Origin of the sequence: Rhizobium mayense, from assembly GCF_030272705.1 — a bacterium.
In the GTDB taxonomy this organism is placed as follows: Bacteria; Pseudomonadota; Alphaproteobacteria; order Rhizobiales; family Rhizobiaceae; genus Rhizobium; species Rhizobium mayense.
The window spans coordinates 1-54340 of the sequence record NZ_JARFYM010000005.1; the positions used below are offsets into that span (position 1 = coordinate 1).

Below are 54340 nucleotides of genomic sequence, written 5' to 3' on the forward strand. Positions count from 1 at the left end.
TTACCGCATATTATATTATAAATAGCTAAAATTAAGGTTTGGTGGAAAAAACCTAATGGAATCAGTTAAAAACCGAACGAATTTTCCCAAGTACCCATTGCAACGCGAGAGATCACGAAATTTGAAAAAATAATTTTCCGACTTCGCCTTATTTGCTGCCGCATTTGTGCAATTTCAGAGATCATTAACCATAATTGCGGAGAAAATTGAACTAGCCAATATGGGTTAGTAGGAATTTTCGTGCGATTCTTTGGGGCTATTTTCGCTTTCGCTTAGCCCCGCCAGCGCCCCGAGGACCAGAGCTCGGCAAGCGACATGCGGTATTCCGGATAGCGGAATGGAAAGCCGAGGGAGCGCAGTTTTGCGTTCGAAACCCGCTTGTTCTCACCATAGAACGAACGCGCCATGGGCGTCAGTTCCGCCGTTTCGAAGGGCTGCTCCGGCGGCGGCTCGATCGCCATCAAACGGGCTGCCTCGACGATGACATCCTGCGGCGGAGCGGGCTCATTGTCGGTGACATTATATATACCGCCCAGCTGACGAACGGAGAGGAAGTTGGCGCAGGCACCGATGTCTTCGACGCGGATGCGGTTGAACACCTGGTTCGCCTTGATCAGCCGCCGCGCCGTGCCCTTTTCCAGATTGCAAAAGGCATTGCGGCCGGGGCCGTAGATGCCGGCAAGCCTGAGCACGGAAACCGGGATGCCTAGCCTGATGCCAACGCGATGCCAGCCGTCCTCCGCTTCGACCCGTTCGACAGAGCGGTCGGCGACCGGATGCAGCGGCGTATCCTCGTTGACCCATGCGCCCTTGTGGTCGCCATAGACGCCGACCGTGGAAAGATAGCAAATCCACTCGAGCTTCGGCATGAATGCGCGGATATTCAGATGCGCCAGCCGCAGCAGCGGGTCACCCGCCTTGCCGGGCGCGATCGACTGGATGAGATGGGTCGCGGATTTCATCGCTTCGCTCAGTGCCGGCTCGAGCGTCTCGCCGTCGAAGACGAAGGCCTCGATGCCTTCTTTGGCGAGGAGATCGGTCTTGTCGGCCGAACGGGTCGTGCCGGTGACCCGAATACCGGGGCCGGCGAAAGCCTTGGCGATGGCCGTTCCCGAATAGCCGCAGCCGAAAATCATCACATGCATCACGCAACTCCTGCCATGGTCCATTCGGCGCGGACATCCGCGTCCGGCTCGTCGCCTCTTTCTGCCGCAAAAGTGCGGAACTCGCCAGCCGTCATCAACCGCGCCAGCGCCCAGACCGCCATGCCGCGCACCGCAGGTGAGGGATCGCCCGCTAGCATACGGCATGCCTCAATCAACCCGCGTTCTTCGGAATTGCCGGCGGCGATCAGCACATTGCGAATGAAGCGACCGCGGCCGATGCGCTTCACGGGCGAGCCGCTGAAGAAGCTGCGAAAGGCGGCATCGTCGAGCGTCAGCAGAAAGCTGATCGATGGCTCCTTGAGGTCGTCGCGGGCGGCCAACTTCATCTCCGACGCGGCGCTGGCGAACTTGTTCCAGGGGCAGGCCGCGAGACAGTCGTCGCAGCCATAGATTCGATTGCCGATCAGCGGCCGGAGCTGCGGATCGATGGGTCCCTTATGCTCGATGGTGAGATAGGAGATGCAGCGGCGCGCGTCGAGCTGATATGGCGCCGGGAAGGCGGCCGTTGGGCAGGCGTCGAGACAGGCGCGGCAGGACCCGCAGCGGTCGATCTCCGCCTCATCTGGATCAAGATCGGCTGTGGTGAACATCGAGCCGAGAAACAGCCAGGAGCCATGCGTGCGGCTGACAAGATTGGTGTGCTTGCCTTGCCAGCCGAGCCCGGCGGCGGCAGCCAGCGGCTTTTCCATGACCGGTGCCGTGTCGACGAAGACCTTGACGTCTTCCTGCGACCTGGCGGCGAAGCGTGTGGCGATCTCTTTCAGCCGACCCTTGATGATGTCGTGGTAGTCGCGGTTGCGGGCATAGACGGAAATGGCCGCCTTATCGGGCTTCTGCAGAATGCCCCGTGGGTCTTCCTCGGGGCCGTAGTTGAGACCGAAGACGGCGATAGAGCGCACATCGCTCCATAGCATATGCGGATCGCCCCGGCGTTCGCGCGTCTCTTCCATCCACGCCATGGTGCCGTGGAAGCCTTGCTCGATGAATTGATTGAGCCTGATCCCTGCCTCGGGAATGGCGTTCGAGCGCGTGATGCGGCAGAGATCGAAACCCTGCCTTCGGGATTCCTCGCGAAGAAAGGCGGTCAGCGTCTGCCGTCGCTTGCTTTCTTTTTCCGTTGCACGGTCTTCGGGCATATCCAGCCCTCGTCAGAAATCCAGATCGGCGTAGTGCGATACAGGGGTGATGCCGCGTACGCGTTCCGCCAGCATCGGCCGGAAAGACGGGCGCGATTTCAGCCGTTGATACCACTCCTTGGCAACAGGCGATTCCATCCAGTCGATCTCGCCGAGATAATCGAGAACGGAAATTGAGGCCGCCGCCGCGAGATCCGCATAGCTCAGCCGGTCGCCAGCGAGCCATTGGCGAGAACCCGCGAGCCAGGAGAGATACTTCATGTGCTGGCGAATGTTGCCCCGAGCCATGCGCATCACCTTGGAATCAGGGGCGCCGCCACCCTGATCCGCCGTCATCTGCAATTTATACACCCGTTCGCGCACCAAGGGCCGCGTTACGTCCTGCTCCATCTTCTGCATGAACCATTCCGTCAGCCGGCGGATCTCGGCGCGCTGGAAGGGGTCTTCGGCCAGAAGCCGGCGGTCTCGCTTCAGGACGCCATGCGTCTCGTCGAGATATTCGGAAATGACGGTCGCGCCGCAGAGTGCCCGCATGCTGTCGTCGACATAGACGGGCAGGGTGCCGGCCGGATTGAGCGCCAAAAAGTCACGTCGCTTTTCCCATGTCTGTTCCTCGATCAGCTCCGTCTGATAACCGTATTCGGTCAGGATCAGACGGACGAACCGTGACGGAGATGACATGGAATGATGATACAGCGTCGGCATTGATACTCAGGCTTTTGCGGTTGTGCTTATGGAAGTCTCGGGCCGATCTTTTTGTGGCCCTAGTCATTTGTCATCGGTTGAAGCTATAGGAGTTTGGCCTAGCTAATACAAGCGAATCGGGCCAACCCGCCCTTTAACTAAGGACACAATATGGCTGAACAAATTGTTATCGCGTTGTTTTTGGGCCTCGTGGAAGGCCTGACGGAGTTCATTCCGGTATCCTCCACGGGTCATTTGATATTAATCGGACATTTCCTCGGTTTTCAATCAGCTGCCACTTTCGACGTTCTAATCCAGCTCGGCGCGATCCTCGCCATCTTGCTCGTCTATTTCAATCGTCTCGTTCAAATCGCCAAAGCGCTGCCGGTCAGCGTGAAAGCGCGGCATTTCGTGCTTGCCGTTCTCTTCGGCTTTCTGCCGGCCGCGGTCATCGGAGCGATCGCACATGATTTCATCAAGACGGTGCTGTTCGATTCGCCCATGATTATATGTATCTCGCTGATCCTCGGCGGCGTTGTCCTGCTCGTCATCGACAAGATCCCGTTCAAGCCCAGATATACTAGTGCCTACGAATTTACCTGGCCGATGGCGATCAAGATCGGTTTCTTCCAGTGTCTGGCAATGATCCCTGGCACTTCGCGTTCCGGCTCGACCATTGTCGGCGCTCTGCTGCTCGGCGCCGACAAGCGTTCGGCAGCCGAATTTTCCTTCTTCCTCGCCATGCCGACCATGGCCGGTGCCTTCGCGCTTGACTTGTGGAAAAGCCGTCATGACCTCAGCATGGACCAGGGCCTGCTGATCGTCATCGGCTTCGTCACCGCTTTCATATCGGCGCTGTTCGTGGTCCGGGCGCTGCTCGACTTCGTCTCGCGTCGTGGCTTCGCCCCCTTCGCTTGGTGGCGTATCGCCATCGGCGTTCTTGGCCTGATCGGGCTTTACACGATCGGCTGAGGCGGATGCTCTAAGTCGCAATTTCGGGAAAAACGAAGGCCGGTGAAAACCGGCCTTTTTCGTGCTCGATCAGTTCGAGGAAGAGGGCTCGATGGAGCCTGTCGTGCAGGGGTCGACGCCATAGGTCGGAGTGCATTCGCCCTTCACCGAAGCGATGCTGCCGCGGGCCACGAAAGAGCCAGCGAGTATCACCAGTGCCGCGCACGCAAACAAAAGCGCGATAGACTTACCCATCGAAGAATGCCTTTCCGCAGAAGTGAAGCGCGTCCCAAATCGGTCCTTTGCCGGACCGGGCGACGCGCGGCTGTGTTAGTCAGTGAAACGACTAATAGCAATAAATGTTCATGTTAAATTTGACGTTAATGCTACTATTTTCACAGTGCGTCTTTTCGGCAACGCTAAGCTGTGGACCAAGGTGGAAAGGCGCCCCTCGGAGGGCGGAAGAGTACGGCGGCCTGAAGACATGAAAACGCGCCGCCTGGGGGAAACAGACGGCGCTTCAATTTTCGAATAGGCGATGTGTCAGGCGGCCTTGCCGGAACCGGTGAACTGGCCTTGCGGGCGATAGCGCACCAGATAGGACGGCAGTACCGAGATGAGCAGGGTCGGCAGCACGCCTATGCCCTTCAACGTGCGGCCCTCCGCCTCGGCTTCCTTGGAAACGACATTGTCGCTCTTCAGCAGGCGAACCTGGTCAGGCGTGATCGGCGGGGTGACGAGCGGTATGGCCGAAGCGATGCCGCCGATGAAGGAAGCAAGGCCAAACGGCAACGAAACCAGCGACTTCTTCCGGTTGATGACGGAGAGCGTCGTTTCGAGGCATTCGCGGAAAGAAAGCACCTCCGGACCGCCGAGTTCATAGATCGCGCCGGCCTTGAGCTTGCCGTCGACGCCGCGGGCGACTGCCTCTGCGACATCCTCGACATAAACCGGCTGGAACTTCGTGTTGCCGCCGCCGATCAGCGGCAGGAAGGGCGCGGTGCGCGCCATATCGGCGAACTTGTTGAAGAAGCCGTCTTCCGGACCGAAAACGATCGACGGGCGCAGGATCACCGCATCCGGCTTGATCGATAGGATGGCGGCTTCGGCGCGGCCCTTGGTGCGGGCATAAGCCGAAGGCGAATTGGCGTTGGCGCCGATGGCCGAGATATGGGTCAGCGAAGCGCCGACCCCGCGGGCGGCTTCCGCGATGGCCTTGGCGCCGAATTCCTGCACGGCATCGAATGTGTTGCGGCCGCTTTCGGCGAGAATGCCGACGCAATTGACCACATGCTGTGCGCCTTCGACGGCGCGGTCGATCGAGTTGCGGTAGCGCAGGTTCGCCTGGACGATCGAAATCTGGCCGAGATTGCCCTGCGGCTGCAGAAAGCCGGCGAGATCGGGACGGCGCACGGCGACGCGGATGCGATAGCCGCGCTTGGCAAGCACGCGGACGACATGCCGTCCGATGAAGCCCGATCCCCCGAACACGGTGACGAGCGGCGGAAGGTTGGACAGGGTCATGGCAGGCTCCTCGAAAGGCTTAGATAGGGCTGATCTGGCTTCGTCTTAACCGATCCGGAGGCCGAGGTGAAGTGCCATCGCGCCGCATATTCCGGCTGCTTTTTAAGAGCCTTAGACGCCTTCGACGACCAGCATTTCGGCATCGGCCACTTCCTGACGGATTTTAGCAGCGATCTGGTATTCGGGCGAGTTGTAACAGTCGACAGCATGCCGCAGCGACGGGAATTCGATGACGACGTTGCGGCCGCGCGCCTGGCCTTCGAGCGGCGTGAAGGCGCCGCCGCGAGCGAGGAAAACCGCGCCGTATCTCTCGAACGCCGGCTTGGCGGCGGCAACGTAATCCTTGTAGCGCTCGGGGTCGCGCACATCCACGCGTGCGATCCAATATCCCTTTGCCATGTCCGGTCTCCCTTTTTCCTGCGATTTAGAGCGCGGCGTCCATCTCCGCGAGGATAGCACGGGCGGCTTCCTTCGGATCGGGCGCTTTGACGATGGGCCGCGCGACGACGAGATGGCTCGACCCAGCCTTGATGGCCTCGGTCGGCGTCATCACGCGCTTCTGGTCGCCCTTGTCGCTGCCGGCAGGACGAATGCCGGGGGTCACCAGCGCCATGTTCGGACCGATGATCTTGCGCACGGCGGCGGATTCTTCAGCTGAGCAGACGATGCCGCCCATGCCGGCAAGGAGCGCCTGTTCGGCGCGGCGAAGCACCAGCGTATGCGGGTCATATTCATATCCGGCGGCGACCAGGTCCTGCTCATCCATGGAGGTCAGCACGGTGACGCCGAGCAGGCAGAGATCGGAACCCTTGGCCGCGGCGACGGCTGCCTGCATCGCCTTCGGATAGGCATGCAGCGTCAGCATAGACATGCCCATCTTGACGATGTTTTCGACACCGGATGCCACCGTATTGTCGATGTCGAGCAGCTTCATGTCGAGAAAGATCTTCTTGCCGCTGGCGGCGAGATCACGGGCAAATTCCAGGCCGCCGGCAAAGGCGAGCTGATAGCCGATCTTGTAGTAGAGAATATCGTCGCCGAGCGCCGTGACGACCTTTTCGGCTTCCTGAAGGTTTGGAACATCCAGTCCGACGATCAAGCGGTCGCGTGCGGTCATCTCAAGCCCATCCCTGCCAATCTTCCATAGGCGTCCAGTCGCATGAGATGACGCGCTTCGCAAGATCGAAACAGAAAAGATTGCCGCCACCGGCGGGTTGATCGCCCTGCCGCGCGATCGGCTTTCCCTCGACGTGGCACTTCAGCAGTGTCCCGACGCCACCGTGGCCGACAAAGGCGATCGGCTTGCGCGGGTTGTGCCGCGAAAGAACGGCTTCCACATGGGAGACTATTCGCGCCTGCGCATCGATCGCGCGCTCCCAGCCTCTAAAGCTTTCGTGCGGATGGGCAAAGAACCAGTCCGCCGCCTTCTCGAATTCGGGCGGAGCCAGAAAGCCCGTGGCGCTGCGGTCGTTCTCATGCATGGCTTCGATGATCTCGAGCTTCGCGCCGCTAGCAGTCACCAGGATCCCGGCAGTTTCGATCGCCTTGCGCTCGCCGCTGGAGACGATCAGGCCAAGCGTGCTTGCCCATGGACGTGTCGCCGCTGTTTTCGCCCGCGCCGCGCCGATATCGGAAAGACCCCATTCCGGAACCGGCACCGAGGGATCGATGCGCACCTGCGGGTGAGTGATATAGAGAGCGAACATCGAAGGAGGATTCCATGCTGACTGGTTTCTGAGCAGGAATATGTCCAGCCGAAACACAGTGGCAAGGCAATTCTTCTTGGATAGCGTTAACCCCGGCGATAGATCCAGAGTTGAGCCGGCGGGATGTTGCGGACGATAAAGTCGAAGTGCTGGATATGGTAGCGGTCCGGCCGGGCGATGATCGGCGATACGGGCCCGTAGGATATCTGCACTACAGGCCGGCCGCGCGGCATGCGGTCCAGCAGACTTTCAAGCAGTGCGACGCGCGCCTTCATCGGGAAATTCAGCAGCGGAATGCCGGAGACGACGGAATCGAACGTCTGGCCGCGCAAGACTCCAAGCGTCTTGTCAAGATCGAAGGCGTCGCCATTGATGAAGTGCACGCCGGGATAGAGACGGAGGAGATGATTGTAGAAATCGGTGGAATATTCGATGGCGACGAGATTTTCCGGTTCGAGGCCACGCGCCAGGATCGCCTTGGTGATCGCGCCGGTTCCGGGGCCGAGCTCCAGCACCGGGAGGCCCGAATGGGTGTTGACGACGCTCGCCATCTTGCGGGCGGTGATCGAGGATGTCGGAACGATCGAACCGACCGTTTTCGGGCCTTGCATCATGCCTTTGAAGAAACGGATTTCTTCGTCGAATTTTTTGCCAAGCCGTTCCTTGAGACGCAGCGCCATGCTCTCCCCCACCAGATTCGTACAGTTGCGACTCACATATCTCTTATATCTTATCTTGCAATGCCGTGACGCAATAACAAGAGAAAATGTCGCAATCAACAAAGGCCAAAATAAAAGCGCCCTCTTTCGCTCATGAGAACGCATGAAGGGCGCTTCGGTTTCGCTAGAGACGGATTCAGATTTCAGGTCGAATCGACCTGAAATCTGAATCCGTCTCTAAATCAAAAAGTTAGAGCGGGATGTCGCCCGAAAACCGCGCACACTTTTCGGCATCCCGGCAGTGTCGCGGATCAGCGTCGGCGAGCCGGCATCGGCAAGCAGGAAGATCGCCGCATCGCCGGACAATTGCGCGGTGATGTCGAGCAGATATTTGGCATTGAAGCCGATCTCCATCGCATCCATGTCGTAGCCGACGGCAACTTCTTCCGTAGCGCTTCCGGAGTCCGGATTGTTGACCGTCAGCAGTAGCTGACCGTCCGACAGCGCCAGCTTCACGGCGCGACCGCGCTCGGATGAAATGGTCGAGACGCGGTCGACAGCCTGGGCGAAGGTCTGGCAATCGACCCGCATTTCCTTGTCATTGCCGGTCGGGATGACGCGCTGATAATCAGGGAAGGTACCGTCGATCAGCTTCGAGGTCATGACGATCGAGCCGATCGTCAGACGGATCTTTGCGTCGGACACTTCGACAGTCACGACGACATCGGGACTGTCGACCAGCTTCTGCAATTCGCCGACCGTTTTGCGCGGAATGATGATGCCCGGCATACCTTCCGAGCCCGAAGGAGCGTCGACATCGGCGCGGGCGAGACGGTGACCATCGGTGGCCACGGCCCTCAGCTTCAGCTCGCCCTTGCTTTCGATCGTGTGGAAGAAGATGCCATTCAGATAATAACGCGTCTCTTCGGTGGAAATCGCAAACTGCGTCCGGTCGATCAGCATCTTCAGGTCCGCGGCCTTCAGCTTGAAGGAATGGCTGAAGCTGCCGGCGGTCAAGTCCGGAAAATCGGATTCCGGCAAGCATTGCAGCGAGAATTTCGAGCGGCCCGAGGCAACCGTCATCGAGCTGCCGTCGGGGTTGGTGGCGAGAAGCACTTCCGAACCGTCCGGCAGCTTGCGCACGATGTCGTAGAGCAGATGCGCCGGCACGGTGGTGGCGCCGGCCTTCTCCACATTGGCGGGCGTCGCCTCAGTGATTTCAAGATCGAGGTCCGTCGCCTTCATATCGAGGCTCGTACCCTCGGCCTTGAGCAATACGTTGGACAGGATCGGGATCGTGTTGCGACGCTCGACCACGCGATGCACGTGGTTCAGCGATTTCAGGAGGTTCGACCGCTCAATTGTAATACGCATGATGCTACCGCTTTCGACCGTTACTGCCCGGGCGGCCACAGGCGCCCGAAGGATGCGTTTCGGACAAGGCCCGAGATTGGACGGGCAAAATGACAGAACTCAGCACGAGAATGCAAGAGGCATCGGGGTTTGCTGCGCGTCATTTCGGCATTTGCCCGACAATGCTCACAGGATTTGCGCCGCTCTTGCCGTCAGGCCATACCTCGCCCATAAAGACGATGATTCCGAGGCGAATTCAGGGTCGGTATGAGCGACGAACACACAAACAGCGGGGCGCGCAGCTTCCGCCTGCATAATACCACAGTTCCTGCGCGGCCGCTTGAGCCGGCGCTTTATCTCGTCGCCACGCCGATCGGCAATCTCGGTGATATCACGCTTAGGGCACTGGAGACGCTGGCCGGCGCCGATGTTCTTGCCTGCGAGGATACGCGCGTCACCCGCGTACTGCTCGACCGTTACGGCATCCAGAATAGGCCCTTCGCCTATCATGAGCACAATGCCGACGAGGCCGGGCCGCGGCTGCTGCAGGCGCTGGAAGCTGGTCGCTCGGTGGCATTGGTGTCCGATGCCGGCACGCCGCTGGTCTCCGATCCCGGCTATCGTCTGGCGCAGCAGGCGATTGACGCGGGTTACCGTGTGGTGCCGATCCCGGGGGCGTCCGCGCCGCTCGCCGCGCTGGTCGGCTCCGGCCTGCCCAACGATGCCTTTTTCTTCGCCGGCTTCCTACCCGCCAAGGACAAGGGCCGCCGCGACCGGCTTGCCGAGCTCGCCGCCGTTCCGGCGACCCTGATCTTCTTTGAATCACCGCATCGCATCGCCGCGACGCTCGCCGCCGCCGCCGATGTGCTCGGCGGCGAGCGCAAGGCGGCCGTCTGCCGCGAACTCACCAAAACCTTTGAGGAATTCCGTCGCGGCACGCTCACCGAGCTTGCCGTGTTCTATGGGGCCGTCGAGCATGTGAAAGGCGAGATCGTGCTGCTCGTCGGTCCGCCGGCGGAAAGCATAGCGGCAGAGGCGGATGTCGAGGCCATTCTCACCGAACTCGCGCGGACAATGCCGACTGCCAAGGCCGCTGGAGAGGCGGCACGCTTGACTGGCCTGCCGCGCAAGGATCTCTATCAGCGCCTGCTCGATATGAAAGAGCGCGATGGCTGAGACCGGCGAAAGATTGAAGCGGCGGAAGGCCTGGCGGCGCGGCCGTGTCTCGGAATATGCCGCGGCGCTTCTCCTGTTTTTCAAGGGCTACCGGGTCCTCGCCATCCGCCACCGCACCAAGCTCGGCGAAATCGACATCATCGCCCGCAAAGGCGATCTCGCCGTCTTCGTCGAGGTCAAAGCCAGGCGCGACGAGCAGGAGGCGATCGATGCCGTCTCCTTTTCCGCGCAAAAACGCATTCGCGCCGCCAGCGACCTCTGGCTGGCGCGGCAACCGGACTACGCACGCCTGTCCCAGCGCTACGATATCGTCGCCATCCTGCCCGGCCGCTGGCCTCGGCATTTTCCGGATGCCTTTTGAGGCTGAGTTCATGGGGGCGTCATAAAACGCGCCTATTGCCGGGATGACCGCGCTTACGCCGCCTCCAGGCATTGCGCTTTATCCCACCTCGACAGGGCTCACGATGATCCGCAGCACCGTTTCCGCCTTTTCCGTTCCCTCGCACGAGGAACGCAAAGGTTTCATTTCTTTGGAAAAGACTCCCGACATTCACGCCGCAACGCTGGCTTCCCTCGCATGCATGAACACGGTGCGCGCCGGTGGCGCGACCGGCGATGTGCGGCCGCTCGCTTTCCCTTTCGCTGTCGCTGCGTGGAACTTGGAGCGCTGCCTTTTCCCCATCGAATCCGCCGCCAAGCTGAAGGCGACCGGTGCGCCGCTGGTGCTGCTGTCTGAAATGGACGAGGGCATGGCCCGTACTCAGCAGAGCGATCCGACCGCCATCGTCGCAGGCGACCTCGGCATGACCTATGCCTACGGCGTCGAATTCCTCGAACTCAGCCTAGGCTCCGAGATCGAGCATTCCTTCTGCAAGCAGGATTTCAATGAGAAGGGTTTTCATGGCAACGCGCTGATGGCTTCGACCGCGCTGAAGGATGTCTTCCTGTTCCGCCTGCCGGGCGAGGCCGTCTGGTTCAAGGACAGTAATGAGCAGCCGCGCGTTGGCGAGCGCTGCGCCATAGGCGCCATCGTCGAAACCGAAGAGGGGTCTTTCGTCGCCGTTTCCGTGCATCTCGAAAGTGCCGCCAACGGCCTTTACCGCGAACGCCAGACAGCGGCGCTGATCGATGCCGTGGAGGCTTATGCGCCCGGTCTGCCGATCCTGATCGGCGGCGATCTCAACACCGGCAATCACAGCGGTGGCGATTTTGAGACGGATACGCTTTTCGCCATGGCGGCGGCCCGCGGCTTCGAGCGCCACGGCGGCCCGCTCGATCAGACGAGCACGCGCCCCAGCCTGATCACCCGCTTTCCCGAGCGCGCCATGAAGCTCGACTGGTTCCTGAGCCGCGGTCTGAAGATCAGCGAAAGCCATCTGATCTCTTCGCTCAACGAGGAAGGCAAGCTGCTTTCCGATCATGATATGGTCGTCTGCACCATCGAGGGTTTTGCATCCTGATTCTTGCAACCGTTAAAATGTGCCGCTTTTTCTGAACCCTGCCGTTACCCCTTTCATGCCATCAAGGTGCAAACACAGGTGGCATCGGGGATTTTTATGGTCTGGAAGTTGATGTTTGCGAGTGTGGCGGCCTTTGCCGCTCGTGCAATGCCGGTTGCGGTGGCGTTGCCGCCGGCAAGGAACTTCGTGGCGGGCGCTGCCAGCGAAATGGAATTGAAGCCGTCGCCGATCGAACCGTCCTGGATCATTGCCGGTGCGCCCACCGCCCGTTTGGCCGAACATTCGCGCGGGCTGGACGATGCTGCGCTGACGGCGGTGTGGGATTGTACGGCGGGCGAGTTCCGCTGGCATTTCGGCTGGGATGAAACCGTGATGATCCTCGAAGGCGAGGTGCATATTACCACGGAGGACGGCGTCGAACGCTTGCTCGGCGCCGGCGACGTCGCCTATTTTGCCGGCGGCACTTGGGCCACATGGCGCATCGATCGCTATGTGAGGAAGGTTGCCTTCTGCCGCAAACCCTTCCCGAAACCGCTGGCCATGGCCTATCGCCTGCGTGACTTCGTTAGACAGGGCGGCGCACAGGGCATCGCTGCCTGATCGCGCGGACCTGCGCCTTCGCGAAGCACTTGAATAGCCGTTGCGTTTGAAAGCCGGGCGACCTAAATCTGTCGGCGAATTCGAGCGAGGGCAGACTATGGCTGGTATCAAGAATGTTGCGGTCCAGATGGACCACGTGAAGAGCATCAATATCGCTGGCGACTCGACCTTCGCCATGAGCCTCGAGGCCCAGAGCCGCGGCTATAAGCTCTTTCACTACACACCCGAGCGTCTGAGCATGCTCGATGGCAAGATCCACGCTACGGTCGAGCCGATGATCCTGCGCGACGTCAAGGGCGATCACTTCGAGCTCGGCGAGCCGGAACGCGTGGATCTTTCGACCATGGATGTCGTGCTGCTGCGCCAGGACCCGCCTTTTGACATGGCCTACATCACCTCGACGCACCTGCTCGAGCGCATCCACCCCAAGACGCTGGTCGTCAACGATCCGGGCTGGGTGCGCAATTCGCCGGAAAAGATCTTCGTCACCGAATTCGCCGACCTGATGCCGAGGACGCTGATCACCCGCGATGCCGGTGAAATCCGCCGCTTCCGCGAGGAGATGGGCGACATCATCCTGAAGCCGCTTTACGGCAATGGCGGCGCCGGCGTCTTCCATTCGACCCGCGACGACCGCAATCTGTCTTCGCTGCTCGAAATGTTTGGCCAGATGTTCCGTGAGCCTATCATCGCCCAGCAATATCTGCCCGACGTCCGCAAGGGCGACAAGCGCATCATTCTCGTGGACGGCGAAGCAGTCGGCGCGATCAACCGCGTGCCGGCCGAGCATGATAGCCGCTCCAACATGCATGTCGGCGGCCGCGCCGAGGCGACCGAACTGACGCCGCGCGAAAAGGAAATCTGCGAGCGCATCGGCCCGGCGCTGAAAGCGCGCGGCTTCCTGCTCGTGGGCATCGACGTCATCGGCGACTACATGACCGAGATCAATGTCACCTCGCCGACCGGCCTGCGCGAAGTCAAGCGCTTCGGCGGCGCCGATATCGCCAGCCTATTGTGGGATGCGATTGAATCCAAGCGAGCCTGAGGGGCGCCTGCCTTACAGGGGGCAAGCGCCGTCTCTCCTCTCGCCGCGAGGTGAGCTATATCGCGATGGCCAACCGGCGGCAGGTCAGGATCACCGCTGACTGGTTGGTAGAATCCTCGTTCGAGATGACGGCCGGTACGAAGCCGAAATGCGGTTTCACATCGACCGTCATCCCAACGTAAGACCGCTTGTCCATGACGCCCGCTCAGGCCGCCGATGGAGCTGACGGTGCCGCTGACGCTGACATAGCCCTTACTATCCTGGAAGCGGCCATCGGTCCGAAGATCAGTACGCCCTCATAGGGAAGCTCTTCGCGCAAACCTTTTTCCACCGCGGCGGTTTCCTTGGCGCTCAATTGATAGGGAACGCCTTTTCCAGATTATCCCCGCCATCGATCGACAGGCAGCCGGCCAGAACAGCGACCCGCAGAAGGGATAGCGATACCACAAGTCTCATATTTGCCCCCGATCGTAGAAATCGTCCCTTCGTTCTTTTATTGTTCTTGTTTCATTCCATAATTTCTGCCACTATGCAACCCATAGTCTGTTATGAAAAATTGATAGCGGTAAACGGGTTAAAAGAGGGCTGAGGATGGTAGCGCGCGTCAGCACGGTGGCGTTTCAGGGCATTGAGGGCGTTCCCGTCGAAGTTCAGGTGATGATCTCGCCCGGCAAGGTGCTGATGCATATTGTCGGTCTGCCGGACAAGGCGGTGGCCGAAAGCCGTGAACGGGTGCAGGCCGCCCTTCATGCCTCCGGCCTGTCGCTGCCGCCGAAGAAGGTGACGGTCAATCTAGCACCGGCGGACCTGCCCAAGGAGGGCAGCCATTTCGATCTTCCGATCGCGCTCGGGTTGATGGCGGCGCTGGGCGCCATTCCGGCGGATGCGCTTGCCGCCTATAGCGTCATCGGCGAACTCAATCTCGATGGCACGATTGCGCCCGTTGCCGGCGCGCTGCCGGCCGCGATCGCCGCCAATGCCATCGGCAAGGGCCTGATATGTCCCGCCGAAAGCGGCCCGGAGGCTGCATGGGCGGGCGCTGAAATCGATATTCTCGCGCCGCGCAGCTTGATCGCGCTCGCCAATCACTTCCGCGGCACCCAGGTTCTGTCGCGGCCCGAACCGGCGATCCGCGCCAATGCCGCCAACGTCCCCGACCTCGCCGATATCAAGGGCCAAGAGAGCGCCAAGCGGGCGCTGGAAGTAGCCGCGGCTGGTGGTCATAATCTGCTTTTTGTCGGTCCGCCCGGTTCCGGCAAGTCGATGCTGGCGTCCCGCCTGCCGTCCATTCTACCGCCACTGTCGACGGCGGAGCTATTGGAAGTGTCGATGATCCATTCCGTCGCGGGTCAGCTTTCGGGCGGGAAACTCTCCGACCGCCGGCCTTACCGCACGCCGCATCATTCCGCCACCATGGCGGCGCTGGTCGGCGGCGGCCTGCGCGCCCGCCCCGGCGAGGTATCGCTTGCCCATCACGGCGTTCTTTTTCTCGATGAATTGCCCGAGTTTTCGCCGCAGGCGCTGGACGCGCTGCGCCAGCCGCTGGAATCGGGCGAATGCGTTATCGCCAGGGCCAATCATCGCGTTTCCTATCCGGCCAGCATCCAGCTCGTCGCTGCCATGAATCCCTGCCGTTGCGGCATGGCCGGCGAGCCGGGTCACACTTGCGCCCGCGGTCCGCGTTGCATGACGGATTATCAAGGCCGCATTTCCGGGCCGCTGCTGGACCGCATCGATATCCGTCTCGACGTGCCCGCCGTTTCCGCTGCTGATCTCATCCGCCCGACGACAGCCGAAAAGAGCGCCGATGTCGCCCTTCGCGTCGCTCGAGCCCGCGAGCGGCAGCGCGAACGTTTCGAGGCTGCCGGGATGAAGGGAATTGCCACCAATGCCCGCTGCTCGACATCGATGATCGAAACTATCGCGGAGCCTGACGCCGCCGGCCTGCAATTGCTACGCGACGCGGCGGAGAAGATGAAGTTTTCCGCCCGCGGCTATCATCGCGTCTTGAAAGTGGCCCGAACGCTCGCCGATCTCGACGACAAGCAAACGGTCGGGCGCATCCATCTCGCGGAAGCCATTTCCTACCGCATTGCAGGGGAACGGCTGACCGCTGCCGCGTGAGCGCAAGCGGCTGAAAATGACAAAGGGCGCTGTCGCGCCCTTTGAATCCCTGGCGTTCGAAGCAGGCCGTATTAGCCGCCAAGCCCTTCGAACAGCGCCGTCGAGAGATAGCGCTCGGCGAAGGAGGGGATGATGATGACGATATTCTTGCCTTCGTTTTCCGGACGCTGGCCGATCTTGATGGCAGCCGCGATGGCCGCACCGGAGGAGATGCCGACCGGCACGCCTTCGAGCCTGGCCACGAGACGTGCATGCTGGAAAGCTTCGTCATTGGTGATGGTGACGACCTCGTCATAGATGTGCGTGTCGAGAATTTTCGGGGCGAAACCGGCACCGATGCCCTGGATCTTATGCGGGCCGGGATTGCCGCCGGACAGGATCGCCGAGTCGGCCGGCTCGACGGCAACAACCTTGATATTCGAATTGCGCGCTTTCAGCACCTGGCCGACACCGGTGATCGTACCGCCGGTACCGATGCCGGACACTAGGATATCGACCGTCCCGTCCGTATCGTTCCAGATTTCCTCGGCTGTCGTCTTGCGATGGATTTCCGGGTTGGCCGGGTTTTCGAACTGCTGCGGGATGATGGCGTCGGGCAGCGACGAGGCCAGTTCCTCGGCCTTGGCGATCGCGCCCTTCATGCCCTTCGGACCCTCGGTCAGCACCAGCTCAGCGCCGAGCAGGAGCAGCATTTTGCGGCGCTCGATCGACATGGTTTCCGGCATGGTCAGGATCAGCCTGTAACCCTTGGCGGCGGCGGCGAAGGCGAGCGCGATGCCAGTATTGCCGGACGTCGGCTCGATCAGGACGCTCTTGCCGGGAGTGATTTTGCCCTGGGCTTCCAGGCTCTCGATCATCGCGACGCCGATACGGTCCTTGACGGAGGCGATCGGGTTGAAGAACTCGAGCTTCGCCAACAGATTGGCCTTGACGCCCTTTTCCTTGGCCAGCTTGTCGAGACGCACGATCGGCGTATCACCGATGGTGTCGGTGATCGAGGCATAGACGCGGCCGCGACCTGGTTTGCGGGTGTCGGACATGGGTAGCTCTCCTTCATTGGAATTGTAGAGGCACAATAGGATCAAACGTCAGCGGAAACCAGAATGCGATCACTCTGCCGATCCCATACCGCGGGAAAAGAATCTTCTGCGAGACTTCCCCGGGAAAGGTTTTTTCAGGCGCGGGTGGCGATGAAGGCGGCTGTTCCCGCGAGAATGCTGGCGGCGACCCGGTTCAGAATCTGTAGCGCTTTCGGTCGCTTGAGGAAGGTCCGGGCGCGGGAAGCAAGCAGCATATAGGGGACCAGCACCACCAGGAGCACCACGAACGTCGTCGCGAGCAACATGGCATATTCGCGAAGCCCAATACCGCGGATATCGATCAGCGTCGGAACCAGCGCCACATAGAACAGCATGGTTTTCGGGTTGCCGAGCGTTACCAGCAGCCCGGACAGGAAGGACATACCGACGCTGGCCGATTTTTTCGCCGCGACATTCGTGGAGAGCAGCCCGGCGGTCCAGAGTTTCCAGGCGATATAGACGAGATAGAGCGCACCGGCGATCTTGATGACGATGAAGACCTCGGTGAAGGTCTGTGCCACGAAGGCGAGGCCGAGAATGACCGCGGTCAGGTAGGTCATGTCACCGAGCACGAGGCCAAGGCCCATGAAAAAGGTGACACGGAAGCCGGAACCAAGCGCGCGGGCAACGATTGCGGTGATGCCCGGACCGGGAATTGCCGCCGCGATGAAGAGCGCGCCGCTATAGGCGAGCAGGGCTGCAAGCGTCATGGTGCGTTCCTCCAAGTATAGGCGGATGCTCTATCGCACCACTCTTGCGTTTTCAAGCGATTGCGCAAACGACGCGAACATACTACCAAAGGCTTAACAGGCCGTCGAAACTGTGTTGCATAAGGCTCCCATGTCGTCCGCATTGCTCCTGATCGACCTTCAGAATGCCATTTTGACCGGTCTCGGCACGCCAGAGCGCCAGCCGGCGATCGCCGCCGCCCTCGAGGCGGTCGTGGCCAGACTTGCGGAATTGAAGCGAAAGGCTCGCGCCGCCGGAATTCCTTCCTTTATCGTCCAGCATGACGGCCAGGGGACGCATCGTCTGGCGAAACGCGGCGAGGGCTGGCAGTTGCGTCGCGAGATCGCGCCGGAGGCCGGCGATGTCGTGGTCCACAAGACCAGCTGCGATTCCTTCTTCGAGACCGATCTCGAGGCGCGCCTGCGTGCACGCGATATCACGCATCTCATTATCGGCGGCTGCATGACGCAATTCTGCGTCGACACCACCGCGCGGCGCGCCGTTTCGCTCGGCTTCGATGTGACCTTGCTCTCGGATGGTCATACCACCGCCGATATGGGCAAGCTGACATTCGACGCGATCATCGCTCATCACAATATGCTGCTCGACGGCTTCGATGCCGGCCCGCATGACATCAAGCTTGCCTCGACACTCCAAATCTCCTTCTGACTTCATTCCCCGCCGGAGACTCCATGCCGCACTTCACCAGTGTGATCACCTTTGCCCTGATCTGTCTCGGCATGGTGCTGACGCCCGGGCCGAACATGATTTATCTGGTGTCGCGATCGATCTCGCAGGGGCCGGCGGCCGGGCTGATTTCGCTCGGCGGCGTGGTGCTGGGCTTCGTCTTCTACATGTTTTCGGCCGCGCTCGGCATCACGGCCTTCCTGTTCGCCGTGCCCTTTGCCTATGATGCACTGCGACTTGCCGGTGCAGTCTATCTCGCCTGGCTTGCCTGGAATGCTTTAAGGCCAGGCGGCCGTTCGGCCTTCCAGGTTCGCGATCTCCCGAAGGACAGGCCGCGCAAGCTCTTCGTCATGGGCCTGGTGACCAGCCTGCTGAATCCGAAGGTCGCGGTGCTATATCTCTCGTTGCTGCCGCAGTTCATCGATCCCACGGCCGGCGGCGTCTTTGCCCAGTCCGTCATCTTCGGCTTTACTCACATCGCCGTCAGCCTGACCTTCAACGCGATCTTTGCATTGACGGCTGGCTCCGTCGCGCTGTTCTTCTCAAGCCGCCCGTCCTTCATGCTGGTGCAGCGTTGGCTGATGGGTACGGTACTGGCGGGGCTTGCGATGCGCATGGCCTTTGAGGCGCAGCGCTAAATTAGAAAACAGGCCGCATGAAGCTGCGCTCATAGCTGACAATGCAACGCGTCTCCTCCGCATAGGCAAAGGCGGCGCGGCATTCGGCATCCTCGGCCATCGCCTGCCGATAGCCCTCGTAAGCGGCGAGGCTCGGGAAGCTGAAGAGCGCCAGCGCAATGTTGTTGGCGCCTTCATGCGGCAGGAAATAGCCGTGATGCGTGCCGCCGAGCCGGTTGACGAGCGGAATCCAGAGCTTTGCGTAATGTTCGAATTCCGCGAGTTTGTAGGGATCGATCGTATAACGAAGATAGCAGGTGATCATTCGGCGGCTTCCTTTGAAAGATTACCGCTTTTATGGCGCGGCAAAGTGATCGTCCAGCCGAGGTTCATGCCTGCCGCCGCGGCCAAAATGATCACCGCGCCGATGATCTGCGCGATGCCGAGCACATGGCCGAAGGCGAAGCGATCGACGACGATGGCGGCGATCGGATAAATGAACGACAGCGTCCCGATCAGATGGGTCGGCAGCTTCTGGATCGCGCCATAGAGCAGCACATACATCAAGCCGGTGTGGACAATACCCATCGTCGCCAGAATAGACCATCCGCCCGCATCCCGCGGCGAGGTCGAGAAATCGGTAAGGGGCGCAAGCATCAGAATGCCGGTCGAGACCTGGATCAACGCAATCAAATGCGGCGGCGTGCCCTTCAGCCATTTGGCGGCGAGGGCGGCAATGGCATAAAAGAAGGCGGCGCCGAGCGAGAGCAGGATGCCCACAGCATAGCTGCCGCCGCTGCCAGCCTCCGCCGGCTTGCCCTCGACGATGACGGCCATGCCGGCAAAGGCGAAGCCCAGCCAGAAAAGCTTGCTGAGCGTGATCTTTTCGCCGAGAAATAGCGCGCCGAGCCCAAGCAGCATGAAGGGTTGCGTATTGTAGACTGTCGTCGCGATCGAGATGGAGGCATGCGAATAGGCGGCGAAAAGCAGCAGCCAATTGAGGACGATGGCAACGCCGCCAGCGACGGCGATCACAAAGGTCCTGAGGTTGAGAATACCCGGGCGCAACAGGCCCATGGCCCCGCAGATGATAAGGAGCGTAAGCGCACCAAACACGCAACGCCAGAAGACGACGCCGATGACCGGCTGTCCCGACATCAGGACGAACCAGCCGATCGTCCCCGAAATCAGCATTGCCGCTGTCATTTCCGCTGTGCCGCGCTTGATCTCGTTCATTGCCAGTGCCCCCCTTTTTCGAGAGCCTGATAATATTGCGGCGAGCGGGCAGATGATATAGTCTGGGTAAGGAATTATGGTCGTGTTGCCTAATTAAACGAGGCGAAAGTATGAGTGCACCTAATGCAACTATGGAACTCGACACGATCGACCAGCGCATGCTGGAGGCCTTGGCGCGCAATGCGCGGATTTCGCTGAAGGAATTGGCCGAAGTGGCCGGCCTGTCCTCGCCGAGCGCGGCCGAGCGGCTGCGCCGGCTTGAGGAGCGTGGTGTCATCGCGGCCTTCACCGTGGATATCGCGCCGGAGGCGATCGGTTATTCCCTGCAGGCTATCGTCCGCGTCCGGCCGCTGCCCGGCCAATTGCACGTGGTCGAGCGCATCATCCAGGAGACACCGGAATTCATCGAATGCGACAAGGTCACCGGAGACGACTGTTTCATCGGCCGCCTTGTGGTCCGCTCGATGGGCGAACTCGACGGCATCCTGGATAAGATCGCCGAGCGCGCCGAAACGAATACATCGATGATCAAGGCGACCCCGGTCAAGAGGCGACTGCCGCCCCTTTCTCGTTAAAATTCCGCCATCGGTGATAACATGATCGGACCATCGATATTGTCGGCAGCGTCGCCGCGCATCATCAGCGACGTGTAGCCTTGGTAAGGCGCCGGAGTGCCGTCCCAATCGAGCCGATCCGGCGGGAAGCAAACCTCGATCCGTTCGGTGCGAAGGTCGAGAGCGGACGAGATGGTAGCTAAAGGCGGAATGGCCGGACCGGCCACATCGAGAAGCCGAAGAGTATGGCCATGGAACTTCCAGGCAACAATGGTCGCATCGGTAACCAGAGTCAGGCGGATGTCGCGATCGAAGCAAGCATTGAGATGAAACATCTCCATTTGCCCGACAACGGCGAAGCGTCGGGATACGGGAGCGCGATTTTGCAGCAGCGTCTTCATCAGGCGAAGATCGTCGCGATCCTGTAGGGACAGACCCCTTGCGGGCGGGGGCGGTTCAGCTGTTTCCGGCGGCGGCCCAGCGAAGACGTGTTGCGGGAAAGTCCGGAAGCCATAGCGCTCGTAAAGAGCGGGTTTGTCCGTCAGCAGAATGTCGAGCTCGAAACCCTCGGCCTTGGTCCGTGCGAAGGCGCGCTGCATAAGGTCGCGATAAAGTCCTCGCCCACGCCAATCAGGCCGCACGGCGCCCGACTGATAGCCCGCTGCTTTGAAAAACCGGCCGTTGATGACCAGCGGCATGGAAAAGGCGCTGAAATTTGCGACGCACCGGCCTGTCTCATCGAAATAGCCAAACGGCATGCTGCTAGGGTCGGGGCCGCCGAATTGATCCTGCAGGCTGATGTCGATGGAAAACGTGTCCTGAAGCAGGTCCACAAGCGCTGACCAGGCCGGAGGATCGTTAAAATAGTCCTGGCGCAGGATCAGGCCTTCGCTACCCGGCGTGCCCGTCATCACACCCCGGTCGAGCCGAAGCCGCCGGCGCCGCGCGTCGTTTCGCTGACGATAGCGATTTCCATGACACGCGCCTGCGTTACCGGCGCAATCACCATCTGCGCGATACGCATGCCGCGCGTGATGTCGAACGGCTCTTCACCAAGATTGACCAGCAGCACCTTCACTTCGCCGCGGTAGTCGCTGTCGATCGTGCCAGGGGTGTTGAGGCAGGTTATGCCGTGCTTGAAGGCGAGGCCGGAGCGGGGGCGGATCTGGGCTTCGAAACCCTCCGGGATCTCGATGATGAAACCGGTCGGTACCAGCGCTCGCTTGCCGGGCGCGATCGTCAGCGTCGCGCCCGCCTCGACGGCTGCACGCAGGTCCATGCCGGCCGCACCCTTGGTCTCGTAGGCGGGCAGATCGAGGCCTTGGCCGTGCGCCAGGCGGATGAGGTTCAGCGTCGGGCGCGTATCGGGGTGAATGGTCATGCGGCATTAGTTTGTGCTGGAATCGCCGAGGTCAATTGCAATTGCGCCTTTGAGTCGCTAGATACAGCCGCAATTCACAGGATTTCACAAGCATGGCCGAAAGTCTCGCCGAGGCGGTATCCCGCCGCCGCACATTCGCTATTATCGCCCACCCGGACGCGGGCAAGACGACGCTCACCGAAAAGCTGCTGCTGTTCGGCGGCGCCATTCAGCTTGCCGGCGAGGTCAAGGCGAAGAAGGATCGCATGCAGACGCGTTCCGACTGGATGAAGATCGAGCGCGAGCGCGGCATCTCGGTCGTGACCTCGGTCATGACCTTCGAATATGACGGCAACGTCTTCAACATCCTCGATACGCCCGGTCACGAAGACTTCGCCGACGACACCTATCGCACGCTGACGGCGGTCGATGCCGCCGTCATGGTTATCGACGCCGCCAAGGGTATCGAGCCGCGGACGCTGAAGCTGTTCGAAGTCTGCCGCATGCGCGACATCCCGATCATCACCTTCATCAACAAGATGGATCGCGAAAGCCGCGACCCCTTCGAGATTCTCGATGAGGTGGAAGAGAAGCTGGCGCTGGATACGGCTCCGGTCACCTGGCCGGTCGGCCGCTCCAAGACCTTCTGCGGCTCCTATCACCTCGCCGACAATACGGTGCGCGGCTCCGATACCGAAGTCGAGGCGACGCGCGTCAACGGCCCGCAGGCCGTCGCCGACCGTCTGCCGGAAAACGAGCGGCAAGCCTTCGTCGACGAGACGGAGCTCGCCATCGAGGCTTGCCGTCCCTTCGACCGGGAATCGTTCCTGGAAGGCCATATGACGCCGGTATTCTTCGGCTCGGCCCTTCGTAATTTCGGTGTCCGCGATCTCATCGACGCGCTCGGCGATTTCGCGCCGCCGCCGCGCGATCAGGTCGCCGATATCAGGACGGTGCAGGCGACCGACGACAAGATGACGGCCTTCGTCTTCAAGATCCAGGCCAACATGGACCCGAACCACCGCGACCGCATCGCCTTTGCGCGCATCTGCTCCGGCAAGCTGGAACGCGGCATGAAAGCCCGGCTGTCACGCACCGGCAAGCAGCTTGGCTTGACCGCGCCGCAATTCTTTTTCGCCTCGCAGCGCCAGCTTGCCGATACCGCCTACGCCGGCGACGTCGTCGGCATTCCGAACCATGGAACGCTGCGCATCGGCGATACGCTGACGGAAGGCGAATCTCTGGTTTTCCAGGGCGTGCCGAACTTCTCGCCGGAAATCCTGCGCCGCGTTCGTCTCGAAGACGCGATGAAAGCAAAGAAGCTGAAGGAGGCGCTGCAGCAGATGGCGGAGGAGGGCGTCGTGCAGCTGTTCTCGCCGGAAGACGGCTCACCGGCCATCGTCGGAGTCGTCGGCGCGCTTCAGCTCGACGTGCTGAAGGAGCGGCTGATGGCCGAATATGGTCTGCCGGTTTCCTTCGAAATGTCGCGCTTCTCCGTCTGCCGCTGGATCTCCGCCGATCAGGTTATTGACCTTGACAAGTTCGTTACCGCGCGCCGCGGCGATATCGCCCGCGACCTCGACGGCGATCCGGTCTTCCTCGCCCAGGATGGTTTTTCGCTGCGCTACGAGGCCGAACGTTACCCGGCTATCAAAATGGTTGCCATCAAGGAATATCACGCCGTCAAGGCGGCGTGATATTCCGGCACGAACCTGACCGCGAAAATAGCTCTTTAGGGCGCATTCAGACTTTTTTGTTAGTCAAAGATAACGTAAGTCTGTTGCATAACCCGGAGAGTCGATGATGGACGTCGTGACGCTGGAGGACGTCAATCGTCAAATCGGCAATGGATTTCGCCGGTTGCGCTTTACGCCCGCCATAGAGGCGGCCTTCCTTCGCGACTATGCCGCAAACCGGGTCAAGCTCGCCGCCATTTGGGCCCTGATCGGCACGCTGATCTACGATATGGTGTATTTCGGCGACGCCACCATGATGTCGGATGTGTTCTCCGAACTTGTTGCCGTGCGGTTTGGAATCTTCACGCCATTTGCCCTGTTCAGTGTGCTGGCGTTGAGGCGCTGGCCGACTGCGCGAAATTACGATCTGCTGGCCATTGCCGTTGCGGTGCTCGGTGTTCTCCTACCGATGTCGGTCGCGGTCTATAGTCTTAGCCCTTACCTGTTCGTCTACCAGAACGGCAATGTCGCAGCGTTTTTGTTCTTCGTAATTGCGCTACGACCGCGTTTTCCGACCATTGTGGCCGGCCTTGTGCTGATGTGCGCCGTGCAATTCACCACGACGAAGTTGAATGGCTCGTTTGACGACGTCGTCTACACCGGGATCATCACCTTCTACGTTACCCTCGCCATCTTTCTGGCGATGAGCGCCTATTTCATGGAGCGCACGGACCGGCTGAATTTCCTGCACCAACTGCGTGGCGGATTGCTGCATGCGCAGCTGGAACGCAAATCAGAGCGCGACGAGCTCACCGGTCTTCTCAATCGCCATTCGTTGGCGCGGATCCGCGATTCCATCTGGCGCGAGAAAAGTACGACCGCTGCGGTCACGGTGATCATGCTCGATATCGATCGATTCAAGCTCTTCAACGATGTTCACGGCCATATCGAAGGCGACGACTGCATCCGCGCCGTCTCCCAATGCATTTTGCGCGAAGTTGTCGGCGTGGGCGAAACGTTCCGCTTCGGTGGCGAGGAAATCCTCGTGTTGATGGCCAATATCGATCGCGACGAGGCCCATGCGATAGCGGAAAGGACGAGAGCGGCGATAGAATCCCTCGGTATCCAGCACCGCGGGCTCGGCGGTGGACATGTTGTCACAGCCAGCCTCGGCTTGGCCTACGGCAAGCTGTCGGAATGGTCGCTGGAAGATCTGCTTAGAGGTGCGGACGCAGCACTCTACGAGGCGAAGCGGAACGGCCGGAACACCGTTTCGATGTTCGATGGCAGCGGTAGCGCGCCGTTCCAGGAAGACCAGAGGGACGGCGGAGCCAGCGTCTCCGTGTTTGCGGCCAGGCACAGGACTCAGTGACGAAAGCCGGAAATCGCGCATCCGTGATATTCCATAGAATATAGCGCTATGTCATAGTCCGGCATCCTTCATTACGGCTGGCGGTTTGTCATGGCGAAATTTTTGGCGGCCTTAGCGTTCATTTTCCTGGGCGTCCTGCCGGCGACCGTCGAGGCACGGCTGATCACGGACGCGGCCGGGCGCAAGGTCGAGATCCCAGATACGATCAACCGCATTCTCGTCGCAGGCCCACCCGCCGCTGCTCTCGTTTATGTATTGGCGCCGGATAAGCTTGCCGGCTGGGTAAGCGCGCCGAGCGATGCGGCTAAAGCCTATCTTGCGCCTTCGGTCCGCAACCTGCCGACCATAGGCCGGCTGACCGTCAAGGGCGGAACCATCAGTATGCAAGCGGTGACGGCTGCGAATCCAGATATCATTCTCGATGTCGGCACGGTCGATCCCACCTATAGCGCGCTGGCCGACAAGGTGCAGGGCGAGACCCACATACCCTATGTGCTATTCGACGGTAGTTTTGCGCGCACCGGCGATACACTGCGCGAAGTCGGCGATATCCTCGGGGTAACGGGTCGGGCCAAGACGCTGGCCGATTATGCCGACGCCGCGATCAAGGACCTCAACGACAAACTGGCGACCTTGACCGATGCTCAGCGGCCGCGGGTCTATTATGGCCGCGGCGCAAACGGTTTGGAGACAGGGCTGGCGGGTTCGATCAATCTTGAAATCCTCAATGCAGCCGGCGCCGTCAATGTAGCGGCCGCCGCCGGCAAGGGCGGGCTGACGCAGGTGACGCCACAGCAGATCGTGGACTGGAATCCGGATATGATTCTCGCCGAGGACGGCAAATTCGCCGCCGCCGTCAAAAGCGATCCGCAATGGGCCGGTGTCAAGGCAGTCAAGGACGGCAAGCTGTTCGTGCCGCCGTCGCTGCCCTTCGGCTGGTTCGATTCACCACCTGGCGTCAACAGGCTGATCGGCATCCGTTGGCTGGAGACATTGCTCTATCCGCAGCTCTTCAAGAATGATCTCTCCGCCGATGTCAGAGGATTTTATAAGCTGTTCTATCAGGTGGATTTGACGGATGATCAGGTGGCGGCGCTTCTGAAAAGCGCTGAATGATCGCCTGGCGCATTTGCTCGAAAGGGAAAAATCATGGTCCGCGAAAACGAGATTCGAGAAAATGAAGTGGCGATCGAACCGCCGGCTCCCGCTGATGCCGGTCTTGTCTTCGTCGGCCGCATCTCGACGCCATGGACCTCGCGGATGGAGACGCCGCGCCAGGGACGGCACGACGGGCCGCTTTGCCGCATCGAGATTTTCGAACCCTGGGTGCCAGCGCTCAAGGGCGTAGAGACCTTTGAGCGGCTGGAGATCCTCTATTGGCTGGACCGCTCGCGCCGTGATCTCGTTTTGCAAAGCCCGGCCAGTAACGGCAAGGTGCACGGCACATTTTCGTTGCGCTCGCCGGTGCGCCCAAACCCGATCGGCACGTCCATCGTCAAGCTGGAGGCGGTCGAAGGCGCCGTCCTGCTCGTACGCGGGCTCGATTGCCTCGACGGCACGCCGCTGCTCGACCTCAAGCCCGATCGCAGCCTTTTCAAACCGATCGCGCCGCCGCAGCCCGGCGATTTCCAGACCGGCGACGGCGAGACGGCGCATTATTGTCAGAAGGCGTGAAGCATGATCCCGAAAATTGCGAAGTGGTTTTCGGACGAGATCATGCTCACTTTGGGTGTCAGTCGACAGCAACCATGACATCAGATGCCTTGATGACGGCATAGGCGTCAGCGCCGACCGTCAGACCCAGTTCGTCGACCGCCTCATTGGTGATTGACGAAGTGACGATCGAGCCGTTGCCGATATCGATGCGGACATGCGCGGTCGTAGCACCCTTGGTGATCTCGACAACTTTGCCCTTGAGACGGTTGCGTGCGCTGATTTTCATGGACGTTTCTCCGATATGTCGGCGCGACTATATCGCGGTCGGAAAATCTCGCCACAAAAACCTCATTCTCCGCGTGGAAAACGCTGGTTCTCCTCCAACACGTTCAGGTCCATGTGGTTGCGCATATAGCGCTCGGACGCCTTCTGCAGCGGCTGGTAATCCCAGGGATAATAGGCGCCGTTGCGCAGCGCCGCATAGACCACCCATCGCCGCGCCTGGCTTTCGCGCACGGCGGCGTCGAAGGAGGCGAGATTCCAGCGCTCGCTCGCCTTCGCGGTCAGCCGCGCCAGGATTTCGGCGTAGGCAGGATCGTCGGCAAGATTGGTCAGCTCTTTAGGGTCGGCATCGAGATCGAAGAGCAGGGGCCCATCCTTCTCGCAGAGCATCACTTTGTAGCGACCGTCGCGCAGGCCGACGAGCGGCGCTTCGGACCCTTCCGCGGCATATTCCATCGGTACTGGACTGCGGCTCCCGGTGCCTTGGGCGAGGGGAGCTAGGTCCTCGCCATCGGTCCATTGCTTCAGTGAGGCGATATCGAGCCCGGCAAGGCCGGCAAGCGTCGGCGTCACGTCCAGCGTCGACACTGGCTGATCGATGCGCTGGGCTCTCCACCCGGGGGCGGCGATCATCAGCGGCACACGGGCCGAGCCTTCGAAGAAATTCATCTTGAACCACAGGCCACGTTCGCCGAGCATATCGCCATGGTCGGAGACGAAGAGCACGATCGTGTTGTCGGCCATCCGGCCGCGCTCCAGCGCATCGAGAATTTCGCCGATCTTTTCATCGACATAGGAAATATTGGCGAAATATCCGCGCCGCGCCCGGCGCACCTGTTCGGGCGTGATATCGAAGGCGGTATGATCGCTCGCCTTCATCAGTCGCTGCGAATGCTGGTCCTGCTTGTCGAAGGGGATTTCCGCAACCTCGGGATCTAGCGCCGGGCAATCTTCGTAGAGGTCCCAGAAGCGGCGGCGGGCGACGTAAGGGTCGTGCGGATGGGTGAAGCTGACGGTCAGGCACCAGGGCCGCTCGTCGTGTCCGCGCGATAGGTCGAGCAGTTTGCGAGTCGCGTGATAGGCAACCTCGTCGTCATATTCCATCTGATTGGTGATCTCGGCAATGCCTGCGCCGGTCACCGAGCCGAGATTATGATACCACCAGTCGATGCGCTCGCCCGGCTTGGTATAATCAGGCGTCCAGCCAAAATCGGCGGGATAGATATCCGTGGTCAGCCGCTCCTCGAAGCCGTGCATCTGGTCCGGCCCGACGAAATGCATCTTGCCGGAGAGCGCCGTCTGGTACCCCGCCGCCCGCAGATGATGCGCAAAAGTCGGAATATCGGAGGCAAATTCCGCGGCGTTGTCATAGACGCGGGTTCGGCTCGGCAACTGCCCGGACATGAAGGAGGCCCGCGCCGGTGCGCAGAGCGGGCTTGCCGTATAGCTGTTGGCGAAGCGCACGGAGCGTTTCGCCAGTGCCTTCAGCGCGGGTGCGTGGAGAAAATCGGCCGGGCCGTTCGGAAACAACGTCCCGTTCAACTGATCGACCATGAGGATAAGGATATTCGGGCGAGCCATGTTGAATGTCCTTGGCTGGATTAGAGGCCGACTGCGGCCTTGACGGCATCGAGGCCCGGTTTGCCGTCGATCGTCGTCACGCCGGCGAGCCAGGGCGTCAGAGCCTCAGGATGCGCCTTCAGCCAAGCAGTGGCCGCCGTTTTCGCATCCTGGCCGCCGAGGATCGAGCCCATCAGCGAATTCTCCATGCCGATGTTGAAGGTCAGGTTGTGGAACAGTTTCGCCGCGTTCGGGCAGGCGGCCGGCCAGCCGGTGCGCGCCACGGTGTAGACTTCTGCGCCGCCGTAGTCCGGGCCGAAATAGGCGTCGCCGCCCGCGAGATAGGCAATCTGGAAACGCTCGTTCATCGGATGCGGCGCCCAGGCGAGGAAGACGATCGCTTGCTTGTCCTTGCCGGCGCGTTCGACTTGCGACAGCATCGCCTGCTCGCTCGATTCCACCAGTTCCCAGCCCTTTAGGCCGAAATCGTTGGCGTCGATCATCTTCTGGATATTGGCGTTAGCCGGTGCGCCGGGCTCTATGCCGTAGATCTTATGATCGAAGTCGTCGGCATGTTTCTGCAGGTCGGCGAAGTCCTTGACGCCCTTGTCGGCGACATAGGTCGGCACAGCGAGGGTGAATTTCGCGCCCTGAAGGTTGCGGTTCAGCACCTCGATGGCCTTGGCCTTGTTGAGGTCGTCGACGAAGGCTTTCTGCGCCGGCATCCAGTTGCCGAGGAAGACGTCGATTTCGCCCGTCTTCATCGATTGATAGCCGATGGGCACCGAGAGCGTCTTGATGTCCGGCTCGTAGCCGAGCGCGCTGAGCAGCACACCCGTCACGCCGTTGGTCGAGGTAATGTCGGTCCAGCCCGGATCGGACATATGAATGGTGCGGCAGGAATCACCATCCGCTTTTGCAACGCCGGCGAAGGAAAACGCGCAAAGGAGCACGCCGATGGCAAGCCGGCCCATGACAGAAATTCGCATAATGACAGTTCCCTCTTAGTATTTGATGTTTTTATTGAACATCAGTAGCATTCGGCCTGTGAAGCAGGCTTTTTTCAATGGATGACATAAGGAAATTCTATGGCTGAACGGTCGGTGGACCTCGGTTGGCTGCGAATTTTCGTCGAGGTGGGGCGCACAGGGAGCCTGTCGTCTGCGGCCGCGAGCCTCGGGCTGACCCAGCCGGCGGTCAGCTATCAGATCCGCCGGATCGAGGAGCAGATGGGCGTCGTTCTTTTTCACCGCCAGCATCGCGGTGTCGAACTGTCCCCGGAAGGCCGCCGGCTGTTCGAGATCGCGGAGAAGGCAGTCGGCGGCGTCGATTCGCTGGTGCGCAGCTTCCGCGCCGAGGCGGAGCGCCCGGCGGTGCGACTTAGGACCGACTATGCCTTTTCGGCGCTTTGGCTGATCCCGCGCATGCACCGCTTTCGTCTGCTTCATCCGGAGTTGGATATCCAGATCGTCGCCACGCAGCGACAGGAGCGCGGCCATTCGGAAAGCGGCGATGTCGCCGTCGTCTTCGGCGCGCGGAATGAGTTTGGGCCGGAAGCGGCGCTGTTATTGCCGGAGAAAGTAGCGCCGATCTGTGCGCAGGGCTTTGTCGATAGATATGGTCCTTTCAGTGATCCAAGCCGGCTGGCGCGTGCGACGCTCGTGCATCTCGATACGGAAACGCCATCACCCTGGTTCGATTGGAAGAGCTATTTCGCTGAGTTTGGCATTAGCCGTGACAGCTATGCCGGCCATGGCGATCTGCGGTTCAACACCTATTCGCTGGTCGTTCAGGCGGCGATCGGCGAGCAGGGGCTGGCGCTCGGCTGGATGGGGCTGGTGGATTCGCTGCTGGCCGGGCGCATGCTGGTGACGGCCGGTCCGGTGCTGAGCGCGCCGAACCGCGGTTACTGGCTTCTGCCGCCCAAGTCGCAGAGCGTGCATGCTGAATGGCTGACGGAATGGCTGGTCAGGGAAGCAGCGGCGATGTAGCGGTCATTCGTCACTCCGCCCTTAGGTCGGTCAGGAAGTTCTCGCACCAGCGCGAAACATCGTTTTCCAGCAGATGGTCCATCATGCCGCGCCAACGCTCGCGCCGTTCTTCCAGCGGCATATTGATCCCGCGCGCCAGGGCATTTGCCGTGCCGTCCACGTCATAGGGATTGACGAGCAGCGCGCCTCTCAATTCTCGCGCAGCACCGGCGAAACGCGAGAGCACCAGCACGCCGGGATCGTCCGGGTCCTGCGCGGCGACGTATTCCTTGGCGACGAGGTTCATGCCGTCGCGCAGCGGCGTCACCAGGCCGACTTTCGCCAGCCGGTAGAGGCCCGCCAGCACCGGGCGGCTGATCGAGCGGTTGATATAGCGGATCGGCACCCAATCGACAGTGCCGATCGCGCCGTTGACCCGGCCCGCCTGCTCGGCGACAGCATGTTGCATCGCCTCGTATTCCGGTACCTCCGAGCGTGATTTCGGCGTGATCTGCAGATAGGTGACTCGGCGCTGATGCGCTGGATTGTTGGTGATGAAGCGTTCGAACGCATCGATGCGTTGCGTGATCCCCTTGGAGTAGTCGAGCCGGTCGACGCCGATGATCAGGTCGCGGCCCTCGACGCTTTGCCGCGCCTTGCGCACCATGCTGTGGGCCGCGGCTTTGCGGGCAAATTCGGCAAAGGCCGCCGTCTCGATGCCGATCGAATAGGCGCCGCCGCGGAAGTTGTGGCCGTGAGCGCTGAAATGGCCGGGACTGTTCTCGACGCCCATGCCCTCGCGCTTCAGGCAGCCGGCGAAATTTTCCAGATCGTATTTGGTCTGGAAACCGAGCAGATCATAGGAAGAGAGGCCTCGCATGATTTCTTCGTGCACAGGCATCGTGAAGAGCACATCGGCCGGCGGCCAGGGAATGTGCAGGAAAAACCCGATTCGATTCTTGAACCCCATTTGCCGGAGTTCAGCCGCCAGAGGAATGAGATGATAGTCATGTACCCAGATGATGTCGTCGGGCTCGACCAGCGGCGCCAGCCGGTGGGCGAAGAAGCGATTGACGCGGAAATAGCTGGCCATTTCCTTGCGGCCGTATTCGGCGAGGTCCAGCCGGTAGTGGCAGATCGGCCAGAGCACCCGGTTGGCGAAGCCTTGGTAATATTCCTCGACATCAGTCTGGGTGAGATCGGTCAGTGCGTAGGTGATGTTGCCATCTTCGGTCAACACCAACGGTTCGGGCTCGATGTCGCCGCTCGATTTGCCGGACCAGCCCATCCAGACGCCGCCACGCTCTGCAAGGGCAGCCTGCAACGCCACAGCAAGCCCGCCCGCCGCCGCCGCCCCTTGGTTATCGGGGACGGAAACACGGTTGGAAACAATGATGAGACGACTCACGGAATGCTCCTTTCAAGAGGGCCGCGGCGGTGGGCCGAAATGACCAAAGATGATTATTTGGCGAGCGCTGCGAGTATCTCTCTTAAACGCGCGGGCGAAGGAATGGATGCACGCGCCAGCGTCTTGCCGCTGGGCGTGCCGACGCGCACAGACTGACCGCCGAGGCGGTTCGCGACGCCGAACATGGTCTCGTCGGTGACGTCGTCGCCGATTGCGAGCGGCCGACGCCCGCTGAAGGGGGGCTCACCGAGAAAGGCTTCGACGGCATGCCCTTTGCTCGCGTGTGCGGGGCAAATCTCGACCACAAGCTTGCCGTGCTGCAGGATCCAATCCGGGCCCGCTTCCTGCAGATAGCGCTGCATCGCTTCGGCGACGTCGCCTTCGCGCTCGGGTGCCAGCCGGTAGTGAACCGCGACCGCAGCCCCCTTGTCTTCAACGAGAACACCCGGCCAGGCTCCAACCTCCTGCGCGATCACCCGCTTCATCTCCTGGAAGGCGGGCGGAATCAGCGCGCGCCGCAATCGCCCGGCCGCATCGCGCCGTTCGGCGCCATGCAGGCCGGCGACCGGGAAGTGGAACGGAGCAAACAGAGGGTCGACAAAGGCAACCGCGCGGCCGGTCACCAGCGCCAGCGCGCCGTCGAGCTGGCGGGAAAGCGCTTGAAGCGCGAAGGGCAGGGACGGAGGCACGACGATGGCCTCCGGTGTCTCGGCAAGATCGAGCAGCGTTCCGTCGATATCGAGGAACAACGCCCATTCCTGGGGATACAATGAGAGTGCAGAAAGCGCGGGCTCATTTGGCGGCGCCGGTTGGGCTTCACCCTGCTCGGGCTGTTCCTCGTAAGTCATGGAGGGTTAGCTATGGCGCGCTTTTCGTTCGGCAAGAGAAAAACGATCACAACAAAGTTTATTCCGGGAACGATAGCCCGAACTATTGCAATATCAGCAACTGATAGATGCAAAAAAGGGCCGCCCGAAGCGACCCTTCCATGAGTTTTGGCCCGTAACTGGCCTGAAGCGCAGGACGCTTCCGGAAGGCTTGATCAGAGCGAGGGCTGCCTCGCAACGCTCACTACCATTTCCATGCCTGGTACGAGAACCGAAATCTCACTAGACATTGGATCACCTTCCTTTCGTTACGTTGTCGATATGCCTAACGTAGCTCAAATTTCACCGGATGCAAGAGTGCATAGGGGCGGGCTGCTTCACTCTTCGTGTCGCACTGTGTCACATTGAAACGCAATGGTTCGTTCAACTTTAACGTGATATCGGCCGCGGCAGTTGGCAGCGAAAGCAGCGCCTATCTGTGCCAGCGGACACGATCGGGGAAGATGGGCAACCTCGACCGTGGCGATCGGCCTCGCCGTCAACACGGAGGTGAGCTATGTGGTTTCCACTTAGCATCACGCTTTGGGTAAGAAAAACCCGGACTAGCTGGCAAGTGCGTGTCCGGGTCAACTTCTTGCATTAAAGCAAACGAGGGGTGGGCTGCAACCCGCCCCTCACTCCAGCAATATAGGCGAAGCCGACATCTTCATCAAGCTACGCAGCGAGAAGCCAAAAAACCCTTTCAAAGCACGCATGTTCACAAAAGAATAATGCTACGACGCCCAAATGTGATCGGACGGCGTGTCAAATAACTGTCACCTTCCCCTCTCAATTGCCGGTAAATTAAGAGTTTATTACCTATTCCGCACGAACAATCGTCCTTGATTTTGACATTCTCCCGCGAGACAGGAAGCAAGCGGGAATTGGAGCGAAAGACGCATGTGTCGCTGGGCAGCCTATCGTGGAGACCCCCTCTATCTGGAGGAGTTGGTGTCTTCACCCGCCCACTCCCTGATCGAACAATCGCACTGCGCCACACGCGCCAAGACCGCGACGAATGGCGACGGATTTGGCATCGCCTGGTATGGCGACCGGCCGGAGCCGGGCCGCTATCGCGATATCCTCCCGGCCTGGTCCGACTGCAATCTCAAGAGCCTGGCGCGGCAGATCCGCTCGCCACTCTTCCTGGCCCATGTCCGCGCTGCTACCGGTGGCGGCACGCGGCGCGATAATTGCCATCCCTTCGTACATGAGAACTGGTCCTTCCAGCACAACGGACAGATCTCCAATTTCGACCGCCTGCGCCGGCCGATGGAAGCCATGCTTGATGATCAGTTGTTCCAGGCACGCAGCGGTACGACGGATTCCGAGCTTCTGTTCCTGCTGGCACTTCAGTTCGGTCTTGCGACCAATCCGGTTGCCGCGATCGCGGAGGCCATCAGCTTTGTCGAAGGCTTATCCGTCCATCTGACCGGTTCGGCGCTGGTGCGTTTCACCGCCGCTTTTTCGGATGGAAAGTCGCTGTATGCGGTGCGCTACGCCACCGACCGTAAGGCGCCGACGCTCTATGCCTCGCCTGTCGGTATCGGCTATTGCCTGGTCTCCGAGCCGCTAAATGATGATGTTGACGCCTGGACGGAAATTCCGGACGGCAGCAGCGTGTTGATCGACGGTATGGGCGTCCACGTCACGCCCTTCCACCCGGAAAAGCGTGCATCCGCCGAGCCTGAGACAGCAGCCGCTATTCCGGCTTGAATTGCTCAGCGATTAGATTCGCCAGACGCGCCGCCACTTCATCCTTCTCAAGGTCGGGCCATTGTTCCACGGCGTCATGGCGGATGATTTTCACGCTGTTGCGCGTGCCGCCCATGATGCCGGTTGCCGGCGAGACGTCGTTGGCGACGATCATGTCCGCGCCCTTACGCTCCAGTTTCGCCTTGGCATTTGCCTCAACATCCTGCGTTTCGGCGGCAAAGCCGATGACGAGCTTCGGTCGCTGCGTGTGATGGCCAACGGTTTTCAGGATGTCGGGATTTTCGGTGAGCGCTAGCGTCGGAATGGATTCGCCCGGATGCTTCTTGATCTTTTGATCGGCAGCGGAAGCGACGCGCCAGTCGGCGACGGCCGCGACCATCACGGCGATGTCGGCAGGAAGAGCGCAAAGCACGGCATCCCGCATCTCCTCCGCCCGCTCGACATGGACAACGTGCACGCCCATCGGATCGGGAATGGAAACAGGCCCGGATACCAGCGTGACATCGGCGCCGAGGGCCGCGAGCGCCGAGGCGATGGCATGGCCTTGCCTGCCGGAGGAGCGGTTGGCGATATAGCGCACCGGGTCGATTGGCTCATGCGTCGGGCCTGACGTGACGACGGCCTTTCTGCCTGCGAGCGGCCTTGCGCCGTCATCCAGCCGCATCTCGGCGGCAGCGACGATCTCCAGCGGTTCGGCCATGCGGCCGGTGCCGGCCTCCTTGCTCTCGGCCATTTCGCCTGACATCGGGCCGACGAAACGGATGCCGTCGCCCCTCAGTGTCTCGATATTACGCTTCGTCGCCGGATGCGCCCACATCTTCGGATTCATCGCGGGCGCTGCAAGCACGGGTCGGTCGGTTGCGAGCAGCACGGTCGATGCAAGATCGTCTGCAAGGCCGTTCGCCATCTTGGCCAGGAGATCGGCGGTCGCCGGCGCAATCAGAACGAGGTCGCAATCGCGCGCCAGCCTGATATGGCCGACATCCTGTTCGTCCTGCCGGGAAAACAGGTCGGTGAAGACATGGTCTGCGGCCAGCGCGCCGACGGCAAGCGGTGTGATGAATTGCTGTGCGCCCGATGTCATGATCGGGCGGACGGAAGCGCCGCGCTCGCGCAACCGCCGGATAAGGTCGAGGCTCTTATAGGCCGCGATGCCACCGGAAATGATAAGAAGGATGCGTTTTCCCGCGAGAACCATGGCCCGAACCCGTCGCCTGTTTTTGTGCTCATGAACCTAAGCCTTTGGCACACAATAGGCAATCGGCTCTGATGGTCAGCCGAGAATGTCGACGCAGAAGTCGATGAAGGCGCGCACTTTTGCCGGCACATGATGGCGGGACGGGTAAAAGGCGTAAAGCGGGTAAAGCTCGTCCTTCCAGTCCGGAAAGAGGTCGACAAGCTCTCCACGATCCAGAAAATCGGTAATGCCGAGCGTGAAGACCTGGGCGATACCGAGACCGGCAAGGCAGGTTCCCAACGTCGTTCCGGCATCATTGACCAGGATGCGGCCACGCGTCTCGACGGGGATGACCTTGCGCCCGCGCCGGAATTCCCATTCGAATGCACGCCCAGTGATCGGATCCTGATAGTGGATGCAGAGATGGTTCGCGACGTCGGCCGGCGTTTTCGGCCGGCCATGCCGCTCGATATAGGCAGGAGCCGCGACGGTGACCACACGGGTTTCGAGAAGCAACCGGGCAATCAGCGATGTCTGCGGCGGTTCGCCGAAGCGCAAAGCCACATCCATGCCGTCGGCCACCAGGTCGCCGATCTCGTTTCGGGTAAGGATCTCGATCTGCAGGTCGGGATAGAGGTCGAGGAAGGAGCCGAGGCGCGGCGCCAAAACAAGGCGGGAAAAATAGGGGTCGACATTGATGCGCAAGCGGCCGCGCACGGACTGGGCGACGCCGGCCACCGTCGTCGCGGCCTCCTCGATGCCGCTGAGAAGCGGCACAACCTGCTCGTAAAACCGCGCGCCGTCATCCGTCAGCCTTAATGCCCGCGTCGTGCGGTCCAGCAGGCGCACGCCGATGCGGGTCTCCAGCCGCGAGACCGCTCGGCTGACCCCCGATGGCGTCAGACCGAGCACCTCTGCGGCCCGCACGAAACTGCCGCCCTCCACCACGGCCGTCAATACGCTGACGCCATTCAGCAATCGTCCGTCGAACATTGTCCCATCCATGATTTTCTGTCAGCAATCATGGCGAGGCGGCGCATTTCAGTCAAAGTCTTTCGAACACGAAAAGGCCGCGGAGGGGAGTATCCCGCGGCCTTGCTTGAGATACTTCGGGTTTGGGCCCCGGAGATTGCTCATGCAGCCATCGATTACGTGCGAGTGATCGAGGCGCCGCCATCGACCAACGATGCAGTGCCGCTGACGAAGCTCGCATCGTCGGAAGCGAGATAGAGCACGGAGCGGGCAACCTCGTCAGGACCAGCGACACGCTTCAGCGCATGCAGATTGGTGACAAAGCCCTGCTTGTCGGGCGTATCATTCATCTCGCGATACATGTCGGTATCGACAGCGCCCGGCAGCACGGCATTGACACGTACATTCTGCGGGCCGAATTCGGCTGCGAGCGCCTGCGTCAGGCCGATCAGGCCGGACTTGCTGGCGGCATAGGCGGCGACGCCCGGGAAGGCGAAGCTGTAGCCTACAAAGGTCGACGTAAAGATCACCGAACCGCCGCCATGCTTGACCATTTCGCCAATCTGATGCTTTGCGGCAAGGAAGGAAGCGGTGAGATTGATCGTCAGCGCTTCGGCAAAACCTGCCTCCGAAACCTCGGTGCTCGGGCCTGCTTCCCCGATTATGCCAGCATTGTTGAAGGCGATGTCGAGTTTGCCGTAGCGCTCGACGGCGAGGGCGACCAGCGCCTTGTGATAGTCCTCCGAACGCACATCGCCGGCAAGCGCTGCGGCCTCGCCGCCTGCGTCCTTGATCTCAGCGACCAGACTCTGCAATTCCGGTGCGCGACGGGCGCCGACGATGACCTTGGCACCTTCGGCAGCGAAGAGTTTGGCTGTGGCACGGCCGATGCCGGAGCTGGCGCCGGTGACGATTGCGACTTTTCCATTCAAGCGATTCATTGTTCCATCTCCTAAGTGGGGGACGTGTTTGTTGTTCCGTCCGATTTGCAGAGAATGGTGTTTTTCGATCGTTCGGATTAGTCTTTAAATCATGGAACTCGAATTCGGAATTGCCGAACAATGCTCAAGATTGAAGGAATCGCTGCTTTTGTGGCCGTTGCCGAAGCGGGATCGATCAGCGAAGCCGCGCGGCGGCTGCGTCTGTCGAAATCCGTCGTCAGCGAGCGGTTGGCGGAGATGGAGAAAACACTCGGCGCTACATTGCTGCATCGCACGACGCGTAAGCTGACCTTGACCGAAGATGGTCTCGCTTTCCTGGAGCGTGCATCGCGCATCGTGCATGAGGTGCGGGAGGCGGCGGCCGATCTGGCAGAGCGGCGGGGCACGCTGACGGGCCCCCTGCGCATTGCCGCCCCCGTCACCTTCGGCCGCATGCATCTCGGCCCGGCGCTCTATCCTTTCCTGGCCGATCATCCAGAAATCGAGCTGACGCTCGATCTCGACGACCGGCGTGTCGACGCGTCCTCGGACGGCTATGACGCCATCGTCCGCCATGGGCCGATTGCGGATTCACGCCTCGTTGCCTGGAAGCTCGCACCCAGCCGCCGGCTTCTCATCGCATCGCCGGACTATCTCAAGAGCAACGGCATGCCGGCGTCGCTGGAGGACCTTGGGGATCATCGAGGGATATTCTATACCAACCGCGGTGTTGCCGATTGGCGGTTCCAGGGGCCGGAAGGTCCCGTAGTCATCAGGGGAAAACTGGCGCTCGGCATCAACAATGGCGACGTGTGCCGTGATGCGGCAATCGCCGGGCTGGGCATTGCGCTGCTGCCCGCCTTCATTGTCGGTCCGGCGATCAACGAAGGGCTGCTCGTCGAAATCGATGTTGGCTACCGGCCGGAAGCCGAATTCATCTTCATGGCGCATCCCGAGGGGCGCAATCCCTCGGCAAAGCTGCGCGCCATCGCCGATCACCTGAAGAAGACATTCGGCGACCCTCCCTATTGGGACCCGGCTGCATAGTCAGGCGATCAGGCTCATCAGATTGGCCGCGACCGGCGAACGCTGCGCCTTGAGGATGGCGAGCCCCAGTCGCGCCACCAGTGGCGGTCCGTCGATCGGGCGATAGGCGACGCCGTCAAGATTGATCTGGGCGACCGAAGCGGGAACGATGGAGACCCCGAGATTGGCGGCGACGAGATTGACGACGGAAGGGATCTGCGGCGCCTCCTGTGTCACCACCAATTCGAAGCCGGCTTCGCGGCAGGCAGCGACGATATCGTCATAGAGACTTAAACCCACCATGCGCGGGAAGAGGATGAAGGGCTCGCTCGCGAGCGCGGCGACCGGAACGCGGTCCTTGCCTGCAAGCGGATGGTGGGCGGGCAGCGCGATCAGCATCGGCTCGTCGGCAAAGCGCTTGAGCCGCACGTCGCGTGGGTCTTCGAGGCCGGGGCGAATGAAGGCGGCGTCGATCTCGCCACGCATCAGCCGTTCCATCAGCGCATTGGTGTTCATCTCGGTCAGCGACAGGCGCACCCCTGGCCAGCGACTGCGGAATTCGCGAATGGTGGCGGTGACGATCGTGTTGAAGGCCGAGGATGCGGTGAAGCCGAGCGCCAAGCGGCCGATCTCGCCGCGATTGGCACGCTGGGCGGCAAGCTTTGCCTTTTCCGCTGCATCGACCGCCGTTCTTGCCTCAGCCAGAAAGGCCACGCCCGCTGCCGTGAGCTCCGCACCATGCGGCACACGGTGGAACAGTTGTGCTCCCACCTCGTTTTCCAGGTCGCGAATCTGTTGGCTCAGCGGCGGCTGGCCGATGCCAAGCTTGGCGGCCGCACGGGTGAAGTTTCCCGCTTCCGCGAGCGCCAGAAAATAGCGGATATGTCGTAGCTCCATCGCTATCTCCAAAACCTATCAAGATCGCCTGTTCCATATATTGGACTAATAGAGCGCGCCTGACTAGATTTGTCGGCAAGAAAGGTTGTGTGTCCATGTCCCGCGCCGCTAACAAGCAGGAAACCACTGCTTCCGAAGTCGCCTCCCGTGCTGAACTGATGCTCGTCAAGAACGAGCCGCCGGCTGAATCTCGCCAATTCCTTGTACGCGGCACGCCTGCCTTCCGCCGGGCGACCATCGCGCTGTTTCTCTCGGGCTTTGCCACCTTCTCGCTGCTCTATTGCGTGCAACCCCTGATGCCGATCTTCTCCGAGGATTTTGGTGTCACACCCGCTGCAAGCTCGTTGTCGCTATCGCTTTCGACCGGCTTCCTGGCCTTTGCGATTTTCGGTGCCGCTGCCGTTTCCGAAAGCCTCGGCCGCCGCAGCCTGATGTTCATATCGCTGCTGGGCGCGGCAATCTGTACGATAGTCTGCGCGGTGTCGCCGAGCTGGCACATGCTGCTGGTCGCCCGCGCGCTCGAGGGCTTCCTGCTAGGTGGCGTGCCGGCCGTCGCTATGACCTATCTGGCCGAGGAGATCGAGCCGCGCGGTCTTGGCGGCGCAATGGGCCTCTATATCGCCGGCAACGCCTTCGGTGGCATGGCCGGCCGCGTGGTGACGGGTACGATCGCGGAATTCCTGAGCTGGCGGCCAGCACTGGCCGCCGTCGGCGTTCTCGGCTTGATCGCCGCTGTCGGCTTCCTTTGTCTTCTGCCGCCGTCGCGCAATTTTATCCCGCGCAACGGCTTCGATGCCGCCTTTCACCTGAAGGCCTGGGGTGGTCATTTCGGCAATCCGGCGCTGCCTCCGCTATTTGCCATCGGCTTTCTCGTCATGGGCTCCTTCGTCACGGTCTATAACTATGCCGGTTTCCGCCTCGTCGCCGATCCCTACGACCTCAGCCAGACCGAACTTGGCCTGATCTTCACCGCCTATCTCTTCGGCATCGTCGCCTCCTGGGCGGCGGGTCTCCTCGGCGATCGCATCGGTCATTTCGTCGTGCTGCCTGCAGGTGTGCTGGTTGCCGCACTCGGTGCCGCTATTACGCTCGCGACGCCGCTGCCATTGGTCATCCTCGGCATCGTTCTGGTGACGATCGGCTTCTTCGTCACCCATTCCGTCGCCAGCGCCCTGGTCGGGCGCCTTGCCCGGGGAGCCAAAGGCCATGCCTCCTCGCTCTACCTGCTCGCCTATTATCTCGGCTCCAGCATTGCCGGCTCCGTCGGCGGCTCTTTCTGGCTTGCCGACGGCTGGTCCGCCGTGGTTACCTTCATTCTCGCCATGCTGACCGCCTGCCTTGTTGCCGCGTTTGGTGTCGCCAGGCTGGCGCGCCACTGAGCAATGATATTCGAGGTTCACGATGATCCGCATCGACCATCTCGACCATCTGGTGCTGACGGTCGCCAGCATTGAGGAGAGCTGTGCATTCTACGCCCGTGTCCTCGGCATGGGCGTGGAAACCTTTGGCGCGGGCCGCAAGGCCCTGACCTTCGGCAATCAGAAGATCAACCTGCATCAGGCGGGACACGAATTCGAGCCAAAGGCCAAGCGCCCGACGCCAGGTTCCGCCGATCTCTGCTTCATTAGCCAGACACCGATCGACGACGTGATTGCTCACTTGAGGGCCGAGGGTGTTGCAGTGGAGGAGGGCCCCGTTCGCCGCACGGGTGCCGCTGGCGCAATTCTCTCAGTCTATTTCCGCGATCCGGACGATAACCTGATCGAAGTCTCCAATGCCATTTCCTGAAATTTGGCGCGCCGCATCATCGGCATTCCCTTGCAAAGCTAGCTCAGCCCACTTTCGAGCCGCTTGACATGCAGCGCTGTCAGCGTTATTAAACCAATAAGTTAATTAACTAGATGGTTTACGATTAGCCATGGACACGTTGAGCATGACCCTGTCCGCTCTTGCAGATCCGACCCGTCGGGCGATTCTGGCGCGGCTCGCAACCGGCGAAGCGTCCGTTTCCGAGCTGGCGGAACCTTTCGACATGTCGCTGGTTGCCGTTTCCAAACATCTGAAGGTGCTGGAGAAAGCCGGCCTGATCTCAAAGGGCAGGGAAGCGCAATGGCGTCCCTGTCGGCTGGAAACCAAACCGCTCATGCAAGTGGATGATTGGTTGGAAGGCTATCGCCAGTTCTGGAACGAAAATCTGGATCGTCTGGAAGCATACGCCGCAGCCTTGCAACAGGAAGGAGGAGCTGATGACCGCAGCAAATGAGATCAGGAGACCGCATCCACTGCGCGAAATTGTGCTGACGCGCGACATTGCGGCACCTCGCACATTGCTGTTCCGCCTCTGGACCGAGCCAGAGCATCTGGTGCGTTGGTGGGGTCCGCAAAACATGACGGCGCCGTCCGTCTCCGTCGACCTCAAGGAAGGGGGCTCCTGGCGGCACTGCATCCTCACACCAGAGGGCAAGGAATATTGGAGCCATGGGCGCTATCTCGAAATCGTCCCGCCCGAACGCCTCGTCTTCACGTTCTCCTGGGAAAGTCAGGACGGCAAACCCGGCCACCCGATGCAGGTTACCTTGGAATTCCATGAGCTTGGCGAGAAGACGCGCCTGGTCTTCCGCAAGAGCGAACTGCCCGACGATACCGAGCTGAAGCTGCAGACCGGCGGCTGGGAGCAGGCCCTCGACAAATATGTCGCCTATGCGGAAGCCACCTCAAGGGAAGGATGAGCGTGATGAAGAAGACCTATCATGGAAGCTGCCATTGCGGCGCAGTCAGCTACGAAGCCGATCTGGACCTGCAAGGCGGCACCTTCAAATGCAATTGCTCGATCTGTAAGAAGAAGCGCAACTGGCTAGCCGTCGCCAAGCCCGCCGATTTCCGGCTGACTTCGGGCGAAGACAACATCGGCGAATATCAATTCGGCCCGCGCATCCTGCATCATCTGTTCTGCAAGACTTGCGGCATCAGCTCCTTCAACTGGGGTGAGAATCCGGCGCTCGGCGGCAAGTTCTATGCAATCAGCATCAGCTGTCTGGACGATGCCACCGACGAGGAACTCGCTGCCCTTCCCGTCGGCTATTTCGACGGCCGCGATGATCGCTTCGATCGTGCACCGGAGGAAACGCGTTATCTCTAAAGCGCAGGCTTAGCTTTTTGTCGCCAGCCAGATGACATGACGCGCGCCTGTCTTGCCATTGGCGCGGGTGTTGACCGCCTCGGCGGAGAAACCGCTGTCGTTGAGCCGTCTCGTGAAGTCCCGGTCGGGACCGGAAGACCAGACCGCTAGTACGCCGCCGGGACGCAGGGCGTCCCGCGCCGCCTTCAGGCCTCGGTAATCGTAAAGACCATCGTTGGCTTCGGAGGTGATGCCATCGGGGCCGTTGTCGACATCGAGCAGGATTGCGTCGTAAGTCGCCTTGCTTGCGCGGATGAGCGGGCGCACATCGCCCTCATGAATGGTAACGCGCGGGTCGTCGAGGCAGCCGTCGAAGACCGTCGCCATCGGCCCGCGCGCCCATGAAACGACAGCCGGAACCAGTTCAGCGACCGCAACTTTGGCGTCCGCGCCGAGTTCGCCGAGTGCCGCACGCAAGGTGAATCCCATGCCGAGGCCGCCGATCAGTATGTGCGGCGCCTTCCGGCCCTTGATCTTCTCGCAGGAAAGCGTGGCAAGCGCGCGTTCGGAGCCGCTCAAGCGGCTGTTCATCAGCTCGTTGGTGCCGAGCATGATGGAAAATTCCTGGCCACGCTGTTTGAGCCGTAGCTCGCCTCCACCAGGGATTTTCGCAGTATCGAGCAAGGTCCAGGGGATCACGGGCAACTCTCCAAAGCAATTCCGGGAAAAGTGCGTGAGCCGTTTTCCGCCCGGAATTGCGTCTAAAATAGGTCGTTTCGAATTGCGCGGACCATAGTCCGTCAGAGTCGCTAAGAACAGACGTGCTTATCCGAGGCGGATATAGGGCACATCCTTTTTCGCAACTTCGTCCAGCGCTTCCTCGTAGCCGGCATCGGCATAGCGCATGACGCCGAGCGCTGTGTCGTTGGTCAGAGCGTGATCAAGCCGTTCGTCGGCGGCAGGCGTGCCGTCGGCGACCACGGTAACGCCGCAGCTCGTCATGTAGCCGGCATAGCCTCCGCCGCCGGAATGGACGACGACGAGATCGGCCATGGACGAGCAGAGCATCATGGCGTCGATCAGCGGCCAGTCGGCGATGGCGTCGGAGCCATCTTTCATGCGCTCGGTCATGATGTTGGGATGGGCCATGGCGCCGGCATCGAGGTGGTCACGCGAGAAGGCGATCGGTCCCTTCAGCTCACCGCCCGCGACAAGTTCGTTGACGCGGCCGGCAAGTGCCGTGCGCTCGCCGTGGCCAAGCCAGGCGATGCGCGCCGGCAGCCCTTCGAACGGCACATGCTGGCGGGCAAGACGGATCCAGTTGGTGATGATCTTATTGTCGGGGAACATTTCCAGGAGCAGATCGTCGATGCGGGCGATATCGCTCTCCTCACCCGAGAGCGCCATCCAACGGAACGGACCGATGGCGCGGCAGAAGAGCGGCCGCAGATAGGCTTCGGTGAAGATTGGGATGTCGAAGGCGTTGGCGACGCCGCCTTCCTTCGCCTGGGTGCGGATCAGATTGCCGTTGTCGAAGACTTCGGAGCCCTTTTTCTGGAAGTCCAGCATGGCCTTCACATGCTCGACGATCGAGGCGCGGCTTGCCGCCATGAGCTGGCCCTGGCCGTCATCGCGCAAATCCTTGACCTGCTGCAGGCTCATGCCCTTCGGCACATAGCCATAGACGAGATCGTGCGCCGAGGTCTGGTCGGTGACGATATCGGGCACGATGCCGCGCCGGGCGATCTCGGGATAGACCTCGGCCGCATTCCCAACCAGGCCGACGGAAAGCGCCCGCTTATCCTTTACTGCGGCATCGATCATCGCAAGGGCCGAATCCAGATCCGGCGCGATCTCCTGAAGATAGCCGATCTGCTGGCGCTTTTTCGCCCGCTTGGCATCGATGTCAACGCAGAGGATCGCAGCACCCGCCATGCGTCCGGCCAGCGGCTGTGCACCGCCCATGCCGCCGAGGCCGGCGGTGAGCACGAAACGGCCGAAGAGATCGCCGCCGAAGCGGCGTTCCGCGATGCGCATGAAGATTTCGTAGGTGCCCTGGATCACGCCCTGGCTTCCGATATATTGCCATGCGCCTGCCGTCAGCCCGCCCCAGCAGATCAGCCCCTTGCGCTGTAGCTCATAGAAGACCTCGGCCTTCGCCCATTGCCCGACGATGTTGCAGTTTGCCATGATGACGAGCGGCGCTTTGTCGTGCGTGCGCACCAGCCCGATCGGCTTGCCGGACTGGATGAGGAGGGTCTGGTTCTCATCCATCTCGGTCAGCGCCTTCACGATGCCCTTATGCGCCGCCCAGTTGCGGGCCGCTTTGCCGAGGGCGGCGTAGACAACAAGGTTGTCCGGGTCCTCGCCAACCGAGAGCACGTTTTCGAGCAGGCGCAGCAGCGCTTCCTGCCGCCAACCCTTGGCGCGCAGCTCCGGGCCGCCCGGAATGGGAAATCTCGGGTGACGTGGATTGGCTTTCGGCATGGAATTCCCTTCCCTCATTGATCGTTGTTTCGGCGGCCGCTACTTCGCCGGCAGGCCTTCGACGAAATTCAGCGCGGCCAAAAGCAGCCGTTTGCGCAGCATGTCATTGCCATAGGCCTTGGGCCCCGCGCGCACCCATCCCTGTATCTCGCGGCTGCCATGCAGCATCGGATTGATATCGGCCTGCTCCAGCGCCCAAGCGTCGTTGCCCTTGCCAAGGCGCACCAGCATCCCGTCCTCGCGGGCGCCGCAAAGCAAGTTGCCGTTGAGCAGAAGGGCCCAGCCGCCGAACATCGCTTTTTCGCTGAGCCCCGGCCGTTGCCCGAGCTCCTCCCTCAGCAATTCCTCAAGACCTGCGTCGCGGGCCATCGTCTCCTCCCGTTGCTGTCAGCCTTTCTTGCCAGCGAGGGCGTATTTTGCGATCTCGATACCCATCGCCTTTTCGACAGAGGGGTATACGGTCGGATCAAGCACGCTGGCGGAAAGCGGAATAATATCCATCGGCACATGCAGAATGAAGACGTGCATGCCCTCATGCAGTTGGCCGACGCTCAAGGGTTCACCCTCCGGCGATAGCGTGGTGATGACCGAGGGGAAGGTCGCCAGACGCTTGCCGCCGGCATCCTCGACGGCCATGTACTCGTTCATCACATGCATGGTGACGGCCTTCTCGCCGGACCCGACCGTGATGGTGCCGATGTCGAAGGCTTCCTTGGTATAGACCACATCCTTCTTGCCAATCGTGCCTTCGGCAAGAATGTGGCCGCCGGTTGTCTTGCAGATGGCGTCAATGACGGCGCTGCCGCCCTTCTTTTCCGCCTCGATGATCGCTTCTCCGAGCGATAGCGCCATGGAGATGCCGCCAAGTGCCGCATGCGTGCGGACATAGGAAGCGCGCAGCGGATTGCGGCAGGAGGCGATGAAGCCGCCGGACTGGTCGGATGCCGCGCGCAGGATCGGCGATATCTTCGCCGTCGCACCTTTGACCACCAGCTCGATATAGCGGTTTTCGGCGCGATTGCCGCCGACCGCCGTCTGGATCATCTGCTCGGGCGAGCCCGCCATGCCGATCGAGCCCATGTCGCCGGTCGGATGCGCGCGGATGTCGCCGACGGCGTCGACAACCTTTGTACCGAGAACGGCCGACGGCAGCCAGCCGTTCAGCGTCGAAGAGCGGCCGTTCTGGCCGATGATCAGGCCGGAAAGCGTCTCGCCGAGTTCGTCCTGCAGCAGCTGTACCGCCTTCACATAGTCGATGCCCTGCATCTCCCAAGGCGTGGTCGACGCCGGCGCACCGATGGCGGCGGCCGTTGCGATCCAGTCGTTGTCACCGAGTTCTTCGATCGATACCAACTCCGGCTTGCCGACATTGACTGCCGCATAGCCGAGCATGCGGCCGTGATCGGCCCAACCGCCGCCGCCGGCCGCATAAACGGAGCCGCCCTTGACGGCCGCTTCCACATCCTTGGCAACGAGCACGCGTCCCATTGGCTACTCCCGGTTCTGTTTGAGGTTCTTATCCATGTCACGCACCGCTTCGAAAAGAACGGCGGCACCCATGGCGATGTCGTCATTCTCCGCCCATTCCTCAGCGCAATGGCTGCGGCCTTCCTTGCAGGGCACGAAGATCATTGCTGCCGGCGCGACCTTGGCGATCCAGGCGGTGTCGTGACCAGCACCGGAGGCCATGCGGCGATGCTTTGCGCCAACCGTATCGCAGGCCCGTTCCAGCGTCTCGAGCAGCACGGGAGCACCCGGCGTCGGCATGTTATCGGAGACGCGGAGGGGCGGTTTGATGGTGACACCATGATCCGCGGCGATCTTTTGCACGGCATTATCGATCCAGGCCAGGAAATCTTCCATGTCGCTACGGATTTCGGCACGGCCGTCGATCAACAGCACGACTTTCGATGGCACGACATTAGCGGCATTCGGCTCGATGCGGAATTCGCCAACCGTTGCGGCGAAATGGCCCGGTGTTTTGGCCTGGTCGGCGGCTCGGCTCCGAATGTCGAGCACGAGCTGCGAGGCCGCGACCAGCGCATCCGCACGTCGGTCCATCGGCGTCGTGCCTGCATGGTCGGCGCGACCTTCCACGGTGATCTCGATGCGGGTGATGCCGGCGATTGCGGTGACGATGCCGATATCCTTATTCTCTGCTTCCAGCACCGGACCCTGCTCGATATGCAGTTCCAGGAAGCCGGCAAGATCTGGGCGCTTCTGGGCAAGCAACACTGACGGGTTGCCGCCGACTTCGGCGATACCCTGCGAAAGCGTGCGGTCGCCGCTGGTGCGACCAAGCCACGCCTCGGGAATCTGCCCAGTCATGCCGCGGCTGCCGATGCAGGAGACACCGAAGATGCTGACTTCCTCGGCCAGGAAATCGACGATCTCTAGGTCATGGTCGAGCTCGATGCCGCGATCTCTGAGGGAGCGGGCGATTTCCAGCGCCGAGATCGTGCCGGCAATACCATCGAAGCGGCCGCCATCAGGCACGGTGTCGGAATGCGAGCCGACCATGATCGTGCCGAGGCCGGGTTTCGCGCCGGCGCGACGGCCGATCAGGTTGCCGCCGGCATCGATGCGTGTTTCCAGGCCCGCCGCCTTCATCCGCGCCTCGATATAGGCACGACCTTCCAGAAACAGCGGCGAGAAAGCGCGGCGCGTCCAGGGGTGGTCGGGCTCGGTGATCCCGGCAAGCGCGTCGATATCTTCGGCAATGCGATCGGCGTTGACGGGTAGATTGTGGCGTTTTGATTGGTTCATTGTAGGGCCTCTCCGGCGATGATCTGGTGGGGAAGCGGGCGAACGAATCTGCCGCTGCCCGGTTCGGCCAGCACTTTGTTTCCGTCGGCAATTTGCTTGCCTCTGAGATAGGCGGCGGATACCGTCCAAGGCAGGCGGATGCCGTTATAGGGGCTCCAGCCGACGACATTATTGCCGCTAGAAGCGGCGGTGTAGACGGTTTCGCGTGGCTCCAGCACGACGATGTCGGCATCCTTGCCCGGAGTCAGCGCGCCCTTGATATGGTCGAGGCGGAAATGTTTGGCGGGATTCTCCGCCATCAGCTTCGCTGCCCAGGTGAGCGGCACGCCTCGCTCCAGCGCGCCTTTAACGAAGAGCGGCACCATGACTTCGAGGCCCGGCACACCCGATGCATTCGCCAGCATGTCCGGATTGGTCTTGCGATTTTCCGACCAGCTGACATGGTCGGTCGAGACCAGCCAGACATTGCCTTCCGCCACCTTGCGCCACAGCGTCTCCACTTCGGCGCGCGGCCGGATCGGCGGGTTGATCTTCGCCTTGCCACCGAGGCGCTTCACGTCGTTTTCCTCGTCCAGCGTCAAATAGTGGATGCAGCACTCGACCGTTGCCTCGAAGCCGTCGCGGCGGTAGGCGCGGGCAATATCGTAGCCGCGGCCGAGCGAGCAATGAACCACATGCGCCGGGCAGCCGGTGCCAGCACCGGTCTCGAAGATCGTGTGCATGGCAAGAAGCTCGGTGATCGGCGGTCGTGACATGCCATGTGCACGATAGTCGGTGATGCCGCTGGCCTTCACCTGCTCCATATAGGTCCGAACCGCTTCATCGTCCTCGTTATGCACGCCGGCCGTCAAACCCGTCGGTGCGATCGCTGCGAAGCAGGCGTCGAGCAAGGCAGGCGGGATACGCGGGAAGCGCTTCGGGTCCGTGCCGAATGTCGAAAATTTGAAGGCGGCGACGCCGGCCTCGACCATTTCGCGAATACGTGCGGGGCCTTCCTCCGGGTCGACCGTGCCGTAAAGCGCGAAGTCGACGCGCGCCTGCGGAGAGGCATGGTCGATCTTCCTCTTCACCGCTGCCGCCGAACAGACGAGATTGCCCTCGTCATAGGGCATGTCGACGATGGTAGTGACGCCGCCGGCCGCTGCCGAGCGCGTCGACCAGATGAAGTCTTCCTGATCCTTCTGAGAGAGGGAATGCACCTGCGCATCGATCGCACCGGGCAGGATCAGCGCTTTTCCGAGGAGATGCCGTGCGCGCGCCGCGGGTGGGATGCCGACGCCGATCTGGGCAATCTTGCCGTCACGAACGGCGACATAACCCTCCTCCACGACGCGTTCCGGCAGAACCACGGTGCCCTGCAAAACGAGATCGAAGTCAGCCATATCCAGTCTCTCCGTTCACCCGTTTGTTCAGATCGCGACAGCGTCGCGATAAAGTCGCTCTTCAACCCGCTCCAGCGAGCCGAGGGCGAAGAAATCATCATAGGCGAGGATCGGTGCGTGGGCGATCATTTCGGACACGAAGGCCTCTGAACCCAGTTCTTCTTCGATCGCTTCGACCTCGGCCGAAAGCGGCCGGTCGACGACGTAGAACTCGGCATGTTTGCGCACGACATCGTAAAGCATGCGGGCCACACCCTCCGGCTTGTCGCCGAGAATGTCGATTGCCTGTGCCGAGAGCAGCGCTTCCAGCGCCGCAAGGCGTTTCAAGGCGCGCATTTGCCGCTCGAAACGTTCGATGACCAGCGGCAGGAAGGCGGCTTCGTCCTCCATGCCGGCGGCGACCACCAGCGACTGCGCCGAGACCGGATTGGACATGGAGAGCACCCGCGAGAAGATTTCGCCGGCAAGCTTGATGATCGGGCCGAAGCCGGTAGCGATCTTGCCTTCGGGCACCAGATTGACCGGCAGGCCGCGTCGCTGGCCATTGCCGAGCAGGACGCAGCGATTGAAGGCATTGCGCGCTGCATGCGCCATGCAGATGACCGCAGACTCGAGCAGGATCGTCACATCGAGCGGCAGCGAACCGCCCGACGTCATGACCCGACCGTCGACGATGACGGGGTTATCGTCAGAGCGGCCGGTCGCGGCCAGGATCTTGTGGCCGGCAGTCAGCAGATTTTCGATCACCGCGCCGAAAACCTGGCCGATCATGCGCAAACTCAAGGGATCCTGCACATGCGTCGCGACGGGCCAAGGCCATTCTTCGGAGGCATTGCAGAGCCATGAGCCGATCAGCGCTTCGCGCGCAGTGCCGACATGGCGCACCGCATGCCAGGGATCACGCGAGGCACCAAGCGCGCCGGCCGCCATCATGCCGGTCGCGAGCAGCACGCGGATCGAGGAGGCGGCGTTGCGGGTCGTCTCGGCCGCTGCTGCGAAACTGACGGCATTGACGCTGAGCGAAGCCAGGCTGTCGCGCGGCAGCATTCTCACCGGACTGATGCCGGCGGCGGCGAACGCATCGGCCGCCTGCATGCGCCGGCCGTGATAGACGGCCTCGCCGACCCCGGTCAGCACGGCGCCGATCTGGCCCATCAGGCCGATATCGGCACAGCCGATCGAGCCGGTACGACGAACGACGGGAATAACGTCCGCATGCAGAAGCTGCAGATAGGCGTCGATCAGCTCCGGCGAGCAGCCGACCCGGCCGGTCAGCGCCGTATTGACGCGGATCGCCATGGCATTGCGCACGACGGACATGGAAAAGGGAGCGCCGGTGCCGAAATGATGCGCACGCACCAGACCGAGATTAAAAGTGTCGAGATCCTCGGGTGACCACTCCACATCCTTCATCGCCCCGACACCGGTGGTCGAGCCGTAGACGGGCATACCGGACTCGATCGTGCTTTCGAGAACCTCGCGCGCCGCGCGCACGCGTGCCAGGCCGGTTTCCGATGCCGTGGGCATCACGACGCCAGCGCCGATCCGCACCAGATCGCTGAACCCCAAGGGCTGTCCGGTGAGTTCGATGCCGGCCTTCTGACGCTCCATTTTGCTGTTCTCCTTTCCCGCAAGGCTATGCGAGCGCCATTGATTTTGGGATATCCCAAATGACGAACACCTGCCGCACACATATGCAAAAGCACACGCAAAACCTGCCGCAGCGCGTTCAATGACGCACTACAACCGAAAGGGGGAGATATACATTTCCATTAAACGGCATAGCCGTAGAAATAGGTCAGCTCAAATGCCATGCAATATAAAGCAGGGTGAGCGCGATGATCCAGAGCGCCAGGCGTCCCGAACGGCTGTGTTTCGCTTCCGCCTTGCCGATCGCTTCCGCCGTCTGCGGATCGAAGCGCAGGCCGGTTTCGCTCATGGCGAGGAGTTCGTGATGGAATTTTTCGGTCTTGGCAGCGATTTCCGGCGCAGCTTCGGCGAGTTTCACGGCAGCTTTCAAACCGTCGCGCAGGTCGGTAACGATGCGCTTGGGTCCGAGATTGGTGCGGATCCAGTCACCGACGACGGGCTCCGAAGCCTTCCACATATTGAAGCGCGGATTGAGCATGCGCGACACGCCCTCGACCACGACCATGGTCTTCTGCAGCATGACCAGCTCCGGGCGCGTTTCCATATCGAAAAGTTCGGTCACTTCGAAGAGCAGCGTCAGCAGCTTGCCCATGGAGATCGTTTCGGCCGGCTGGCCGTGAATAGGCTCGCCGATGGCGCGGATCGCCTGCGCGAAACTCTCGGTATTATGATGTGCCGGTACATAGCCGGCTTCGAAATGCACCTCGGCAACGCGGACATAGTCGCGGGTGATGAAGCCGAAGAGAATTTCGGCAAGGAAGCGCCGCTCCTTTTTGCCGAGCCGCCCGACGATGCCCATGTCGACGGCCACGATCTCTCCTTCGGCATCGACGAAGAGATTGCCGGGATGCATGTCGGCATGGAAGAAGCCGTCACGCAGCGTATGCCGCAGGAAGGACTGAATCAGCGTATCGGCGAGCACGTTGAGATCGTGGCCGGCCGCCTTCAGCCCCTCGACGTCGGACATCTTGACGCCGTCGATCCACTCCATGGTAATGACGTCGCGGCCGGTGCGCTCCCAATCGACCTTGGGGACGCGGAAGCCGGGATCCTTGCCGGTGTTTTCCGCGATCTCGGACAGTGCTGCAGCCTCGAGGCGCAGATCCATCTCGACCTTGGTCGTCTGCTCCAGCGTCCGCGTCACTTCGACGGGCCTCAGGCGGCGGCTCGACGGCATGAAGCGTTCCTGCAGATGGGCCACAAGATACATCGCCTTGATATCGTTGACGAAACGTTGGCGAACGCCGGGCCGGATCACCTTGACGGCAACGCGCTTGCGGCCTTCCGCCGTCTGCACTTCGGCCGGATGCACCTGCGCAATCGACGCAGCCGCAAAGGGTTCGTCAAAGCTTACATAGAGATCGGCGAGCGAGCGACCGAGCGAACCCTCGATCGCAGCCTTTGCAGCCGCATGTGGAAAGAAAGCCATGCGGTCCTGCAATTGCGACAGGTCGTTGGCCATGTCGACGCCGACGACATCGGGTCGCGTCGCCAGGAATTGGCCGATCTTCACATAGGAAGGCCCGAGGCGCTCCACGGCCTTGGCCAGACGATCGCTGCGCGCCTGGGTCTTGGCGCGTTTGCGGGCAAAAATGCTGACGAAGGATTTCGCAAGGCTGACGGAGGGCGGCAATCCCTCGGAGGGAAGTGCGATGACCACGCCTTCGCGCACCAGCACCCAACCGACCCTGATAAGGCCGAAATATGCGTTGAAAGCACTCATCGGGTCTCAAGGTCTCGCTTGATGCCAGCCGAAAACCGCGTCACATTTTTCGGTATCATGCGTCAGAGCTTCCATCCCGAGTGCAGGGCGGCGATACCGCCCGTATAGTTGGTAAAGCTCACGCGCGAAAAGCCGGCCTCGCGGATCATCGTCGCGAAATCCTGCTGGTTCGGGAATTTGCGGATCGATTCCACCAGATACTGATAGGGTTCGGCATCGCCTGTGATCGCCTTGCCGAACTGCGGAATGGCGTTGAAGGACCACGCATCGTAGACACGATCGAGCAGCGGCAGGTCGACTTCGGAAAATTCCAGCACCAGCAGCCGGCCGCCGCGCCTCAGCACGCGATAGGCTTCCTTCAGCGCCACATCGATATGCGGCACGTTACGGATGCCGAAGGCGATCGTGTAGGCGTCGAAGGAATTGGGCTCGAAGGGCAGTTCCTCGGCGTTGGCCTCGACGAAGGTGAGATTGTCGCTGAGCTTCTTCTTCGCCGCGCGTTCGGCGCCGACGGCAAGCATCGAGCCGTTGATGTCGAGCACGGTCGCATGTGCCAGCCGGTTCGAGGCCTCGACGATACGGAAGGCGATGTCGCCTGTACCGCCGGCGACGTCGAGAACCTTGTAGGCCGGGTCCTTGCGCGGATTGAGCGCGGCGATCATCGCATCCTTCCAGGCCCGGTGCAGGCCCATGGACATGACGTCGTTCATGATGTCGTAGCGCTTGGCGACCTTGTGGAACACCTCGTTGACGAGGCCTTGCTTCTCGCCATCCGCCACTTCGCGGAAGCCATAGGATGTTTCCATGCCGCCATCGGCGGAGGTGCGGCTTTCTGCCATCAGCTCAACTCCGTTACACTACAGCGCCGCGCGTCGCACGTGACGTGCAAAGGTCGCTGTAGCACTTTAAATCTGCTGCATAATTTTATCCTTAAATCGATTCCGACTTAAGGAATTATGCAGTAATAAGCCGCGGACCATAGCGAAATCGCGTTTGCCACGCTATCTCATGAGCTAGGTCACCAGCCGCAATGCCTTGGGCTATAGCCCAGATCATAAGCGGTTGAAACATAAAGATGGATAGCAATGCCGGAATTACCAGAGGTCGAAACCGTCAGGCGCGGGCTTGCGCCCTCGATGGAAGGCGCGCTGCTTGCCGAACTGGAGTTGCGTCGCAACGACTTGCGCTTTCCCTTTCCGCTTGAGTTTTCGCGCCTGGTCTCCGGCCGCGGCATCAAGTCGCTGTCGCGACGCGCGAAATATCTCCTGATCGATCTCGATGACGGCATGACGATCATATCGCATCTCGGCATGTCCGGGTCGTTCCGCGTCGAGAATGGAACGGTTGCCGATGCGCCCGGTGAATTTCACCATCCTCGCTCCAAGGACGAGAAGCATGATCACGTCGTCTTCCACTTGAAGGGCGTCAACGGAAATGCGCGCGTCATTTACAATGATCCGCGCCGTTTCGGGTTCATGGACATCGCCCGGCGTGCGGATCTCGCCAGTCACCCGTCCTTCCGCGATCTCGGCCCTGAGCCGACCGGCAATGAATTGAGCGCCGACTATCTGGCTGAACGCTTCGCTGGCAAGGCACAGCCGCTGAAGAGTGCATTGCTCGACCAGAAGAATATCGCTGGGCTCGGCAATATATATGTGTGCGAGGCGCTGTGGCGTTCGCATCTGTCGCCGCTACGCGCAGCCGGGAGTTTGGTGAGCGAAGCCGGTAAGCCGAAAGAGGAATTGCCCAGGCTGGTCGACGCGATCCGCGAGGTCATCGCCGATGCGATCGCCGCCGGCGGTTCGTCATTGCGTGACCATATCCAGGCGGATGGTTCGCTCGGCTATTTCCAGCATTCCTTTTCGGTCTA

Annotated in this window: 58 protein-coding genes (1 of these 58 cut by a window edge); 23 read left to right on the forward strand and 35 right to left on the reverse strand. The window is 61.2% G+C overall.

Features of this window, described 5'->3' with window-relative positions:
* Positions 1–272: 272 nt before the first annotated feature.
* From PY649_RS08775 to PY649_RS08785, 3 genes are read right to left on the reverse strand one after another with little or no spacing between them, the layout of a single operon-like run.
* Complete coding sequence (locus PY649_RS08775; RefSeq protein WP_285867896.1) at positions 273–1145, reverse strand: SDR family oxidoreductase; 873 nt, start codon at positions 1143–1145, stop codon at positions 273–275.
* The gene (gene queG / locus PY649_RS08780; protein ID WP_285867897.1) at positions 1145–2302 is read right to left on the reverse strand and encodes a tRNA epoxyqueuosine(34) reductase QueG; all 1158 of its coding nucleotides are present in this window, start codon (positions 2300–2302) and stop codon (positions 1145–1147) included. Before queG ends, PY649_RS08775 begins: the two co-directional genes overlap by 1 nt.
* 12 nt (positions 2303–2314) lie before the next feature.
* On the reverse strand, positions 2315–3007 hold the full coding sequence (locus PY649_RS08785; RefSeq protein ID WP_285867898.1) for a glutathione S-transferase family protein: 693 nt from the start codon (positions 3005–3007) through the stop codon (positions 2315–2317).
* Positions 3008–3157: 150 nt separating this feature from the next.
* Between PY649_RS08785 and PY649_RS08790 the strand changes: the two genes are divergently transcribed.
* A complete protein-coding gene (locus PY649_RS08790; RefSeq protein ID WP_285867899.1) occupies positions 3158–3958 on the forward strand; it encodes an undecaprenyl-diphosphate phosphatase in 801 nt (266 codons plus the stop codon).
* A gap of 69 nt (positions 3959–4027) precedes the next feature.
* Here the strand turns inward: PY649_RS08790 and PY649_RS08795 are convergent, their stop codons facing one another.
* The 7 genes from PY649_RS08795 to dnaN all read right to left on the reverse strand — a co-directional run bounded on the left by PY649_RS08795 (position 4028) and on the right by dnaN (position 9200).
* On the reverse strand, positions 4028–4192 hold the full coding sequence (locus tag PY649_RS08795; protein ID WP_199773511.1) for a hypothetical protein: 165 nt from the start codon (positions 4190–4192) through the stop codon (positions 4028–4030).
* A gap of 288 nt (positions 4193–4480) precedes the next feature.
* Positions 4481–5461, reverse strand: coding sequence for a complex I NDUFA9 subunit family protein (locus PY649_RS08800; RefSeq protein ID WP_285867901.1), 981 nt, complete (start codon positions 5459–5461; stop codon positions 4481–4483).
* A 111-nt stretch (positions 5462–5572) separates the two neighbouring features.
* Positions 5573–5860, reverse strand: coding sequence for a DUF1330 domain-containing protein (locus PY649_RS08805; protein WP_285867902.1), 288 nt, complete (start codon positions 5858–5860; stop codon positions 5573–5575).
* 25 nt (positions 5861–5885) lie between these two features.
* Positions 5886–6578: an orotidine-5'-phosphate decarboxylase gene (gene pyrF / locus PY649_RS08810; protein WP_285867903.1), complete on the reverse strand. Its 693-nt coding sequence runs from the start codon at positions 6576–6578 to the stop codon at positions 5886–5888.
* Between the two features lies 1 nt (position 6579).
* The gene (locus PY649_RS08815; RefSeq protein ID WP_285867904.1) at positions 6580–7167 is read right to left on the reverse strand and encodes a histidine phosphatase family protein; all 588 of its coding nucleotides are present in this window, start codon (positions 7165–7167) and stop codon (positions 6580–6582) included.
* An 86-nt stretch (positions 7168–7253) separates the two neighbouring features.
* Positions 7254–7847 carry a phospholipid N-methyltransferase PmtA gene (gene pmtA, locus PY649_RS08820; RefSeq protein ID WP_285867905.1) on the reverse strand — a complete coding sequence of 198 codons (594 nt, stop codon included), beginning with the start codon at positions 7845–7847 and terminating at the stop codon, positions 7254–7256.
* Positions 7848–8063: 216 nt separating this feature from the next.
* Positions 8064–9200, reverse strand: a complete 1137-nt coding sequence (gene dnaN / locus PY649_RS08825; protein ID WP_285867906.1) for a DNA polymerase III subunit beta — start codon at positions 9198–9200, stop codon at positions 8064–8066.
* Positions 9201–9446: 246 nt separating this feature from the next.
* Between dnaN and rsmI the strand changes: the two genes are divergently transcribed.
* From rsmI to gshB, 5 genes are all read left to right on the forward strand, one after another.
* Complete coding sequence (gene rsmI, locus PY649_RS08830) at positions 9447–10355, forward strand: 16S rRNA (cytidine(1402)-2'-O)-methyltransferase (protein ID WP_285867907.1); 909 nt, start codon at positions 9447–9449, stop codon at positions 10353–10355.
* Complete coding sequence (locus PY649_RS08835) at positions 10348–10716, forward strand: YraN family protein (RefSeq protein ID WP_285867909.1); 369 nt, start codon at positions 10348–10350, stop codon at positions 10714–10716. Before rsmI ends, PY649_RS08835 begins: the two co-directional genes overlap by 8 nt.
* Positions 10717–10819: 103 nt before the next feature.
* The gene (locus tag PY649_RS08840; RefSeq protein ID WP_285868165.1) at positions 10820–11815 is read left to right on the forward strand and encodes an endonuclease/exonuclease/phosphatase family protein; all 996 of its coding nucleotides are present in this window, start codon (positions 10820–10822) and stop codon (positions 11813–11815) included.
* 96 nt (positions 11816–11911) lie between these two features.
* Entirely contained in the window at positions 11912–12415 is a 504-nt protein-coding gene (locus tag PY649_RS08845; protein WP_285867910.1) for a cupin domain-containing protein, read from the forward strand.
* Positions 12416–12512: 97 nt separating this feature from the next.
* Positions 12513–13460: a glutathione synthase gene (gene gshB, locus PY649_RS08850; RefSeq protein ID WP_285867911.1), complete on the forward strand. Its 948-nt coding sequence runs from the start codon at positions 12513–12515 to the stop codon at positions 13458–13460.
* 55 nt (positions 13461–13515) lie between these two features.
* On the opposite strand, the gene PY649_RS08855 is transcribed toward gshB, so the two are convergent.
* Positions 13516–13656: a hypothetical protein gene (locus PY649_RS08855; RefSeq protein ID WP_285867912.1), complete on the reverse strand. Its 141-nt coding sequence runs from the start codon at positions 13654–13656 to the stop codon at positions 13516–13518.
* A 395-nt stretch (positions 13657–14051) separates the two neighbouring features.
* On the opposite strand from PY649_RS08855, the gene PY649_RS08860 reads away from it, so the two are divergent.
* Positions 14052–15584 carry a YifB family Mg chelatase-like AAA ATPase gene (locus PY649_RS08860; RefSeq protein ID WP_285867913.1) on the forward strand — a complete coding sequence of 511 codons (1533 nt, stop codon included), beginning with the start codon at positions 14052–14054 and terminating at the stop codon, positions 15582–15584.
* A gap of 71 nt (positions 15585–15655) precedes the next feature.
* On the opposite strand, the gene cysK is transcribed toward PY649_RS08860, so the two are convergent.
* Both cysK and PY649_RS08870 read right to left on the reverse strand, forming a co-directional pair.
* Positions 15656–16624: a cysteine synthase A gene (gene cysK / locus PY649_RS08865; protein ID WP_285867914.1), complete on the reverse strand. Its 969-nt coding sequence runs from the start codon at positions 16622–16624 to the stop codon at positions 15656–15658.
* A 134-nt stretch (positions 16625–16758) separates the two neighbouring features.
* Positions 16759–17373 (reverse strand): LysE family translocator, encoded by a 615-nt coding sequence (locus tag PY649_RS08870; protein WP_285867915.1) that lies wholly within the window; start codon positions 17371–17373, stop codon positions 16759–16761.
* 130 nt (positions 17374–17503) lie between these two features.
* Here PY649_RS08870 and PY649_RS08875 point away from each other — a divergent pair, with 130 nt between their 5' ends.
* Entirely contained in the window at positions 17504–18061 is a 558-nt protein-coding gene (locus PY649_RS08875; RefSeq protein WP_285867917.1) for a cysteine hydrolase family protein, read from the forward strand.
* Positions 18062–18084: 23 nt separating this feature from the next.
* Positions 18085–18717, forward strand: coding sequence for a LysE family translocator (locus PY649_RS08880; RefSeq protein WP_285867918.1), 633 nt, complete (start codon positions 18085–18087; stop codon positions 18715–18717).
* A 1-nt stretch (position 18718) separates the two neighbouring features.
* Here PY649_RS08880 and PY649_RS08885 read toward each other — a convergent pair whose 3' ends face one another.
* Together PY649_RS08885 and PY649_RS08890 are read right to left on the reverse strand one after the other, a co-directional pair.
* Positions 18719–19021, reverse strand: coding sequence for an NIPSNAP family protein (locus PY649_RS08885; RefSeq protein WP_104821762.1), 303 nt, complete (start codon positions 19019–19021; stop codon positions 18719–18721).
* The gene (locus PY649_RS08890) at positions 19018–19932 is read right to left on the reverse strand and encodes a DMT family transporter (protein WP_285867919.1); all 915 of its coding nucleotides are present in this window, start codon (positions 19930–19932) and stop codon (positions 19018–19020) included. Before PY649_RS08890 ends, PY649_RS08885 begins: the two co-directional genes overlap by 4 nt.
* Before the next feature lie 110 nt (positions 19933–20042).
* Here PY649_RS08890 and PY649_RS08895 point away from each other — a divergent pair, with 110 nt between their 5' ends.
* A complete protein-coding gene (locus PY649_RS08895; protein WP_285867920.1) occupies positions 20043–20507 on the forward strand; it encodes an Lrp/AsnC family transcriptional regulator in 465 nt (154 codons plus the stop codon).
* Here the strand turns inward: PY649_RS08895 and PY649_RS08900 are convergent.
* A complete protein-coding gene (locus PY649_RS08900; protein ID WP_285867921.1) occupies positions 20504–21397 on the reverse strand; it encodes a GNAT family N-acetyltransferase in 894 nt (297 codons plus the stop codon). The two genes, PY649_RS08895 and PY649_RS08900, sit on opposite strands and share 4 nt — an antisense overlap.
* Positions 21397–21867: a dUTP diphosphatase gene (gene dut / locus PY649_RS08905; RefSeq protein WP_285867922.1), complete on the reverse strand. Its 471-nt coding sequence runs from the start codon at positions 21865–21867 to the stop codon at positions 21397–21399. The genes PY649_RS08900 and dut overlap by 1 nt, the downstream gene beginning before the upstream one ends.
* 92 nt (positions 21868–21959) lie before the next feature.
* Between dut and PY649_RS08910 the strand changes: the two genes are divergently transcribed.
* From PY649_RS08910 to tsaA, 4 genes are all read left to right on the forward strand, one after another.
* Entirely contained in the window at positions 21960–23543 is a 1584-nt protein-coding gene (locus tag PY649_RS08910) for a peptide chain release factor 3 (protein ID WP_285867924.1), read from the forward strand.
* 103 nt (positions 23544–23646) lie between these two features.
* Positions 23647–24894, forward strand: coding sequence for a GGDEF domain-containing protein (locus tag PY649_RS08915; protein ID WP_285867925.1), 1248 nt, complete (start codon positions 23647–23649; stop codon positions 24892–24894).
* A 90-nt stretch (positions 24895–24984) separates the two neighbouring features.
* Positions 24985–26010 carry an ABC transporter substrate-binding protein gene (locus tag PY649_RS08920; protein ID WP_285867926.1) on the forward strand — a complete coding sequence of 342 codons (1026 nt, stop codon included), beginning with the start codon at positions 24985–24987 and terminating at the stop codon, positions 26008–26010.
* A gap of 33 nt (positions 26011–26043) precedes the next feature.
* Positions 26044–26568, forward strand: a complete 525-nt coding sequence (gene tsaA / locus PY649_RS08925) for a tRNA (N6-threonylcarbamoyladenosine(37)-N6)-methyltransferase TrmO (RefSeq protein WP_285867927.1) — start codon at positions 26044–26046, stop codon at positions 26566–26568.
* A gap of 58 nt (positions 26569–26626) precedes the next feature.
* Here tsaA and PY649_RS08930 read toward each other — a convergent pair whose 3' ends face one another.
* From PY649_RS08930 to PY649_RS08940, 3 genes are all read right to left on the reverse strand, one after another.
* A complete protein-coding gene (locus PY649_RS08930; protein WP_285867928.1) occupies positions 26627–26836 on the reverse strand; it encodes a TOBE domain-containing protein in 210 nt (69 codons plus the stop codon).
* A gap of 62 nt (positions 26837–26898) precedes the next feature.
* Positions 26899–28413, reverse strand: a complete 1515-nt coding sequence (gene betC / locus PY649_RS08935; RefSeq protein WP_285867929.1) for a choline-sulfatase — start codon at positions 28411–28413, stop codon at positions 26899–26901.
* 20 nt (positions 28414–28433) lie between these two features.
* Entirely contained in the window at positions 28434–29381 is a 948-nt protein-coding gene (locus PY649_RS08940; RefSeq protein ID WP_432761339.1) for a choline ABC transporter substrate-binding protein, read from the reverse strand.
* Positions 29382–29480: 99 nt separating this feature from the next.
* Here PY649_RS08940 and PY649_RS08945 point away from each other — a divergent pair, with 99 nt between their 5' ends.
* A complete protein-coding gene (locus tag PY649_RS08945) occupies positions 29481–30383 on the forward strand; it encodes a choline sulfate utilization transcriptional regulator (protein WP_285867931.1) in 903 nt (300 codons plus the stop codon).
* Positions 30384–30393: 10 nt separating this feature from the next.
* On the opposite strand, the gene otsA is transcribed toward PY649_RS08945, so the two are convergent.
* Both otsA and otsB read right to left on the reverse strand, forming a co-directional pair.
* A complete protein-coding gene (otsA, locus tag PY649_RS08950) occupies positions 30394–31770 on the reverse strand; it encodes an alpha,alpha-trehalose-phosphate synthase (UDP-forming) (protein ID WP_285867933.1) in 1377 nt (458 codons plus the stop codon).
* A gap of 53 nt (positions 31771–31823) precedes the next feature.
* A complete protein-coding gene (gene otsB, locus PY649_RS08955) occupies positions 31824–32618 on the reverse strand; it encodes a trehalose-phosphatase (RefSeq protein ID WP_285867935.1) in 795 nt (264 codons plus the stop codon).
* A gap of 918 nt (positions 32619–33536) precedes the next feature.
* Here otsB and PY649_RS08960 point away from each other — a divergent pair.
* On the forward strand, positions 33537–34352 hold the full coding sequence (locus PY649_RS08960) for a class II glutamine amidotransferase (protein ID WP_285867937.1): 816 nt from the start codon (positions 33537–33539) through the stop codon (positions 34350–34352).
* On the opposite strand, the gene coaBC is transcribed toward PY649_RS08960, so the two are convergent.
* From coaBC to PY649_RS08975, 3 genes are all read right to left on the reverse strand, one after another.
* Positions 34339–35550 (reverse strand): bifunctional phosphopantothenoylcysteine decarboxylase/phosphopantothenate--cysteine ligase CoaBC, encoded by a 1212-nt coding sequence (gene coaBC, locus PY649_RS08965; RefSeq protein WP_285867939.1) that lies wholly within the window; start codon positions 35548–35550, stop codon positions 34339–34341. The two genes, PY649_RS08960 and coaBC, sit on opposite strands and share 14 nt — an antisense overlap.
* Positions 35551–35625: 75 nt before the next feature.
* A complete protein-coding gene (locus tag PY649_RS08970) occupies positions 35626–36522 on the reverse strand; it encodes a LysR family transcriptional regulator (RefSeq protein ID WP_285867941.1) in 897 nt (298 codons plus the stop codon).
* Positions 36523–36677: 155 nt separating this feature from the next.
* A complete protein-coding gene (locus tag PY649_RS08975; protein ID WP_285867942.1) occupies positions 36678–37442 on the reverse strand; it encodes an SDR family oxidoreductase in 765 nt (254 codons plus the stop codon).
* 120 nt (positions 37443–37562) lie between these two features.
* Here PY649_RS08975 and PY649_RS08980 point away from each other — a divergent pair, with 120 nt between their 5' ends.
* Positions 37563–38468 carry a LysR family transcriptional regulator gene (locus PY649_RS08980; protein ID WP_285867944.1) on the forward strand — a complete coding sequence of 302 codons (906 nt, stop codon included), beginning with the start codon at positions 37563–37565 and terminating at the stop codon, positions 38466–38468.
* Here PY649_RS08980 and PY649_RS08985 read toward each other — a convergent pair whose 3' ends face one another.
* On the reverse strand, positions 38469–39344 hold the full coding sequence (locus PY649_RS08985; protein WP_285867946.1) for a LysR family transcriptional regulator: 876 nt from the start codon (positions 39342–39344) through the stop codon (positions 38469–38471).
* Between the two features lie 158 nt (positions 39345–39502).
* On the opposite strand from PY649_RS08985, the gene PY649_RS08990 reads away from it, so the two are divergent.
* From PY649_RS08990 to PY649_RS09010, 5 genes are all read left to right on the forward strand, one after another.
* The gene (locus PY649_RS08990; protein ID WP_432761344.1) at positions 39503–40723 is read left to right on the forward strand and encodes an MFS transporter; all 1221 of its coding nucleotides are present in this window, start codon (positions 39503–39505) and stop codon (positions 40721–40723) included.
* A 22-nt stretch (positions 40724–40745) separates the two neighbouring features.
* The gene (locus tag PY649_RS08995; RefSeq protein ID WP_285867949.1) at positions 40746–41132 is read left to right on the forward strand and encodes a VOC family protein; all 387 of its coding nucleotides are present in this window, start codon (positions 40746–40748) and stop codon (positions 41130–41132) included.
* Positions 41133–41262: 130 nt separating this feature from the next.
* On the forward strand, positions 41263–41607 hold the full coding sequence (locus PY649_RS09000; protein ID WP_285867950.1) for an ArsR/SmtB family transcription factor: 345 nt from the start codon (positions 41263–41265) through the stop codon (positions 41605–41607).
* On the forward strand, positions 41591–42073 hold the full coding sequence (locus tag PY649_RS09005) for an SRPBCC family protein (protein WP_285867953.1): 483 nt from the start codon (positions 41591–41593) through the stop codon (positions 42071–42073). Before PY649_RS09000 ends, PY649_RS09005 begins: the two co-directional genes overlap by 17 nt.
* 5 nt (positions 42074–42078) lie before the next feature.
* Positions 42079–42483 carry a GFA family protein gene (locus PY649_RS09010; RefSeq protein WP_285867955.1) on the forward strand — a complete coding sequence of 135 codons (405 nt, stop codon included), beginning with the start codon at positions 42079–42081 and terminating at the stop codon, positions 42481–42483.
* Between the two features lie 9 nt (positions 42484–42492).
* Here PY649_RS09010 and PY649_RS09015 read toward each other — a convergent pair whose 3' ends face one another.
* The 9 genes from PY649_RS09015 to ubiE form a co-directional block, all read right to left on the reverse strand.
* The gene (locus tag PY649_RS09015; protein ID WP_285867956.1) at positions 42493–43161 is read right to left on the reverse strand and encodes a spermidine synthase; all 669 of its coding nucleotides are present in this window, start codon (positions 43159–43161) and stop codon (positions 42493–42495) included.
* 126 nt (positions 43162–43287) lie between these two features.
* Positions 43288–44949 (reverse strand): thiourocanate hydratase, encoded by a 1662-nt coding sequence (gene ertB / locus PY649_RS09020; protein ID WP_285867958.1) that lies wholly within the window; start codon positions 44947–44949, stop codon positions 43288–43290.
* A 39-nt stretch (positions 44950–44988) separates the two neighbouring features.
* A complete protein-coding gene (locus PY649_RS09025; RefSeq protein WP_285867959.1) occupies positions 44989–45318 on the reverse strand; it encodes a TfoX/Sxy family protein in 330 nt (109 codons plus the stop codon).
* An 18-nt stretch (positions 45319–45336) separates the two neighbouring features.
* Positions 45337–46437, reverse strand: coding sequence for a thiohydantoin desulfurase (ertC, locus tag PY649_RS09030; RefSeq protein ID WP_285867960.1), 1101 nt, complete (start codon positions 46435–46437; stop codon positions 45337–45339).
* Between the two features lie 3 nt (positions 46438–46440).
* Entirely contained in the window at positions 46441–47715 is a 1275-nt protein-coding gene (locus PY649_RS09035) for a Zn-dependent hydrolase (RefSeq protein ID WP_285867961.1), read from the reverse strand.
* Positions 47712–49097, reverse strand: a complete 1386-nt coding sequence (ertD, locus tag PY649_RS09040) for a hydantoin-5-propionate amidohydrolase (protein WP_285867962.1) — start codon at positions 49095–49097, stop codon at positions 47712–47714. The genes PY649_RS09035 and ertD overlap by 4 nt, the downstream gene beginning before the upstream one ends.
* Positions 49098–49124: 27 nt before the next feature.
* Positions 49125–50708, reverse strand: coding sequence for an aromatic amino acid lyase (locus PY649_RS09045; RefSeq protein ID WP_285867963.1), 1584 nt, complete (start codon positions 50706–50708; stop codon positions 49125–49127).
* 187 nt (positions 50709–50895) lie between these two features.
* A complete protein-coding gene (gene ubiB / locus PY649_RS09050; RefSeq protein WP_285867964.1) occupies positions 50896–52470 on the reverse strand; it encodes a 2-polyprenylphenol 6-hydroxylase in 1575 nt (524 codons plus the stop codon).
* A 62-nt stretch (positions 52471–52532) separates the two neighbouring features.
* Entirely contained in the window at positions 52533–53309 is a 777-nt protein-coding gene (ubiE, locus tag PY649_RS09055; RefSeq protein ID WP_285867965.1) for a bifunctional demethylmenaquinone methyltransferase/2-methoxy-6-polyprenyl-1,4-benzoquinol methylase UbiE, read from the reverse strand.
* A 246-nt stretch (positions 53310–53555) separates the two neighbouring features.
* On the opposite strand from ubiE, the gene mutM reads away from it, so the two are divergent.
* Positions 53556–54340: the 5' portion of a bifunctional DNA-formamidopyrimidine glycosylase/DNA-(apurinic or apyrimidinic site) lyase gene (gene mutM, locus PY649_RS09060; protein WP_285867966.1), read on the forward strand. 106 nt of this gene lie beyond the right edge of the window; only the first 785 of its 891 coding nucleotides appear in the window; it begins with the start codon at positions 53556–53558; the stop codon falls past the right edge of the window.

What these genes read in the sequence shown, in the direction of transcription:
- PY649_RS08775 (WP_285867896.1), bottom strand. Translation starts at nt 1,145, where the DNA reads ATGCATGTGATGATTTTCGGCTGCGGCTATTCGGGAACGGCCATCGCC.
- queG (WP_285867897.1), bottom strand. Translation starts at nt 2,302, where the DNA reads ATGCCCGAAGACCGTGCAACGGAAAAAGAAAGCAAGCGACGGCAGACG.
- PY649_RS08785 (WP_285867898.1), bottom strand. Translation starts at nt 3,007, where the DNA reads ATGCCGACGCTGTATCATCATTCCATGTCATCTCCGTCACGGTTCGTC.
- PY649_RS08790 (WP_285867899.1), top strand. Translation starts at nt 3,158, where the DNA reads ATGGCTGAACAAATTGTTATCGCGTTGTTTTTGGGCCTCGTGGAAGGC.
- PY649_RS08795 (WP_199773511.1), bottom strand. Translation starts at nt 4,192, where the DNA reads ATGGGTAAGTCTATCGCGCTTTTGTTTGCGTGCGCGGCACTGGTGATA.
- PY649_RS08800 (WP_285867901.1), bottom strand. Translation starts at nt 5,461, where the DNA reads ATGACCCTGTCCAACCTTCCGCCGCTCGTCACCGTGTTCGGGGGATCG.
- PY649_RS08805 (WP_285867902.1), bottom strand. Translation starts at nt 5,860, where the DNA reads ATGGCAAAGGGATATTGGATCGCACGCGTGGATGTGCGCGACCCCGAG.
- pyrF (WP_285867903.1), bottom strand. Translation starts at nt 6,578, where the DNA reads ATGACCGCACGCGACCGCTTGATCGTCGGACTGGATGTTCCAAACCTT.
- PY649_RS08815 (WP_285867904.1), bottom strand. Translation starts at nt 7,167, where the DNA reads ATGTTCGCTCTCTATATCACTCACCCGCAGGTGCGCATCGATCCCTCG.
- pmtA (WP_285867905.1), bottom strand. Translation starts at nt 7,847, where the DNA reads ATGGCGCTGCGTCTCAAGGAACGGCTTGGCAAAAAATTCGACGAAGAA.
- dnaN (WP_285867906.1), bottom strand. Translation starts at nt 9,200, where the DNA reads ATGCGTATTACAATTGAGCGGTCGAACCTCCTGAAATCGCTGAACCAC.
- rsmI (WP_285867907.1), top strand. Translation starts at nt 9,447, where the DNA reads ATGAGCGACGAACACACAAACAGCGGGGCGCGCAGCTTCCGCCTGCAT.
- PY649_RS08835 (WP_285867909.1), top strand. Translation starts at nt 10,348, where the DNA reads ATGGCTGAGACCGGCGAAAGATTGAAGCGGCGGAAGGCCTGGCGGCGC.
- PY649_RS08840 (WP_285868165.1), top strand. Translation starts at nt 10,820, where the DNA reads ATGATCCGCAGCACCGTTTCCGCCTTTTCCGTTCCCTCGCACGAGGAA.
- PY649_RS08845 (WP_285867910.1), top strand. Translation starts at nt 11,912, where the DNA reads ATGGTCTGGAAGTTGATGTTTGCGAGTGTGGCGGCCTTTGCCGCTCGT.
- gshB (WP_285867911.1), top strand. Translation starts at nt 12,513, where the DNA reads ATGGCTGGTATCAAGAATGTTGCGGTCCAGATGGACCACGTGAAGAGC.
- PY649_RS08855 (WP_285867912.1), bottom strand. Translation starts at nt 13,656, where the DNA reads ATGGACAAGCGGTCTTACGTTGGGATGACGGTCGATGTGAAACCGCAT.
- PY649_RS08860 (WP_285867913.1), top strand. Translation starts at nt 14,052, where the DNA reads ATGGTAGCGCGCGTCAGCACGGTGGCGTTTCAGGGCATTGAGGGCGTT.
- cysK (WP_285867914.1), bottom strand. Translation starts at nt 16,624, where the DNA reads ATGTCCGACACCCGCAAACCAGGTCGCGGCCGCGTCTATGCCTCGATC.
- PY649_RS08870 (WP_285867915.1), bottom strand. Translation starts at nt 17,373, where the DNA reads ATGACGCTTGCAGCCCTGCTCGCCTATAGCGGCGCGCTCTTCATCGCG.
- PY649_RS08875 (WP_285867917.1), top strand. Translation starts at nt 17,504, where the DNA reads ATGTCGTCCGCATTGCTCCTGATCGACCTTCAGAATGCCATTTTGACC.
- PY649_RS08880 (WP_285867918.1), top strand. Translation starts at nt 18,085, where the DNA reads ATGCCGCACTTCACCAGTGTGATCACCTTTGCCCTGATCTGTCTCGGC.
- PY649_RS08885 (WP_104821762.1), bottom strand. Translation starts at nt 19,021, where the DNA reads ATGATCACCTGCTATCTTCGTTATACGATCGATCCCTACAAACTCGCG.
- PY649_RS08890 (WP_285867919.1), bottom strand. Translation starts at nt 19,932, where the DNA reads ATGAACGAGATCAAGCGCGGCACAGCGGAAATGACAGCGGCAATGCTG.
- PY649_RS08895 (WP_285867920.1), top strand. Translation starts at nt 20,043, where the DNA reads ATGAGTGCACCTAATGCAACTATGGAACTCGACACGATCGACCAGCGC.
- PY649_RS08900 (WP_285867921.1), bottom strand. Translation starts at nt 21,397, where the DNA reads ATGACGGGCACGCCGGGTAGCGAAGGCCTGATCCTGCGCCAGGACTAT.
- dut (WP_285867922.1), bottom strand. Translation starts at nt 21,867, where the DNA reads ATGACCATTCACCCCGATACGCGCCCGACGCTGAACCTCATCCGCCTG.
- PY649_RS08910 (WP_285867924.1), top strand. Translation starts at nt 21,960, where the DNA reads ATGGCCGAAAGTCTCGCCGAGGCGGTATCCCGCCGCCGCACATTCGCT.
- PY649_RS08915 (WP_285867925.1), top strand. Translation starts at nt 23,647, where the DNA reads ATGATGGACGTCGTGACGCTGGAGGACGTCAATCGTCAAATCGGCAAT.
- PY649_RS08920 (WP_285867926.1), top strand. Translation starts at nt 24,985, where the DNA reads ATGGCGAAATTTTTGGCGGCCTTAGCGTTCATTTTCCTGGGCGTCCTG.
- tsaA (WP_285867927.1), top strand. Translation starts at nt 26,044, where the DNA reads ATGGTCCGCGAAAACGAGATTCGAGAAAATGAAGTGGCGATCGAACCG.
- PY649_RS08930 (WP_285867928.1), bottom strand. Translation starts at nt 26,836, where the DNA reads ATGAAAATCAGCGCACGCAACCGTCTCAAGGGCAAAGTTGTCGAGATC.
- betC (WP_285867929.1), bottom strand. Translation starts at nt 28,413, where the DNA reads ATGGCTCGCCCGAATATCCTTATCCTCATGGTCGATCAGTTGAACGGG.
- PY649_RS08940 (WP_432761339.1), bottom strand. Translation starts at nt 29,381, where the DNA reads ATGCGAATTTCTGTCATGGGCCGGCTTGCCATCGGCGTGCTCCTTTGC.
- PY649_RS08945 (WP_285867931.1), top strand. Translation starts at nt 29,481, where the DNA reads ATGGCTGAACGGTCGGTGGACCTCGGTTGGCTGCGAATTTTCGTCGAG.
- otsB (WP_285867935.1), bottom strand. Translation starts at nt 32,618, where the DNA reads ATGACTTACGAGGAACAGCCCGAGCAGGGTGAAGCCCAACCGGCGCCG.
- PY649_RS08960 (WP_285867937.1), top strand. Translation starts at nt 33,537, where the DNA reads ATGTGTCGCTGGGCAGCCTATCGTGGAGACCCCCTCTATCTGGAGGAG.
- coaBC (WP_285867939.1), bottom strand. Translation starts at nt 35,550, where the DNA reads ATGGTTCTCGCGGGAAAACGCATCCTTCTTATCATTTCCGGTGGCATC.
- PY649_RS08970 (WP_285867941.1), bottom strand. Translation starts at nt 36,522, where the DNA reads ATGTTCGACGGACGATTGCTGAATGGCGTCAGCGTATTGACGGCCGTG.
- PY649_RS08975 (WP_285867942.1), bottom strand. Translation starts at nt 37,442, where the DNA reads ATGAATCGCTTGAATGGAAAAGTCGCAATCGTCACCGGCGCCAGCTCC.
- PY649_RS08980 (WP_285867944.1), top strand. Translation starts at nt 37,563, where the DNA reads ATGCTCAAGATTGAAGGAATCGCTGCTTTTGTGGCCGTTGCCGAAGCG.
- PY649_RS08985 (WP_285867946.1), bottom strand. Translation starts at nt 39,344, where the DNA reads ATGGAGCTACGACATATCCGCTATTTTCTGGCGCTCGCGGAAGCGGGA.
- PY649_RS08990 (WP_432761344.1), top strand. Translation starts at nt 39,503, where the DNA reads ATGCTCGTCAAGAACGAGCCGCCGGCTGAATCTCGCCAATTCCTTGTA.
- PY649_RS08995 (WP_285867949.1), top strand. Translation starts at nt 40,746, where the DNA reads ATGATCCGCATCGACCATCTCGACCATCTGGTGCTGACGGTCGCCAGC.
- PY649_RS09000 (WP_285867950.1), top strand. Translation starts at nt 41,263, where the DNA reads ATGGACACGTTGAGCATGACCCTGTCCGCTCTTGCAGATCCGACCCGT.
- PY649_RS09005 (WP_285867953.1), top strand. Translation starts at nt 41,591, where the DNA reads ATGACCGCAGCAAATGAGATCAGGAGACCGCATCCACTGCGCGAAATT.
- PY649_RS09010 (WP_285867955.1), top strand. Translation starts at nt 42,079, where the DNA reads ATGAAGAAGACCTATCATGGAAGCTGCCATTGCGGCGCAGTCAGCTAC.
- ertB (WP_285867958.1), bottom strand. Translation starts at nt 44,949, where the DNA reads ATGCCGAAAGCCAATCCACGTCACCCGAGATTTCCCATTCCGGGCGGC.
- PY649_RS09025 (WP_285867959.1), bottom strand. Translation starts at nt 45,318, where the DNA reads ATGGCCCGCGACGCAGGTCTTGAGGAATTGCTGAGGGAGGAGCTCGGG.
- ertC (WP_285867960.1), bottom strand. Translation starts at nt 46,437, where the DNA reads ATGGGACGCGTGCTCGTTGCCAAGGATGTGGAAGCGGCCGTCAAGGGC.
- PY649_RS09035 (WP_285867961.1), bottom strand. Translation starts at nt 47,715, where the DNA reads ATGAACCAATCAAAACGCCACAATCTACCCGTCAACGCCGATCGCATT.
- ertD (WP_285867962.1), bottom strand. Translation starts at nt 49,097, where the DNA reads ATGGCTGACTTCGATCTCGTTTTGCAGGGCACCGTGGTTCTGCCGGAA.
- PY649_RS09045 (WP_285867963.1), bottom strand. Translation starts at nt 50,708, where the DNA reads ATGGAGCGTCAGAAGGCCGGCATCGAACTCACCGGACAGCCCTTGGGG.
- ubiB (WP_285867964.1), bottom strand. Translation starts at nt 52,470, where the DNA reads ATGAGTGCTTTCAACGCATATTTCGGCCTTATCAGGGTCGGTTGGGTG.
- ubiE (WP_285867965.1), bottom strand. Translation starts at nt 53,309, where the DNA reads ATGGCAGAAAGCCGCACCTCCGCCGATGGCGGCATGGAAACATCCTAT.